Annotated in this window: 54 protein-coding genes, 1 tRNA gene, 1 pseudogene and 2 riboswitches (1 of these 58 cut by a window edge); of the genes and pseudogenes, 42 read left to right on the plus strand and 14 right to left on the minus strand. The window is 64.8% G+C overall.

All coding sequences use genetic code 11. The features are described 5' to 3' along the window. Positions 1-827: hypothetical protein (locus tag HZR81_RS08065; protein WP_500127778.1), on the plus strand; the 827-nt coding region annotated here is incomplete at its 5' end. A 486-nt stretch (positions 828-1313) separates the two neighbouring features. On the opposite strand, the gene HZR81_RS08070 is transcribed toward HZR81_RS08065, so the two are convergent. Then, positions 1314-1919 (minus strand): arylesterase, encoded by a 606-nt coding sequence (locus tag HZR81_RS08070; protein ID WP_500127779.1) that lies wholly within the window; start codon positions 1917-1919, stop codon positions 1314-1316. Between the two features lie 11 nt (positions 1920-1930). On the opposite strand from HZR81_RS08070, the gene HZR81_RS08075 reads away from it, so the two are divergent. From HZR81_RS08075 to HZR81_RS08095, 5 genes are all read left to right on the plus strand, one after another. Further along, positions 1931-2617, plus strand: coding sequence for an ABC transporter ATP-binding protein (locus tag HZR81_RS08075; protein WP_500127780.1), 687 nt, complete (start codon positions 1931-1933; stop codon positions 2615-2617). Next, the gene (locus HZR81_RS08080; protein WP_500127846.1) at positions 2617-5118 is read left to right on the plus strand and encodes an ABC transporter permease; all 2502 of its coding nucleotides are present in this window, start codon (positions 2617-2619) and stop codon (positions 5116-5118) included. The genes HZR81_RS08075 and HZR81_RS08080 overlap by 1 nt, the downstream gene beginning before the upstream one ends. Positions 5119-5158: 40 nt before the next feature. Continuing rightward, on the plus strand, positions 5159-5656 hold the full coding sequence (gene greB / locus HZR81_RS08085) for a transcription elongation factor GreB (protein ID WP_013982722.1): 498 nt from the start codon (positions 5159-5161) through the stop codon (positions 5654-5656). A gap of 312 nt (positions 5657-5968) precedes the next feature. Then, complete coding sequence (locus tag HZR81_RS08090; protein WP_011913157.1) at positions 5969-6904, plus strand: triacylglycerol lipase; 936 nt, start codon at positions 5969-5971, stop codon at positions 6902-6904. Between the two features lie 58 nt (positions 6905-6962). Then, positions 6963-7970: a lipase secretion chaperone gene (locus HZR81_RS08095; RefSeq protein ID WP_500127781.1), complete on the plus strand. Its 1008-nt coding sequence runs from the start codon at positions 6963-6965 to the stop codon at positions 7968-7970. A 6-nt stretch (positions 7971-7976) separates the two neighbouring features. Here HZR81_RS08095 and HZR81_RS08100 read toward each other — a convergent pair whose 3' ends face one another. Beyond that, on the minus strand, positions 7977-9392 hold the full coding sequence (locus HZR81_RS08100; RefSeq protein WP_500127782.1) for an MltF family protein: 1416 nt from the start codon (positions 9390-9392) through the stop codon (positions 7977-7979). 173 nt (positions 9393-9565) lie between these two features. Between HZR81_RS08100 and HZR81_RS08105 the strand changes: the two genes are divergently transcribed. The 8 genes from HZR81_RS08105 (at position 9566) to atzF (ending at position 21266) form a co-directional block, all read left to right on the plus strand. Further along, positions 9566-10372: a TatD family hydrolase gene (locus HZR81_RS08105; RefSeq protein WP_500127783.1), complete on the plus strand. Its 807-nt coding sequence runs from the start codon at positions 9566-9568 to the stop codon at positions 10370-10372. 106 nt (positions 10373-10478) lie between these two features. Then, a complete protein-coding gene (locus HZR81_RS08110) occupies positions 10479-11948 on the plus strand; it encodes a methyl-accepting chemotaxis protein (RefSeq protein WP_156245902.1) in 1470 nt (489 codons plus the stop codon). Between the two features lie 193 nt (positions 11949-12141). Beyond that, positions 12142-12239: riboswitch (guanidine-I (ykkC/yxkD leader) on the plus strand. A 131-nt stretch (positions 12240-12370) separates the two neighbouring features. Continuing rightward, positions 12371-13186, plus strand: a complete 816-nt coding sequence (locus tag HZR81_RS08115; RefSeq protein WP_031693785.1) for an ABC transporter permease — start codon at positions 12371-12373, stop codon at positions 13184-13186. Beyond that, positions 13183-14070 (plus strand): ABC transporter ATP-binding protein, encoded by an 888-nt coding sequence (locus HZR81_RS08120; protein ID WP_078451645.1) that lies wholly within the window; start codon positions 13183-13185, stop codon positions 14068-14070. The genes HZR81_RS08115 and HZR81_RS08120 overlap by 4 nt, the downstream gene beginning before the upstream one ends. A 1-nt stretch (position 14071) precedes the next feature. Then, a complete protein-coding gene (locus tag HZR81_RS08125; RefSeq protein WP_270053753.1) occupies positions 14072-14800 on the plus strand; it encodes an urea amidolyase associated protein UAAP1 in 729 nt (242 codons plus the stop codon). A 13-nt stretch (positions 14801-14813) separates the two neighbouring features. Further along, positions 14814-15449, plus strand: coding sequence for an urea amidolyase associated protein UAAP2 (locus HZR81_RS08130; RefSeq protein WP_500127784.1), 636 nt, complete (start codon positions 14814-14816; stop codon positions 15447-15449). Between the two features lie 158 nt (positions 15450-15607). Further along, positions 15608-19345, plus strand: coding sequence for a 5-oxoprolinase/urea amidolyase family protein (locus HZR81_RS08135; protein WP_500127785.1), 3738 nt, complete (start codon positions 15608-15610; stop codon positions 19343-19345). 118 nt (positions 19346-19463) lie between these two features. Further along, positions 19464-21266, plus strand: coding sequence for an allophanate hydrolase (gene atzF, locus HZR81_RS08140; protein ID WP_500127786.1), 1803 nt, complete (start codon positions 19464-19466; stop codon positions 21264-21266). Between the two features lie 31 nt (positions 21267-21297). Here atzF and HZR81_RS08145 read toward each other — a convergent pair whose 3' ends face one another. Beyond that, positions 21298-22575: a mechanosensitive ion channel family protein gene (locus tag HZR81_RS08145; RefSeq protein ID WP_500127787.1), complete on the minus strand. Its 1278-nt coding sequence runs from the start codon at positions 22573-22575 to the stop codon at positions 21298-21300. Between the two features lie 85 nt (positions 22576-22660). After that, positions 22661-23062 carry a small membrane protein YohP gene (locus HZR81_RS08150; RefSeq protein WP_500127788.1) on the minus strand — a complete coding sequence of 134 codons (402 nt, stop codon included), beginning with the start codon at positions 23060-23062 and terminating at the stop codon, positions 22661-22663. Beyond that, positions 23058-23160, plus strand: a riboswitch (guanidine-I (ykkC/yxkD leader). Its footprint overlaps the gene before it by 5 nt. Positions 23161-23208: 48 nt before the next feature. Here HZR81_RS08150 and HZR81_RS08155 point away from each other — a divergent pair. The 10 genes from HZR81_RS08155 to HZR81_RS08200 are packed head-to-tail and all read left to right on the plus strand — an operon-like array spanning position 23209 to position 31694. Beyond that, positions 23209-24210 (plus strand): ABC transporter substrate-binding protein, encoded by a 1002-nt coding sequence (locus HZR81_RS08155; protein ID WP_500127789.1) that lies wholly within the window; start codon positions 23209-23211, stop codon positions 24208-24210. A gap of 45 nt (positions 24211-24255) precedes the next feature. After that, positions 24256-25278, plus strand: a complete 1023-nt coding sequence (locus HZR81_RS08160; RefSeq protein WP_500127790.1) for a fatty acid desaturase family protein — start codon at positions 24256-24258, stop codon at positions 25276-25278. Between the two features lies 1 nt (position 25279). After that, complete coding sequence (locus HZR81_RS08165; protein WP_500127791.1) at positions 25280-26068, plus strand: SDR family NAD(P)-dependent oxidoreductase; 789 nt, start codon at positions 25280-25282, stop codon at positions 26066-26068. After that, positions 26068-26823 (plus strand): SDR family NAD(P)-dependent oxidoreductase, encoded by a 756-nt coding sequence (locus HZR81_RS08170; RefSeq protein WP_500127792.1) that lies wholly within the window; start codon positions 26068-26070, stop codon positions 26821-26823. The genes HZR81_RS08165 and HZR81_RS08170 overlap by 1 nt, the downstream gene beginning before the upstream one ends. Beyond that, on the plus strand, positions 26820-27704 hold the full coding sequence (locus tag HZR81_RS08175; RefSeq protein ID WP_278378757.1) for a DMT family transporter: 885 nt from the start codon (positions 26820-26822) through the stop codon (positions 27702-27704). The genes HZR81_RS08170 and HZR81_RS08175 overlap by 4 nt, the downstream gene beginning before the upstream one ends. Continuing rightward, positions 27701-28462 (plus strand): creatininase, encoded by a 762-nt coding sequence (locus HZR81_RS08180; RefSeq protein WP_500127793.1) that lies wholly within the window; start codon positions 27701-27703, stop codon positions 28460-28462. Before HZR81_RS08175 ends, HZR81_RS08180 begins: the two co-directional genes overlap by 4 nt. Continuing rightward, a complete protein-coding gene (locus HZR81_RS08185; RefSeq protein ID WP_500127794.1) occupies positions 28459-29118 on the plus strand; it encodes a cysteine hydrolase family protein in 660 nt (219 codons plus the stop codon). The genes HZR81_RS08180 and HZR81_RS08185 overlap by 4 nt, the downstream gene beginning before the upstream one ends. Positions 29119-29167: 49 nt before the next feature. Beyond that, positions 29168-29977 (plus strand): hypothetical protein, encoded by an 810-nt coding sequence (locus tag HZR81_RS08190; RefSeq protein ID WP_500127795.1) that lies wholly within the window; start codon positions 29168-29170, stop codon positions 29975-29977. Continuing rightward, positions 29974-30852, plus strand: coding sequence for an ABC transporter permease (locus HZR81_RS08195; RefSeq protein WP_084899234.1), 879 nt, complete (start codon positions 29974-29976; stop codon positions 30850-30852). The genes HZR81_RS08190 and HZR81_RS08195 overlap by 4 nt, the downstream gene beginning before the upstream one ends. Positions 30853-30854: 2 nt before the next feature. After that, the gene (locus tag HZR81_RS08200) at positions 30855-31694 is read left to right on the plus strand and encodes an ABC transporter ATP-binding protein (RefSeq protein WP_500127796.1); all 840 of its coding nucleotides are present in this window, start codon (positions 30855-30857) and stop codon (positions 31692-31694) included. A gap of 3 nt (positions 31695-31697) precedes the next feature. Here the strand turns inward: HZR81_RS08200 and HZR81_RS08205 are convergent. Further along, a pseudogene (locus tag HZR81_RS08205) lies at positions 31698-32719 on the minus strand (alpha/beta fold hydrolase). A gap of 142 nt (positions 32720-32861) precedes the next feature. Here HZR81_RS08205 and glnT point away from each other — a divergent pair. The 3 genes from glnT (at position 32862) to HZR81_RS08220 (ending at position 36055) form a co-directional block, all read left to right on the plus strand. Then, positions 32862-34226 (plus strand): type III glutamate--ammonia ligase, encoded by a 1365-nt coding sequence (gene glnT / locus HZR81_RS08210; RefSeq protein ID WP_500127797.1) that lies wholly within the window; start codon positions 32862-32864, stop codon positions 34224-34226. A gap of 22 nt (positions 34227-34248) precedes the next feature. After that, positions 34249-35322: a putative urea ABC transporter substrate-binding protein gene (locus HZR81_RS08215; RefSeq protein ID WP_500127798.1), complete on the plus strand. Its 1074-nt coding sequence runs from the start codon at positions 34249-34251 to the stop codon at positions 35320-35322. A 103-nt stretch (positions 35323-35425) separates the two neighbouring features. Beyond that, on the plus strand, positions 35426-36055 hold the full coding sequence (locus tag HZR81_RS08220; RefSeq protein WP_500127799.1) for a TetR family transcriptional regulator: 630 nt from the start codon (positions 35426-35428) through the stop codon (positions 36053-36055). Here HZR81_RS08220 and HZR81_RS08225 read toward each other — a convergent pair whose 3' ends face one another. Together HZR81_RS08225 and HZR81_RS08230 are read right to left on the minus strand one after the other, a co-directional pair. Continuing rightward, positions 36056-36328, minus strand: coding sequence for a DUF1652 domain-containing protein (locus HZR81_RS08225; RefSeq protein WP_063543164.1), 273 nt, complete (start codon positions 36326-36328; stop codon positions 36056-36058). 262 nt (positions 36329-36590) lie between these two features. Beyond that, positions 36591-36680 (minus strand) — tRNA-Ser (locus HZR81_RS08230). 128 nt (positions 36681-36808) lie between these two features. On the opposite strand from HZR81_RS08230, the gene HZR81_RS08235 reads away from it, so the two are divergent. Further along, a complete protein-coding gene (locus tag HZR81_RS08235) occupies positions 36809-37477 on the plus strand; it encodes a Bax inhibitor-1/YccA family protein (RefSeq protein WP_003284506.1) in 669 nt (222 codons plus the stop codon). A gap of 100 nt (positions 37478-37577) precedes the next feature. Here the strand turns inward: HZR81_RS08235 and HZR81_RS08240 are convergent, their stop codons facing one another. Beyond that, a complete protein-coding gene (locus tag HZR81_RS08240) occupies positions 37578-38846 on the minus strand; it encodes an MFS transporter (protein WP_500127800.1) in 1269 nt (422 codons plus the stop codon). 222 nt (positions 38847-39068) lie between these two features. On the opposite strand from HZR81_RS08240, the gene tusD reads away from it, so the two are divergent. From tusD to HZR81_RS08270, 6 genes are all read left to right on the plus strand, one after another. Beyond that, positions 39069-39461: a sulfurtransferase complex subunit TusD gene (tusD, locus tag HZR81_RS08245; RefSeq protein WP_110778992.1), complete on the plus strand. Its 393-nt coding sequence runs from the start codon at positions 39069-39071 to the stop codon at positions 39459-39461. Beyond that, on the plus strand, positions 39461-39820 hold the full coding sequence (tusC, locus tag HZR81_RS08250; protein ID WP_152481242.1) for a sulfurtransferase complex subunit TusC: 360 nt from the start codon (positions 39461-39463) through the stop codon (positions 39818-39820). Before tusD ends, tusC begins: the two co-directional genes overlap by 1 nt. Next, entirely contained in the window at positions 39820-40122 is a 303-nt protein-coding gene (gene tusB, locus HZR81_RS08255; RefSeq protein WP_500127801.1) for a sulfurtransferase complex subunit TusB, read from the plus strand. Before tusC ends, tusB begins: the two co-directional genes overlap by 1 nt. After that, complete coding sequence (locus HZR81_RS08260) at positions 40119-40451, plus strand: TusE/DsrC/DsvC family sulfur relay protein (RefSeq protein WP_053527036.1); 333 nt, start codon at positions 40119-40121, stop codon at positions 40449-40451. The genes tusB and HZR81_RS08260 overlap by 4 nt, the downstream gene beginning before the upstream one ends. After that, complete coding sequence (locus HZR81_RS08265) at positions 40448-41431, plus strand: glycosyl transferase family protein (RefSeq protein WP_500127802.1); 984 nt, start codon at positions 40448-40450, stop codon at positions 41429-41431. The genes HZR81_RS08260 and HZR81_RS08265 overlap by 4 nt, the downstream gene beginning before the upstream one ends. Positions 41432-41515: 84 nt before the next feature. Next, positions 41516-42511, plus strand: coding sequence for a glutathione S-transferase family protein (locus HZR81_RS08270; protein WP_500127803.1), 996 nt, complete (start codon positions 41516-41518; stop codon positions 42509-42511). Between the two features lie 56 nt (positions 42512-42567). Here HZR81_RS08270 and nahK read toward each other — a convergent pair whose 3' ends face one another. The 5 genes from nahK to HZR81_RS08295 form a co-directional block, all read right to left on the minus strand. Then, on the minus strand, positions 42568-45207 hold the full coding sequence (gene nahK, locus HZR81_RS08275; RefSeq protein WP_102841198.1) for a hybrid sensor histidine kinase/response regulator NahK/ErcS': 2640 nt from the start codon (positions 45205-45207) through the stop codon (positions 42568-42570). Continuing rightward, entirely contained in the window at positions 45137-46300 is a 1164-nt protein-coding gene (gene nosP, locus HZR81_RS08280) for a nitric oxide-sensing protein NosP (protein WP_110777174.1), read from the minus strand. Before nosP ends, nahK begins: the two co-directional genes overlap by 71 nt. Before the next feature lie 325 nt (positions 46301-46625). Further along, positions 46626-47813 carry a porin gene (locus tag HZR81_RS08285; RefSeq protein ID WP_500127804.1) on the minus strand — a complete coding sequence of 396 codons (1188 nt, stop codon included), beginning with the start codon at positions 47811-47813 and terminating at the stop codon, positions 46626-46628. 250 nt (positions 47814-48063) lie between these two features. Next, positions 48064-50598, minus strand: a complete 2535-nt coding sequence (gene pqqF, locus HZR81_RS08290) for a pyrroloquinoline quinone biosynthesis protein PqqF (protein WP_500127805.1) — start codon at positions 50596-50598, stop codon at positions 48064-48066. A 34-nt stretch (positions 50599-50632) separates the two neighbouring features. Beyond that, a complete protein-coding gene (locus HZR81_RS08295) occupies positions 50633-51580 on the minus strand; it encodes a MerR family transcriptional regulator (RefSeq protein ID WP_110777177.1) in 948 nt (315 codons plus the stop codon). 94 nt (positions 51581-51674) lie between these two features. On the opposite strand from HZR81_RS08295, the gene HZR81_RS08300 reads away from it, so the two are divergent. After that, a complete protein-coding gene (locus HZR81_RS08300) occupies positions 51675-52121 on the plus strand; it encodes a thiol-disulfide oxidoreductase DCC family protein (protein ID WP_152481235.1) in 447 nt (148 codons plus the stop codon). Here the strand turns inward: HZR81_RS08300 and HZR81_RS08305 are convergent. Then, complete coding sequence (locus HZR81_RS08305; RefSeq protein WP_500127806.1) at positions 52118-52429, minus strand: DUF6482 family protein; 312 nt, start codon at positions 52427-52429, stop codon at positions 52118-52120. The genes HZR81_RS08300 and HZR81_RS08305 overlap by 4 nt on opposite strands. 213 nt (positions 52430-52642) lie before the next feature. Between HZR81_RS08305 and folE the strand changes: the two genes are divergently transcribed. The 7 genes from folE to HZR81_RS08340 all read left to right on the plus strand — a co-directional run. Then, a complete protein-coding gene (gene folE / locus HZR81_RS08310) occupies positions 52643-53200 on the plus strand; it encodes a GTP cyclohydrolase I FolE (protein WP_063543190.1) in 558 nt (185 codons plus the stop codon). Next, positions 53200-53571: a dihydroneopterin triphosphate 2'-epimerase gene (folX, locus tag HZR81_RS08315; RefSeq protein WP_500127807.1), complete on the plus strand. Its 372-nt coding sequence runs from the start codon at positions 53200-53202 to the stop codon at positions 53569-53571. Before folE ends, folX begins: the two co-directional genes overlap by 1 nt. A gap of 9 nt (positions 53572-53580) precedes the next feature. Then, complete coding sequence (locus HZR81_RS08320; protein ID WP_063543194.1) at positions 53581-54102, plus strand: chalcone isomerase family protein; 522 nt, start codon at positions 53581-53583, stop codon at positions 54100-54102. Next, positions 54099-55337, plus strand: a complete 1239-nt coding sequence (locus tag HZR81_RS08325) for an MFS transporter (protein WP_200599677.1) — start codon at positions 54099-54101, stop codon at positions 55335-55337. The genes HZR81_RS08320 and HZR81_RS08325 overlap by 4 nt, the downstream gene beginning before the upstream one ends. Beyond that, positions 55334-55861: a DUF3833 domain-containing protein gene (locus tag HZR81_RS08330; RefSeq protein ID WP_500127808.1), complete on the plus strand. Its 528-nt coding sequence runs from the start codon at positions 55334-55336 to the stop codon at positions 55859-55861. Before HZR81_RS08325 ends, HZR81_RS08330 begins: the two co-directional genes overlap by 4 nt. A 76-nt stretch (positions 55862-55937) precedes the next feature. Continuing rightward, a complete protein-coding gene (locus tag HZR81_RS08335) occupies positions 55938-56378 on the plus strand; it encodes a PAS domain-containing protein (RefSeq protein WP_500127809.1) in 441 nt (146 codons plus the stop codon). Positions 56379-56529: 151 nt separating this feature from the next. Further along, positions 56530-56668: the beginning of an EAL domain-containing protein gene (locus tag HZR81_RS08340; protein WP_500127810.1), read on the plus strand. 2501 nt of this gene lie beyond the right edge of the window; only the first 139 of its 2640 coding nucleotides appear in the window; it begins with the start codon at positions 56530-56532; its stop codon lies off the right edge, out of view.

Here is a 56668-nt window from a genome sequence, read left to right on the forward strand (position 1 = left end):
GGCGCGACAACATGAACACGGCGTTTCCTTCTGAGGTTCGCCCCTACGGCTCCCAGCCGACCGCCCCCCAGGTCGCCCTAATGGCTGACCGCTCCGTTACCTTCGATCCCCGCCAGACCTATGATGGGCAAACGATGACCCACGGCGATGCCAAAGCAGGCTCCCTGGTCTCGATGGAGGCCCCTGAGGTCGGCATTCTGGTATCGGGTCGTGTGTCGATCTTCGACCACACCGTCCAGTTCGGCTTCACTGAGCGCAGCATGGCGCAGACCGGGGAGAAACTGCTGGATGACCTTGAGCTGACCCTGGCCGGTAAGATTGCCCAGAGCCTTGAGGGTCAACCTTCGGTCACCAAGGCATATGTGGGAGCCCTCAGCGGTAGCCCTGCTGCCCAGGCTGAGGACCTGCTGGACATCCTGGCGGTCAACCTCGACACCTTCTGGGGCCGTGATGTCTCCGAGTTCGGCGTTCTGATCCCCGTTGCCCTCCGTCCGACCCTCAACCGTGCCGCTCAACGGGCTGGCCTTGAGGACATAGACGAGCTGGTGGGGACCCGTGTTCAGGTCTACAGCGGTCCAGACCGAGGCATCTTTCTGGTGCCCAAGGCGTTCGCCCTGTTGTCGTTCCGTGAAGACCAGAACGGCGATGTCTGGCGGGTGGAACTGAGCCGTAATGCTTCGACCCAGAGCTGGGACCTTGAGGTCTCCGCTGTGGTGGACGTGATGGCAACCGCTATGGTCGAAGTGAAGCTGGGTGGTTCCGAGTGGGAAACCACGCCGGTAGCCCTGCCGATCATCAAGCAATTGGTCCTCTCAGCGCAGCCGTAAGGCCCTGGGAGATGCACCTGAGGACGGGAGGTGGTTGTGATAACCATCCCCCTTCCAATCCAAAGGAATGAGCCCTGGGTAAACCTGGGGCCATCCTCTGCCGACAACTGGCTGTCACTGGGTCTCCTTGAGATTCGGTTTAAAGCTCCTCGACCTGAATGGGTCTTGGGGCTTCTTTTTGCAATACCTGACTAAATCAGTAGGAGACTCGCATGGGCAAGCTACAGGCTGCTTATTGGCTGCTGGTGGTTGCGCCTTGGGTCGTCTCGCTGGTCGCTCGGTCTGCCTTGAGAATCTGGGAGAAAAATCTGAGACCTCATCTCAATAAAGAAGACCAGCCACATTCCCCCGTGCCGCCCTCGGTCCCCTTGGATCGCTGAGGCACGTGAAGGTCCTTCGGTGTTAGAAGTTTGTTAGAACACTGTTAGACATTCGGGGCGTAAAGCCGCTACGCTTGGCGTCTCTCGCTCAATCCTTACGGTTGAATCAGAGCAGCGGTTCGAGAGCAGGCCAGACGTTATCCAGCAGTTTCGATTGGGCTTCAGCAGTCGGATGGATTTGGTCACCCTGCATCATGGAAGGCACGCCAGCCACGCCCTCCAGCAGAAACGGGACCAGTGGGACATCGTACTCAGAGGCCACTTCAGGGAACACTTTGGCGAACGCCTCGGTGTATCTCTTGCCCAAATTAGGGGGCATAAGCATCCCTAAAATGAGCACCTTGGCTCCCGCTTCCTGCGACATCTCAACCATCGCCGCAAGATTCTGTTTCAATTGCACAGGCGACTGCCCACGCAATCCGTCATTGCCGCCCAGCTCCAGAATGACCACCGCAGGGGTGTGCGCCTCGAGCAGCGGATCGAGCCTGGCAAGCCCGCCAGCCGTGGTATCGCCACTGATAGAGGCGTTCACCACACGCCAGGAATCATCGCCCTCGACGAGGCGTTCCTGCAGCAGATGCACCCAGCCCTGGCTGGTTTCCAGCCCGAAAGCGGCGCTGATACTATCGCCGACCACCAGTACGGTTCCGGCCAGGGCTCCCTGAGCCCAGCACAGCAGCGCCAGGGCCCCGCATTTCAGCCACCTTCGCATCGGATTCCCTCATGAGCGGCAATATTCTCGACGCCCGGAACCTTAACAAAGTGGTACCCAGCGCGGAAGGCGAGCTGAGCATCCTGGCCGACCTCTCTTTGCAGCTGGCCAAGGGCGACAGCCTGGCCATCGTCGGCACCTCAGGGTCGGGCAAGTCGACACTGCTCGGCCTGCTGGCCGGGCTCGATCTACCGAGTTCGGGCGAAGTTCATCTGGCCGGCCATGCGCTGGCAGCGCTCGACGAAGACCAGCGGGCGCGGGTGCGTGCCGAACACGTCGGTTTCGTCTTTCAATCGTTCCAGCTGCTCGACAGCCTCAACGCACTGGAGAACGTGATGCTGCCGCTGGAACTGGACGGGCGCCGCGATGCTCGCGAACGCGCCACCGAGCTGCTCTCTCGCGTTGGCCTGGGCGAGCGCCTGCAGCATTATCCCCGCCAGCTTTCCGGTGGCGAGCAGCAACGCGTCGCCCTGGCCCGTGCGTTCGCTGCCGAGCCCGAGGTACTGTTTGCCGACGAACCCACCGGCAACCTCGACACCCATACTGGCGCGCATATCACCGAGCTGATGTTCGAGCTTAACCGCGAGCGCGGCACGACCCTGGTGCTGGTCACCCACGACGAGCGCCTGGCCAGGCGCTGCCATCGCGTGCTTCGCCTCGAGGGTGGGCGCCAGATCGCCAGCGAGACGAGCGAATGATGGGCCTACCCAAGACGCGCCTGTTCGCTCTGGCTTACCGGCAGTTGCTGCGCGATGCTCGCGCCGGCGAGTTGCGCGTGCTGTTTTTCGCTCTGTTGATCGCCGTCGCTGCCAGTACCGCCATCGGCTATTTCGGTGCACGCCTGAACGACGCCATGCTGCTGCGGGCCAGCGAGTTTCTTGGCGCCGACCTGGTGCTGGGCGGCAGCGCACCCGCCTCGGCGCAACAGATCGAAGCCGGCAAGGCACAGGGGCTGGAACATGCCCAGGTGGTCGAATTCTCGAGTGTCATCGCCACCGACCAGGACTTGCAGCTCGCCAGTGTCAAAGCGACCAGCAGCAGCTATCCCCTGCGCGGCGCCTTGCGCAGTGCGGCGCAGCCCTACGGCGCCGAAGAAGCCGGCGGCGGTCCGGCCCCGGGTGAAGCCTGGGCCGAGGCCAGACTGTTCGCCGCCCTGGATCTGGCAATCGGTGACGACATCGAAGTCGGCAACAAGCTGCTGCGCCTGACCCGCGTGTTGACCTACGAGCCCGATCGGGTCGGTGATTTCTACAGCCTGACGCCACGCGTGCTGATGCACCTGGACGACCTTGCCGCGACCGGTGTCGTCCAGCCTGGCAGCCGAGTGCGCTACCGGGAGCTCTGGCGCGGCGAAAGCGCCGCACTGGCGGCTTACCAGCAGGCACTGCAGCCCGGTCTGCAAGCCCATCAACGCATCGAAACCGCCGGCGACAGCAACCGGCAGATAGGGGGCGCACTGGGCCGTGCGGAACGCTATCTGAACCTTGCGAGCCTGGCTGCGATCCTGTTGGCGGGCGTTGCCGTCGCGCTGTCGGCTGCCCGCTTCGCCACACGCCGCTTCGATGCCAGTGCGCTGCTCCGCTGTCTGGGCCTTTCCCGCCATGACGCGCTGCTGCTCTATACCTTGCAACTGGGCATGCTTGGCCTGCTGGCCAGCCTTGTCGGCGCCCTGCTCGGCTGGGCCGCACAGCACGGGCTGTTCTACCTCCTGCGCGATCTGCTGGCGCAGGAGATTCCCCCCGGCGGCATCTGGCCCGCCGCAGCCGGTGTGGCCACGGGTCTGGTGGCGCTGGCGGGCTTTGCCCTTCCGCCATTGGCAGGACTGGGTCGCGTACCGCCATTGCGGGTACTGCGCCGCGACCTGCTGCCGGTGCCACCCAGCGCCTGGCTGGTGTACGGCACGGCGATCCTGGCCCTCGGCCTGATCATGTGGCGGCTGAGCCTGGACCTGAAGATCACCCTGGCTCTGCTGGGCGGCGGCCTGCTTGCCACGCTGGTGCTGGGAGGCCTGTTGCTGCTCGGCCTGAAGGGTATGCGTCGCCTGCTTGCCGGCGCTTCGCTGAGCTGGCGGCTGGGTCTGGGTCAGCTGCTGCGGCATCCGCTTGCAGCGGCGGGACAGGCGCTTGCCTTCGGCCTGATCCTGTTGGCCATGGCACTGATCGCCCTGTTGCGCGGCGAGCTGCTCGACACCTGGCAGGACCAGTTGCCGGACGACGCACCCAACCATTTCGTACTCAACGTCTTGCCTGCAGAAAAGGATGCCTTCGCCGAGCGAATCGACGCACTCTCCAGCCATGCCGCGCCACTGTATCCGGTGGTGCCGGGCCGACTCGTGGCGATCAATGGCGAGCCGGTCCGCCAGCTGGTCAGCAAGGAGTCCCAGGGCGAACGCGCGATTCGTCGCGATCTCAGCCTGACCTGGTCGGCCGACCTGCCCAAGGACAATCATCTGGTGGCTGGCCAGTGGTGGCATGAGCGGGCCGAGGCGGAGCTGCCAGGCGTGTCCGTCGAGGCCGAACTGGCCGAAAGCCTGCAGCTGAAGCTGGGCGACCAGCTGAGCTTCACCATAGGCGGGCTGACGCGTGACGCTCGCGTCACCAGCCTGCGCGAGGTCAACTGGGACAGCTTCCAGCCCAACTTCTACATGATCTTCGAGCCCGACACCCTGCAAGGCATGCCGGCCACCTACATGACCAGCTTTCACCTGCCACCAGGCAACGAGCGCGAACTGGTGGAGCTGGCGCGGGCGTTCCCGTCGGTGACCCTGCTCCAAGTGGAGGCGCTGCTGGCCCAGCTGCGCAGCATCCTCGCGCAGGTCTCGCTGGCGGTGGAGTACGTACTGCTGTTCGTGCTGGCGGCGGGGCTGGCCGTGCTCTTCGCCGGTCTGCAAGCGACACTGGACGAACGCATCCGCCAGGGTGCGCTACTGCGCGCGCTAGGGGCCGAACGGCGTCTGCTGCTGAGGGCGCGCCGGGCCGAGTTCGGATTGCTCGGCGCTGCCAGCGGCCTGCTCGCCGCGCTTGGCTGCGAACTGGTGAGCGCCCTACTCTATCACTATGCGTTCGACCTGCGCTGGCAGCCGCATCCCTGGCTGTTGTTGTTGCCGCTGATCGGCGCGCTGCTGGTCGGCAGCGCCGGGCTGATCGGCACGCGTCGCGCCCTCAACGCGAGCCCGTTGAGCGTACTGCGCGAGAACTGAAGCGCTACAATCGGCGCTTTTGCAGCGAGGTCGGAATTCAATGAGCCGTTATCGCCCACCCCGCCCGGCCGGCACGCCGCTGATCACACCAGAAGGCGAGGCCCGGCTGCGCGCCGAATTGCACGAGCTGTGGCATGTCAGGCGACCACAGGTTACCCAGTCGGTCAGCGAAGCCGCCGCCCAGGGCGACCGTTCGGAAAACGCCGAGTACACCTACGGCAAGAAGATGCTGCGCGAGATCGACAGCCGTGTCCGCTTTCTGACTAAGCGTCTGGAAAAGCTGAAAGTCGTCAGCGAACGACCCAGCGACCCCAACAAGGTGTACTTCGGTGCCTGGGTGACGCTCGAGGATGAAGACGGTGAGCAGGCGCGCTACCGCATCGTCGGTCCCGATGAGCTGGACCTGCGCCAGGGCATGATCAGCATCGATTCACCCCTCGCCCGCGCACTGGTCGGCAAGGCGCTGGACGCCGAGGTGCAGGTGCAGACGCCGACCGGAACAAAGCTCTGGTACGTCGTCGCCATCGATTACCCATGACCAGACAGTCAGATACAGAATATTTAGTCACGATAATCGTCAATCATGCAGGCTTTAAACGCTCATGTTCTGCGAAAAAGCCAGATCATCACCTAATTACCCACTTCGGCGTTTCGCTTCGTAACAGGCACGCCCAACCCGCCTGATAGCGCAACGCTAGCCGCATCGCTGCGATCCGCCAGTTAGAGCGGACGCTGCCGAGTGGGCCGGCTCTGGCACGAATGCTGCGCTGGCAAGGGCGCAGTACGCGCCATGCGCGGTGAACGGCAAGGGACTGCCCCATAGCCCGATTCACATTCGAAGAGTGCGTCCATGAACAAGAACAAAACCTTGCTCGCCCTCTGTCTCGGAAGCGCCCTGGCGCTTTCCGGTCAGGCATTCGCTGCCACCGGCAGCGGCTACACCGCCACGAAGTACCCGATCGTGCTCGCCCACGGCATGCTGGGTTTCGACAGTCTGCTGGGCATCGACTATTGGTATGGCATCCCCAGTGCGCTGCGCCGAGACGGCGCGCAGGTCTACGTCACCGAAGTCAGCCAGCTCAACACATCGGAACTGCGTGGCGAGGAACTGCTGGCCCAGGTCGAGGAAATCGTTGCTATCAGCGGCAAGCCGAAGGTCAACCTGATCGGCCACAGCCACGGCGGACCGACCATCCGGTACGTGGCAGGCGTACGGCCGGACCTGATCGCCTCGGTCACCAGTGTCGGCGCACCCCACAAGGGCTCCGACGTGGCGGATCTGATCCGCAAGGTTCCAGAGGGTTCATCCGGTGAGGCTATAATCGCCGGCTTGGTGAACGCCATGGGCGCGTTCATCAACTTCGTCTCCGGCAGTTCCAGCACCGCTCCGCAGAACTCCCTGGGTTCGCTGGAATCGCTCAACAGCGAGGGCGCGGCCCGCTTCAATGCCAAGTTCCCCCAGGGCATACCCACCACCGCATGCGGCGAAGGTGCTTACAAGGTCAATGGCGTGCACTACTACTCCTGGAGCGGCACCAGTCCGCTGACCAATCCGCTGGACGTGAGCGACGCCATGATGGGCGCCGGCTCGCTGGCCTTCAGCGGACCCAATGACGGGCTGGTCGGACGCTGCAGCTCGCACCTGGGGATGGTGATCCGCGACAACTACCGCATGAACCATCTGGACGAGGTTAACCAGTTCATGGGGCTGACCAGCCTGTTCGAGACGGACCCGGTCAGCGTCTACCGCCAGCACGCCAACCGATTGAAGAACGCGGGTCTTTGAACCGTCTCATGAACCAGGCCGGGATCGTCGATCCCGGCCGCCACTGCAAGGCAACTCCATGAGCAGAACCATCCTTCTGTTGCCGCTGGCCGTCGCGCTGGGTCTGGGCATCTTCCTCACCCGGCCCGCATCCACAGAGGCGCCGATGGCCGGAGCGCCCGCCTCGTCCCCTGCAGCCAACCAGGCTCCCACACGCGCTGCCCAGCGCGCAGCGACCGGCACGGCGCCACAGGTCATGGCGAAGCTGCCCGACTCCTTCAAGGGCACCCAGGTCGACGGCCAGTTCCAACTGGACACTGCCGGCAACCTGATCATCGACCGCGAGCTTCGCCAGCTGTTCGACTACTTTCTCAGCGCCATCGGCGAGGAGCCGCTGAAGCAGAGCATTGAGCGCCTGCGTCGCCAAATCACCACGCAACTGTCGGAGCCCGCGAAGGCGCAAGCGCTCTCCGCCCTCAACCAGTATCTCAACTACAAGCGCCAACTCCTTGATTTTGAAGCCGCTCATCCCCGAGCAGCGGATCTCGCTGCGATGCGGGAGCGATTGAGCGCGGTACGGGCACTACGCGCGCGCGTGCTTGATCCGACGGTTCACCAGGCGTTCTTCGGCCTGGAGGAAGCCTATGACCAGTTCAGTCTGGAGCGGCTGGCCATCCGCTTCGATCCAGCGCTGGACAGCGATGCCAAGGGCCGTGCCATCGATCAGCTGCGTGCTGGGCTGCCCATCGAAATGCAGGATCTGCTGATCCCCCAGTTACAGACCGAGCTGCGTGATCAGACCAAAGCTCTGCTGGCGAGCGGAGCGGGCCCGCAGCAGCTGCATCAGCTGCGCCAGCAACTGGTAGGCAGCGCCGCGGCGGATCGGCTGGAAGCGTTGGACCGGCAACGACAGCAATGGCAGCAACGCGTCGCCAGCTATCAGCAGGAACTCGCCCGTATCGAAGCCGTCCGCGGGCTAGATGAGGTCGAACGCCGTGCCGCCGTCGAGCGACTGGAAGCACAGCACTTCAGTGACAGCGAGCGTCTGCGGCTGCTCGCTGCTCTGCAGCAGAATCAGACTCGCTGAGGGAGATCAGTTGGCGGCGGTCTTGCGGTCCGCCTCGAGCAGATAGCGTTCGCGCTGGTAGGCCAGGTAGTACTTGTTGACGCTGTTGACGTAGGCCACCACACCCATGCCGACCGTTTCCATGGCGATGCGCTCGACCTGGAAGAACCACTGGTCCGGATTCAGACCGCGCCGCCTGGCTTCGGCGCGCATGCTCTGCACCCGCTGCGGCCCGAGGTTGTAGGCCGCAAGGATGAACGCCATGCGCTCGCGCTCGTTCAACCGGGGGCTGGCGAAGTAGTTGCGGCGGATATTGGCCAGGTACCTGGCGCTGGCCTGCACGTTGTTATCCAGCTGCTGGATGTTGCTCACGCCCATCGCTCGGGCGGTCGCCGGCGTGACCTGCATCAGCCCTGTCGCGCCGCCGGCGCCCTTCGCAGCCGGATTTAGCGTGGACTCCTTGAACGCCAGCGCTGCCAGGTTCAGCCAGTCCAGCTCGATCTGCTCGGCGTAGCGCTGCAGCGTCGGACGGACCTTTTCCAGCCGCTGACGGCCGACTCGATCCAGTGGGTACTGCACCTTGTACAGCCGCCGATAGACGCGCTCGAAGGCGGCATCCTGGTTGTCCGGCAGGTCGAAATCCTTGAGAAAGCGATCAGCACTGGCGCGCAGCATGCTGGCGTCCTTGCGCACGAACCAGTGCATGCTGGTCTTCTCACCGAGGCTCAGGTGCTGCTCGATGCGCAGCTTCGGCATCACCTTGGCCCAGCGTTGCGCGATGGTCTGTTCGACGACAGTGGCCGGATAGACCCCGGCATGCACCATCTCCAGCACATCCTCCACCGCCAGGGTCGGGTCGACCCATTCGGCGACGATGGGCGCCAGCTTGCGCTCCATCAGCTGCTTGTTCAGCCGCGCCAACGCCGGCCCGGCCGCACTGCCTGGGGAAAGCGCCAGGCTGCGACCGGAGAGCTGCTCGAGGCGCTGGTAGCGCGGCCCGCCCTGACGTCCGACCACTACCAGCGCCACATCGCGGACCACCGGCCGGCTGCGACTGATGCCTTTCATGCCGGCCAGCGGCAGTAGTTCCCCGGGCGCCACCAAATCCCCTTCGCCGCGCTGCAGCGCGCCGAGCAGCTGGTCCTTGGCCTTGGGAACGATCTTGAGGGTAATGGCCCTCCCGGGCGCGGCGTTGCGGTTCAGATACTGCTCGAAGGCACGCAAGCGGGCATATTCCACGCCGATCGCTTCGCCCTTGACCTCACCGGAGCTGTTGCGGCTCTGGTTCACCAGCACGCGTAACACACCGCTGCGGCGAATTTCGGCCAGATCACGTACCTTGTCGCTCGACTGCCAGGCCTCCGGTCCGGCCACGCGGGCGCTTGCCGTGAGCGGCAGCGAAACCAGCAACAGGCAGAGCAAAAGTGGCAGCAATCGTGACATCGAAGATGCACCGGTTTGGGACACGAAGAACGCTGTTGCGGTGCTCCCTGCCCGCAAAAAGGTGGCAAAGATTCGCACAGCGCGAGCGATTGCGCCAGTTTCGCCTAAAAACTTGGTTTAGATTTATTTTCTATCCTATTGATTTACTTCATTTTTAGTATTTAGAGGTTCTCATGCAGCTTGTCGATATCGGTGTCAATCTGACTCACCGCTCTCTCGCCTCCGCCCCCTCCGCGGTAGTGGAACGCGCCAGAGCGGCAGGCGTGACGCAGATGGTGCTCACCGGAACCAGTCTCGCGGAAAGCGAAGCCGCCCTCGCCCTGTGCCGCCAACTCGACGAATCCCGCCGGCATCTGTTCTGCACCGCCGGCGTTCATCCGCATGACGCCAGCCAGTGGAGCGTCGACAGCGCCAGCCAACTGCGCGCCCTGCTGGCCGAGCCCGAGGTGCGTGCCGTCGGCGAGTGCGGGCTGGACTTCAACCGCGACTTCTCGCCCCGACCACTACAGGAACGCGCACTGGAAGAGCAGCTGCAGCTGGCGGCAGAGAGCGCCATGCCGGTGTTTCTTCACGAACGGGACGCCAGCGAACGCCTGGTGGCGATCCTGAAACCGTTCCGTGATCGGCTCAGCGCGGCGGTCGTGCATTGCTTCACCGGCGAGAAGCGCGCGCTGTACGGATATCTGGACCTCGATCTGCACATCGGTATCACCGGCTGGATCTGCGATGAGCGGCGAGGAACCCATCTGCATCCATTGGTGCGGGACATCCGCGCGGACCGACTGATGCTGGAAAGCGACGCCCCTTACCTGCTGCCTCGCAGCCTGCGGCCGAAGCCGAAAAGCGGGCATAACGAGCCGGCCTACCTGCCAGAAGTGCTGCGTGAGGTGGCCTTGCATCGTGGCGAAAGCGAAGCCCAGTTGGCAGATCAAACCACGCTAACAGCGCGCCGATTCTTCGGCCTGCCTGACCTCGATTGATTCATAAAAATCCACTCAAGCTCTGCGCCGGGCAGCCGTTAATTATTCCGTCGCGCCGAAAGCGCTAACGCGCGCTCCGGCAACCCTCAATAGAAGAAGAGCAGCCATGGCCGTTTGGATTCGCGATCTGTCGCTCAAGTACAAGTTCTGGGCGCTCAACATGGTGACTTTCGTAATCGCCTTGTTGCTGGTGCTTTATGCCGTGCAGCTGGAGCAAAGCGCTCGCAGCGCCGACGCCCGTAGTGCCGCTCAGGCGCGCGCAGCCCTTCTGGCTACCTGGCCCGATGACGCGACCTTGCCGCAGGCGGCGGACCTGACTGTCTATCCCGCCGGGCAACGGGCCATGGTCGATCGCCAGCCGCTGGCCGATTCTGGCTGGACGGCGCTGCCCCATGATCGCCTGTTCGCCTCCAACCCGCTGATCGGTGTGGAAATGCTCACCCGCCCCGATGGCCGGAAGCTCGCGGTAATGGCACGCGCGCCCAGCGTGATCCAGGTGCTGGGGCAACATTTCTTCAGCTATGCCGCCGCTGTCGCCGTGCTGATGCTCGGTCTGCTCGCCGCCTCGCAGCTGCTGATCCGTTTCCTGCTCAGCCACCTCAACACACTGAAGGACGTCATGCTGCACGTCGAGCGCAGCGGCGACCTGCAGGCTCGCGTGCCGCTGGACAGCCGTGACGAGGTCGGCCAGATGGCCGGCGCGTTCAACGCCATGCAGGGCGGCTATCAGCGCGTCGTCAGCACGGTTGCCCAGGCCGCCGCGCGTCTCGACGAGGGCGCCAGCCGCCTTGCACTTAGCATGAATGACGTGCACAACGGCATGCGCGGCCAGCAGGGCGAGACCGACCAGGCCGCCACCGCGATCAACGAAATGAGCGCCACGGTGCATCAGATCGCCGAGCATGCGCGCGAAACCCGTGATCAGTCGCAGAATGCCGACCGTCTCGCCGGCGACGGCCATCGCGTGGTCGGGCGGGTGGAGAAATCCATTTCCAGCCTGTCCCAGGGCGTACAGCAGACCGGGGAGATGATCGAGCAGCTCGCCGCCGATAGCCAGAAGATCAACGGTGTGGTCAGCGTGATTCACAGCATCGCCGAGCAGACCAACCTGCTGGCGCTCAACGCGGCGATCGAAGCCGCCCGCGCCGGGGAGCAGGGTCGCGGTTTCGCGGTGGTGGCCGACGAGGTACGCAACCTGGCCAAACGCGTTCAAGACTCCACCGACGAGATCACTCAGATGATCACCGGACTGCAATCGATGACCCGCGACGCCGTGGAGTTCATGCAGGAGAGCTCGCTCAAGGCCGACGATTGCGTGCGTGAGGCCCACGAGGCCGCCCAAGCCCTGGAAGCCATCGCCGAAGCCGTGGCGCAGATGCGCGAAAGCAACACGCAGATCGCCGTGGCCGCCGAGCAGCAGAGCCAGGTCGCCGAGGAACTCAACCGCTCGGTTACCGGCATTCGCGACGTCACCGAGCGCACCGTGGAGCAGACCGTCAGCTCCGCCAGCACCAGCGCCGAACTCGCCGCCCTCTCCACCGACCTCAGTCGCGCCATCGGCCAGCTCAGACTCTGAGGTACGCCCCGCGCCGCGTGCACCACAACGCGGCGCGGCCTGCCCGATAAACAGGCAGCGCCCCGGCTCATGCCCCATGAAGGGGCGTCTCGCCAGCCTTGGTTCAGCGCAACAAGCCGCTGACGCCTGCCAATCCTGCATTGGCACCGCTCTTGCTTTGTCGATCCTGCAGGCGAAGCTGCTGCGACAATTCGAAATAGCCGACTAGGGTTCCGACTCGCTCGCGAGTGGCTGGTCCGAGAGTTGGCGACCTCCAGTGAGGTTACACGGCGGGATAAAAGCCCGGGAGAACAGCGTGATCCGCACGCAGCTCCTGCGCCATCCCCAAACACTGGAGGGTTTGCCATGTGCCCGCTCGTATCGGCTCTGCCGTTCACCGCCCTGCCCGTTCTAGCAGCTGTCGCAAACCGGGGCACCTGCCCATGCGCCTGATCAATCGAACGCCGAGCCGCAGCGGCTGGCTTGCTCTGGCCATACTGCCCTTCGCCCTGTTGCTGGCGCTGTACCTGACCAGCTCTACCCAGCGCCTGGAAATCAATCCCAACGACAAGCTGCTGCCCAGCTTCGGCCAGATGAGCGCGGCTGTCGAACGCCTCGCCTTCACCCCGGACAAGCGCTCGGGCGACTACCTGTTCTGGCAGGACACCGCCTCGAGTCTCAAGCGCCTCGCTAGCGGGCTGGCCATCGCCGCCGTGGCCGGCCTCTGCCTGGGCGTCGCCGCCGGCACCCTGCCGCTGTTCGGTGCGCCGCTGTCGCCCCTGCTGACCGTGCTGTCGATGGTGCCACCGCTGGCGATCCTGCCGATCCTGTTCATCGTGTTCGGGCTGGGCGAGCTGTCCAAGGTGATGCTGATCGTCATCGGCATCACCCCGATCCTCGCCCGCGACCTCGAGCAGCGTGCTCGCGAGATACCCCGCGAACTGCTGATCAAGGCGCAGACCCTCGGCGCCAACACCTGGACGCTGATCCTGCGACTGGTGTTGCCGCAGCTTCTGCCACGCCTGCTCATCAGCCTGCGCCTGGTGCTCGGCTCGGCCTGGCTGTTCCTCATCGCCGCCGAAGCCATCGCCTCCACGGATGGGCTCGGCTACCGCATCTTCCTCGTACGCCGCTACATGGCCATGGACGTGATCCTGCCCTACGTCGCCTGGATCACCCTGCTGGCGTGGGCCATGGATTTCTCGCTGCGGCGCCTGACCCAGCTGCTGTTCCCCTGGTATGAAGGAGCCAAGGCATGAGCGACAGAAAGAGCGCAGCCGTTGCGGGCGGATCCGTCGCCCACCTGGAGCACGACGCACCTATAAGCCGCAGCGCAGGCGATGCCAGACCGTTCATCCAGGTCAGGAATGTCTGGCAGCAGTATGGCGACCAGGTGGTGCTGGAGCGCCTGAACCTGAAGATTGCCGAAGGTGAGTTCTGCACCCTGGTCGGTGCCTCCGGTTGCGGCAAGTCGACCTTCCTGCGGCTGCTGCTCGGCCAGGAAGCGCCCAGCCGTGGCGAGATCCTGCTGGATGGCCAGCCATTGGCAGACGAACCGGACGCCAGTCGCGGCGTGGTTTTTCAGCGCTACTCGGTATTTCCGCACCTGACGGTGCTGGACAACGTCGCCCTCGGCCTGGAACTGCCGCGCGCCCCACTGCTGGGTCGTCTGCTCGGACGCCGCAAGCGCGATGCCCGTGAGCAGGCCGCGCAGATGCTGCACAAGGTCGGCCTCGGCCATGCGCTGGACAAGTACCCGGCACAGCTCTCCGGCGGCATGCAGCAGCGCCTTGCCATCGCTCAGGCACTGGTGATGAAGCCCCGCGTACTGTTGCTGGACGAGCCCTTCGGCGCCCTCGACCCCGGCATTCGCAAGGACATGCATGAGCTGCTGCTGGAGCTGTGGCGGGAAACCCGGCTGACGGTGTTCATGGTCACCCATGACCTCTCGGAAGGCTTCACCCTCGGCAGCCGCATTCTGGTCTTCGACAAACCGCGCATCGATCCCCACGCCCCGGGTGCCTATGGCGCACGGGTGACCTACGACATTCCGCTGCACGAGGGCCGCCATGCTCCCGGCGCGTCCGCAGGCCTGCCGACCGCCCTCGCCGACTCTTTTCGCACTGCCTATCAAGGAGCCTGACATGAGTGCTTCACTCGCGATCCGCCCCACGCTGTACGAGGAAACCGTTCCCGGCGGCGGCCACACCTCCTTCATCCTCAAGCGCGGTCAACTGCTGCGTCTGACCGATCTCGAAGGCGGCGCCAACGTCAGCCTGATGCTGCTCAACGCCCAGGAGAAGAGCGAGCGGCTGAACCTGCCGGATACCCTCAAGGGCCAGCACACCGCCAAGCTCACCGCGGGGCATTGCCTGTACTCGGACATGGGGCGCGTACTCGCCGCCATCACGGCCGACACCTGCGGCTGGCACGACAGCTTCGGCGGTGTGCTGAACGCCGATGAAGTCGCCGAGAAGTACGGCCAGGGCCGCTATCAGGAACTGCGCAACGGCTTCTTCCGCAATGGCACCGACAACCTGCTGGTGGAAATGGGCAAGTGGAACCTGAACCTGCAGGACCTGCTCATGGTGCTCAATCTGTTCAGTCGCGTGGACGTCACCGCCGACGGTGCCTTCGCCTTCCACCAGGGCCACTCCAAAGCCGGCGATTACATAGAACTGTACGCACCGATGGACACCCTGGTGATCCTCACCGCCCTGCAGCATCCGCTGGACCCCAATCCGCTGTACGCACCCAAACCGGTGCAGCTGAGCTGGCACAAGGTCGAGAGCGATGGCATCAGCGTGCTCTGCCGCACCTCGCGCCTGGAAAACGGCCGTGCCTTTCACAACACCGAACGTCTGTACATCTGAGGAGGTGGCCGCGATGAGCCTTACCGAAAGCAGCCTGCACCCCGAAACCGCCGCGTTCCGCCATGTGATCCCGGCCGGCGAACCGTACCTGTTCGAAGTCAAGGCCGGACAGACCCTGCGCCTGCTCGATCTCGAAGGCAACCAGGCGGTGGACACGCTGTTCTTCAGCGCGAAAAACCCGCGCGAGCGCTACGACCCGCAGCGCACCCTGCGCCGGCAGAACCGCGTCTACCTCACCACCGGCACGGTGCTCTATTCGAACCTCGGCAACCCGCTTCTGACCATCACCGCCGACACCTGCGGCCGCCATGACACTCTCGGCGGGGCCTGCGCCCAGGAGAGCAACGTGGTGCGCTACGCGCTGGACAAGGGCTACATGCACAGCTGCCGTGACAACTTCCTGCGCGCGAGCCTCAACGACGGTCGCCTGACCAAGCGCGACATTGGCGCCAACATCAACTTCTTCATGAACGTGCCGGTGACCCCCGAAGGCGGCCTGACGTTCGCCGACGGCATCTCCGCGCCAGGCAAGTATGTGGAGCTGAAGGCCGAGCAGGACGTGATCGTGCTGATCTCCAACTGCCCGCAGCTGAACAACCCCTGCAACGGCTGGAACCCGACGCCCGCCGAGGTGCTGGTGTGGAACTGATGCCGCTGTTACGTCGCTACCTGCTGCCGCTGCTGCAGGCGCGCGCCGGGCAGCGACCCCAGCGACCGGCAACGAAGAAACCCTCCCCAACCACGGACGGCCGTGGCACTGATGAATAAAGGCGGGACGGCCCGCCAGCCCTTCGAGGGTTACTGACCATGTTCGACAAACTGCTGATCGCCAACCGCGGCGCCATCACCTGCCGCATTCTGCGTACGCTGCGCGCCCTGGATGTGAAAGGCGTGGCCGTCTACTCCGAGGCCGACGCCGCCAGCCTGCATATCCAGCAGGCCGACGAGGCCCACAGCCTGGGCGAAGGCCCGGCCACACAGACCTATCTGGACGCGCAGAAGATTCTCCGCATCGCCCGTGAAACCGGCGCGAAAGCCATCCACCCCGGCTACGGGTTTCTCTCCGAGAACGCGGCGTTTGCCGAAGCCTGCGAGGCCGCCGGGATCGCCTTCGTCGGCCCGACGCCGGAACAGCTGCGGGTGTTTGGCCTCAAGCACACCGCCCGCGCCTTGGCCAAACAACGCGGCGTACCGATGCTGGAGGGCACCGAGCTGCTCGACAGCCTCGCCGATGCCCTCGGCGCAGCCGAGCAGGTCGGCTACCCGGTGATGCTGAAAAGCACCGCCGGCGGTGGCGGTATCGGCATGCGCGTGTGCCGCTCGGCGGCGGAGCTCACTGATGCCTTCGACGCGGTCAAGCGTCTGGGGCAGAACAACTTCAGCGATTCGGGCGTGTTCATCGAGAAGTACATCGAGCGTGCCCGCCATCTGGAAGTGCAGGTGTTCGGCGACGGCGCCGGCGAAGTCATCGCCTTGGGCGTGCGCGACTGCTCGGTGCAGCGGCGCAACCAGAAGGTGCTGGAGGAAACCCCGGCGCCGAACCTGCCGACCGGCATGGCCGAGGCCCTGTGCGAGGCGGCAATCACCCTGGCCAAGGCGGTCAGCTATCGCAGCGCCGGCACCGTGGAGTTCGTCTACGACGCCGAAGCCCAGCGCTTCTACTTCCTCGAGGTGAACACCCGTCTGCAGGTGGAGCATGGCGTTACCGAGCAGGTCTGGGGCGTCGATCTGGTGCGCTGGATGATCGAGCTGGCCGCCGGCGACCTGCCGCCTTTGGCCGAGCTGGTGAAGGGTCTCAAGCCCAGCGGCCATTCGATCCAGGCGCGCGTCTACGCCGAAGATCCGGGCCGGGATTTCCAGCCGAGCCCCGGTCTGCTCACCGCCGTGGCCTTCCCCGAAGCCGACGGCCAGGGCCTGCGCATCGACAGCTGGGTGGAGGCCGGCTGCGAGATCCCGCCCTACTTCGACCCGATGATCGCCAAAGTAATCACCTGGTCCCCGAGCCGCGAAGAGGCCCGCGTCGCGCTGGACGCCGCCCTCGGCGACACCCTGCTCTATGGTGTGGAAACCAACCGCGATTATCTGCGCCAGATCCTTGCCTTCACCCCGTTCGCCAGCGGCAACCCCTGGACCCGCTGTCTGGAGGGCCTCAGCTACAAGGCCGATACCTTCGAGGTCATCAGCGCCGGCACCCAGACCACCGTGCAGGACTTCCCCGGTCGCCTCGGCTACTGGGCAGTGGGCGTGCCGCCGTCCGGGCCGATGGACAGTCGCGCGCTGCGCCTGGGCAATGCCCTGTTGGGCAACCCCGAGGACGCCGCCGGGCTGGAAATCACCATGAGCGGGCCGATCCTGCGCTTCAACACCGATGCGGTGGTGGCGCTGACCGGTGCCGAGATCCCGGTGAAGCTCGACGATGCGCCGCAACCGATGAACACCGCGCTGTTCGTCCCGGCCGGCAGCACCCTGACCATCGGCACGATTGCCGGCGCCGGTGCCCGCTCCTACCTGGCCGTACGCGGCGGCGTGCAGGTGCCGGAGTATCTGGGCAGTAAGAGCACCTTTACCCTCGGCCAGTTCGGCGGTCACGGTGGCCGCGCCCTGCGCGCCGGCGACGTGCTGCACCTGGCACCGCTGAGCGACTCGTCTGCCGGCGCCACGCTCGCCGCCGAGCTGTGCCGCGCCTTGCCGGCGGTGCGCGAGCTGCGGGTGATCTACGGCCCGCACGGCGCGCCGGAATACTTCACCGAGAGCTACATCGCACACTTCTTCGCCACCGACTGGGAAGTGCACTTCAACTCCAGCCGCACCGGGGTGCGCCTGATCGGCCCGAAACCCGAGTGGGTGCGCGAGAGCGGCGGCGAGGCCGGCCTGCATCCATCCAATATCCACGACAACCCCTACGCCATCGGCGCGGTGGACTTCACCGGCGACATGCCGGTGATCCTCGGCCCGGACGGCCCGAGCCTGGGCGGCTTCGTCTGCCCGGTGACCATCATCGAGGCGGATCTGTGGCAGCTCGGCCAGCTCAAGGCCGGCGACAAGCTGCGCTTCGTGCCGGTGGACGTGCTGACCGCACGCCAGCTGGCCAAGGCCGCCGATGCCGAGTGCGCCAGCCTCGCGCCGGCGGCCGTGGTCGCCACGCCGGTGGCGCTGCAGTCGCCCATCGTGCTCGATATCGGTGAAGCGGACAGCCGCCTGGTCGCCCGCCTCTCCGGCGACACCCACCTGTTGCTGGAAATCGGCGCGCCGGAGCTGGACCTGGTGCTGCGCTTCCGCGGCCATGCGCTGATGCAGGCTATGGAAAGAGCGTTCGGACTGGGTCAGGGCGTAGCGAGCGCAGGCGAGGCAAGGAAAGACTCGGCGAGGAAGCGGAGTTTGCATGTGGCAAATGAGCATTCCGAGTCGAGTTTTGACGCAGCATCGGCAAGCGCAGTAGCCATGGCGCCGTTCGAGTCAGGTGTGATCGACCTGACCCCCGGCATCCGCTCCCTGCAGGTGCACTACCAGCCCGAGACCCTGGCGCTGGAGGATCTCTTGGAGATGGTCGCCGGCCTGTGGGATGCCGTGTGCGCCGCGCAGGACCTGAAGGTGCCCTCGCGCATCGTCCACCTGCCGCTGTCCTGGGACGACCCGGCCTGCCAGTTGGCCATCGAGAAGTACATGACCACGGTGCGCAAGGACGCTCCCTGGTGCCCGAGCAACCTGGAGTTCATCCGTCGCATCAACGACCTGCCGAACCTCGACGAGGTGTACCGCACGGTGTTCGAGGCCAGCTATCTGGTGATGGGCCTGGGTGACGTATACCTCGGTGCGCCGGTGGCCACTCCGCTGGACCCACGGCATCGGCTGGTCACCACCAAGTACAACCCGGCGCGCACCTGGACCGCGGAAAACTCGGTGGGCATTGGCGGCGCCTACATGTGCGTCTACGGCATGGAAGGCCCGGGTGGTTACCAGTTCGTGGGTCGCACCCTGCAGATGTGGAACCGCTACCGCGCCGTCGAGGCGTTCGGCGGCCAGCCCTGGCTGCTGCGTTTTTTCGACCAGATCCGTTTCTACCCGGTCAGCGCCGAGGAGCTGCTGAAGATTCGCCGCGATTTTCCGCTGGGCCGCTACCCGCTGAAGATCGAGGAGACCGAGCTGTGCCTGTCGGACTACCAGGACTTTCTCGCCGCCGAGGCCGAAGGCATCGAGGCCTTCCGCAGCCAGCAGCGCGCGGCCTTCGACGCCGAGCGCCAGCGCTGGATCGAATCGGGGCTGGCACATTTCGAGAGCGAGGAAGTAGCGGCCGATCTCGGTGAAGACACCCCGCTTGGCGCCGGTGAGCACGGCATCGAAAGCCATATCGCCGGCAACCTCTGGCAGGTGTCGGTGGCCGAGGGCACGCGGGTCGAGGCCGGCGACGTGCTGGTGATCCTCGAGAGCATGAAGATGGAAATCCCGCTCACCGCGCCGGTCGCCGGCGTGGTCAAGGAAGTCCGCGCCCAGCCCGGCTCGCCGGTGCGCGCCGGCCAGCGGGTGGTGGTGATCGAGGAGGCCTGAGGCCGAGCAACCGTAGGGTGGACAGCGCCTTGCCTGTCCACCCACCGGCCCAGCGGGCCGGCAACGAACATCGCGGTGGAAAAGGCTTCGCCGTTTTCCACCCTACGAGGGACATGAGATGACCACAACATTCGACCTGCGCCTGGCCACCCTGCGCACCGCCTATGCCGAAGGCACCACCACGCCGCGCCAGCTGATCCTCGGCCTGCGTGACAAGGCCGCCGCGCTCAACGGCGAGTTCAACGCCTTCATCCACCTGCTGAGCGCCGCCGAGCTCGAGCCGTACCTGGCCGCGCTCGACGGCAAGACGCCGAAGGACCTGCCGCTCTACGGCGTGCCCTTCGCCATCAAGGACAACATCGATCTCGCCGGCGTGCCCACCACCGCCGCCTGCCCGGCGTTCGCCTACACGCCCGAAACCAGCGCGACGATCGTCGAACAGCTGATCGCCCTCGGCGCGGTGCCGCTGGGCAAGACCAACCTCGACCAGTTCGCCACCGGCCTCAACGGCACCCGTTCGCCCTACGGCGAATGCCGCAACTCGGTGCACCCGGACTACCCCTCCGGCGGCTCCAGCGCCGGCTCGGCGCTGGCCGTGGCCCTGGGGCTCTGTTCCTTCGCGCTGGGCACCGACACCGCCGGCAGTGGCCGGGTGCCGGCGGCACTGAACAACCTGGTGGGCCTGAAGGCCAGCAAAGGGCTGATCTCCACCGCCGGCGTTGTCCCGGCCTGCCGTACGTTGGACTGCGTGACCTTCTTCACCGCGACGGCGGCCGAAGCCAGTCAGCTGCTGGCGCTCACCGCCAGGCTCGATCCGCGCGACGAGTACAGCCGTAGCAACCCGCTGTGGAATGACGGCTCGGCCTTCGGCCAGATCAAGACCTTCCGCTTCGGCATACCCCAGCACCTGGAATTTCTCGGCTGCGCGGAAAGCCCGGCGTTGTTCGCCGCCACAATCGAGCATCTGAAAGCCCTCGGCGGCGAGCCGGTGGAGATTGACTTCGAGCCCTTTCTTGAAGCTGCACGCCTGCTCTACGAAGGTCCTTGGGTGGCCGAGCGCTACAGCGTAGCCGGAGAGCTGATCGAGCAGCAGCCCGACGCCGTGCTGCCGGTAATAAAGGCCGTTCTGGAGAAAGCCCCCGGTACAACCGCCGTGCAGCTGTTCCAGGCGCAATACCGCCTGCAGCAACTCAAGGCCATCTGCGACCGGATCATGGCCGAGGTCGATTGCGTACTGACACCCGCGTACCCGCGTCCGGTCTCCCTGGCGGAGCTGCACGCCGAACCGGTCAAGCGCAACTCGGACCTGGGCTACTACACCAACTTCATGAACATGCTGGACTACGCCGCCGTCGCGGTGCCGGCCGGCGTGATGGGTAACGGCCTGCCCTGGGGCGCGACCCTGTTCGGCCGGGTGTCCACCGACCAGTACCTGCTGAGCCTGGCCGATGCCCTGCAGCGCCAGACCGCCCTGACCCTGGTGGGCGGCAACGCGATCACCGGACCCGTGCCGCGGAATCCGGCACGCAACGACCGAGCGAAGGTGGTGGTCTGCGGTGCGCACCTCGATGGTCTACCGCTGAACTGGCAGCTGCGCCAGCGCGGCGGTCGGCTGCTCGAAGCCACTCAAAGCTCGCCGGATTACAGGCTCTACGCCCTGGCCGGCGGCCCGCTGTTACGCCCGGGGATGGTGCGAGTCGCCGAGGGTGGCGCGGCGATTGCCGTGGAAGTCTGGGACATCCCCAGCAGCGAGCTGGGCTCCTTCCTGACTGGCATTCCCGCTCCGCTGGGCCTGGGCAAGGTGCAGCTGGCGGACGGGCGTTGGGAAACCGGGTTTATCTGCGATGCTTACGGCCTTAACGGCGCCGAGGACATCACCCACTTCGGCGGCTGGAAGGCCTGGCTGGCCAGCCGCGACTGAAGCACTGCCACGCAGCTTTCTCTTCTGGTGATCACGACTGTTCGGGCGGATCGTCCAGAAGCCTAACGGTACTAGTGCCCGGGTCCGGTAATGCCACGGCTGCGTCGCGCAGAGCACGTATGACACGGATACGCACCCGCGAGGCAGTCTGCATGAAGTCGGACCGCCTCGAGTCGCACCAGAAATTGAGCTGGAACGTCAGGCCATCAGCACGCAGTTCCAGCAATACAACGAGGGGTGGCGGCGTATCGATCACCCCTTCGGTTTCCAGGGCCGCTGCGTTCAACAGCGCCATCACCTGCGCAACCTCGACCCCATACCCCAGGTGACACAAAACCTTGGCCCGGCGCACCGGAGCGGCGGTGTTGTTGGTCACCCGCGAGGTGAAGGTCTCGGCATTGGGCACCAGCACACGGCGACCATCGTAGGTGCGTATCTGGGTGGCACGCAGTTCGATACGTTCGACGGTGCCCTCGGTTTCGCCGATGACGATCTGATCGCCGAGTTTGAACGGCCGCAGCGTGAGGATCAGCAGGCCGCTGACGAAGTTGGAGAGAATGTCCTTCAGCGCAAAACCGAGGGCCAGACTGGTCAGGCCGAGGCCAGTTGCCAACGTGCTGGGTTCCAGTCCGAAAGCGGTGGCCGCGACGATCAGGCCCAGCAGCCAGACGGTGTAGTAGCTGACCTGCTTGATCAGGTTCTCGACCGTACGATCGCGCACCAACCGCTCGAAAATGATCCGGGTCAGCCCCCGCACGCCGGCCGCCAGGGCCCAGAATACGCCGATGACCAGCAGCGCAGCGAGTGCCCGAGGCACGATGCTGACGGCCGCCTCCACCAGCCGTGCGAAGGCGGTATCGACGCTGGCGCGCACATCGGTAACGAAGCGCGCGCGCTCCGAGGTGCGACGTGTACTGGCCTGTACCAGTGCGGTCTCCAGCACCGAGGCCCACTCCCGGGCCTGGGCATCCAGCGTCTGACCGTTGGCCTGTGCGTCGTCTTCGAACACCTGCATCAAGGTGCGGCCGGCGACGCTTATCTGCCGCGCCTCACCGTTTTCCCCCACCGGGGCAATCCGCGCCTTGGCAATGCCTTCGGGAACCTCCAGCACGGCCAGCAGCTGCCGCTCGATCAGACGGGCCCGCTGGCGCGCCTCCAGCTCGCCGGTACCGCCGATGCGAAAGAGTGCGCGCCCATCCAGGCGCACCGTAGCCAGACCGTCATCGACCTGAGCGCTGACCGGCGGCGGAGACAGCAGCGCCAACAGTGCAAGCAGCAATGCAAGGGCAGGCGACGAAAAAGCGGTCATGGGTGAAAGCGCGAACGGTGGTCTGGATGGATACGCAACCCCGAGTCGGCCGAAGGACGGCCGCGGCTCAGGGCTCGAGGAGTGGTCAGAAGATCAGCGCGAACAGGCCGAAGACGACGATCAGGCCGATGAGAAAGATGATGCCGACGGTGCTTCCGAGAAATTTCAGCATTGCGGTGCTCCCGTTTTTGCGTGGGTTCACTTGTTCCGACTGAGCCTTATCCCCATCGTTCAGGATTTTCCGTCCGGTACTGCGCGTCGCCACCCGTCTGCGCGGCACCATTGCAGCGCGCGAAGGCTCTGCGCTGACCTGCATTCGCGCACGCGGCTTGCCTCGCTTGGAAGCGCAAAGCTCGGGCAAAGCAGCGCCAGGCGTGGCCTGGCGACCATTTCCCGTTATCTGGCACGCAATCTGCTCTATCCACATTGCACGGGATGAGTCGCCTCCGGCACTCATGACGCTTGGCACAATCAGGAGCAACTTCAAGGAGAACTAGGGTTCCGGCTCACAGGGAGTGGGCGCTGGTCCGAGAGTTCTCCGGTCCCAGGGACGGGACTACACGGAGGGATAAAAGCCCGGGAGACGCGATGTCATCCCGTGCCTGTCATTCCAATGTGTAGGGAAATCACGCCATGTCCACACTGCGCTCGCTGAACAAGACCCTCCTCGCCGCCGGCCTGGCCGTCGCGACGTTGTTTTCACCGCTGGCCAGCCAGGCCGCCGAGAAGCTGAAGATCGGCACCGTGGTCTGGGCCGGCTATGGCCCTTTCTACGTCGCCGACAAGCTTGACCTGTACAAGCCCCATGGTCTGGACGTTGAGCTGCAGTTCTTCAACGACCCGGCACTGATCCCCACCGCCATGCTCAGCCGCGCGCTGGACGGCGGCATGCTCACCTACGATCAGGTGGTGGCCTCGGTCGCCAAGGGCTTGAAGCACCGGGTGGTGATGCCCATCGACTTCTCCAACGGCGGTGACGCCATCGTCGCCGACGCCTCGATCCAGTCGGTCGCTGACTTCAAGGGCAAGAAGGTCGGCTTCAACCCGCTGTCGCCCTCCGACTTCCTCCTGACCTACGCGCTGCAGCAGAACGGCATGAGCGACAAGGACATCGACGCCGTCAACATGACTCCGGAAGGCATCCCCGGCGCCATGGCCTCGGGCAACCTGCCGGTCGGCGTGACCTACGAGCCCAACGTCTCGCAGATCCTCTCCATGGGCGGCGGCGACAAATTCAAGGTGGTCTATTCGTCCAAGGACGCACCGGGACTGATCACCGACGTGCTGGTCTTCGACGAGGCGGTGATCGCCAAGAAGCCTGCCGCCATCAAGGCAATGATCCAGGGCTATCTCGACGGCCTGGCCTACATGCAGGCGCACCCCAAGGAGTCGGCTGAGATCATCGGTGAGGTACTCGGCGTCAGCGCCGAAGAAGCCGTCGAGCAGATGGCCGGCGCCTACAACATCCCCCTTGCGGAGATGGGCAAGAGCTTCACCCCAAGCGACGACACCCATTCCTTCCATGGCAGCGGCGCGATCATCGCCAAGCTGCTCAAGGACAACGGGCAGATCCCGACCATCCCGGATTTCAGCCAGACCTACGACGCCCGATTCACCGAAGCGCTCGCCCAGTAAGCCGACGCCGGGCGGGCCGTCGCCCGCCTGTGCTGGAGAAAAACCATGACTGCCAAACCTCTGTACCGTTACGCCGATGGCCGCCTGCCCAACACGCTGGCGATCCTCTATACCGCGCTCGCCTACGGCGGCGGCCTGGCTCTGCTGTTCGCCGGTAACGGCTGGCTGAACGCGCTGGGCACGCTGCTGCTGGCCCACGGCATGATCATCGCCGCCTACCTGATCCACGAATTCGCCCACGGCGCCATCTTCAGCGTGCCCAAGCACAACGAATGGGCCGGCAATGTCTGCAGCTGGCTGTGCGGCAGCTGCTACGCCGAGTTCCAGGACCTGCGCAAGAAGCACATGCGCCACCACGTCGACCGCGCCGACGTGATCACCTTCGACAGCAAGGCCTTCCTCAAGGCACGCCCGCTGTGGTTCCAGAAGCTGGTGCTGGCGCTGGAATGGGCCTATGTGCCGGCGGTGGAGCTGATCATGCATTTCTATGTGATCGCCCTTCCCTTCATCACCGACAACGACAAGCACCGCGCCCGGCGCGGCAAGGTCGCCGCGGTGCTGGCCATTCGCGCACTGCTCTTTGCCGGGCTCGCGGTGCTATCGCCGAAGGCCGTGCTGCTCTACGCCGTGGCCTGGATGATCATGCTCAGCGTGCTGCGTTTCGCCGATGCCTATCAGCACACCTACGAGGCCTTCGCCGTGCTGGAGGACGGTGGCAAGCTGCCGGAGGACAAGCGCCGCGACCGCAGCTACGAGCAGCAGAACACCTACAGCAACGTGGTTTCCGAGCGCTGGCCGGCGCTGAACCTGCTGCTGCTCAACTTTTCCTTCCACAACGCCCACCACGAGAAGCCGGTGGCGCCCTGGTATCGCCTGCCCAAGCTGCACGCCGAGCTGTACGGCAGCACCTACAACCAGGTCATCCCGATGCGCAAGCTGCTCGGCAGCTTCCACCGCTACCGCGTACGCCGCGTGCTGGACGATGACTACGGGGTGGTCAGCGAAGGGCCGAACAAGGCCGACAACTTCTACGGCGCCGTGGGCGTCTCGTTCCTGACGGCGGTGTGACATGCACAAGGCATTGGATTACCGAGGCCGTTGCGTAATCATCACCGGCGCCGCCGGGGGCATCGGCCAGGGCCTGGCGCAGAGCTTCGCCGCTGCCGGCGCGACCCTGGAGCTGCTGGACCGTGACGCCGACGCCCTCGCCCGGCTCGCCGACGAACTCGCCGGCGAGACGCCGCTGCACTGCACTGCACTGGACCTGAGCGATCGCCAGGCGGTGCAGCAGTACGCCGATGACCTCGCCTGCCGCGGCCTCAACGCCGATGTGCTGATCAACAACGCCGGTGCCGAGTACGCCACGCCGCTGGGCGAGTGCAGCTTCGAGGCCGATCAGCGCTGGTCGGCCCTGCTGGAGAACAACGTCGGTTCCATGCAGCGCCTTACCCGCGCATTGCTGCCACGCCTGCGCGCCGGCGCCAGCGTGATCAACCAGGCCTCCATCTGGGGTCTGAAAGGCGTGCCGGGCTTTTCCGCCTATGTCGCCAGCAAGCACGCGGTGGTCGGCCTGACCCGTTCTCTGGCCTGGGAGCTGGGCCCGCGGCGCATCCGGGTGAACGCGGTGTGCCCCGGCTGGATCGGCACCGATGCGGCCATGCGCTCGCTGCAGGTGATGGCGGACGCCAACGGCCGCAGCGACAGCGCCGAGCTCGCGGCGATACTCGCCAACCAGGCCATTCCGGAGCTGCTGACACCGGCCGATCTGGGCGGCACCTTCCTGTTCCTCGGCTCACCGCTGGCCGCCGCCCTGACCGGTCAGGCGCTGTCGGTCAGCCACGGCGAGGTGATGCACTGATGGCTGCCATCTTTACCGGGCAGACCGCTCTGGTCACCGGCGCAGCGACCGGCATCGGCCGTGCCACCGCACTCGCGCTGGCCGCCGAAGGCGCGCGGGTCTGGATCAACCATCGCGATCAACACGATTTGGCGGAACGAGTGGCCGAGCAGATCATCGCCAGCGGCGGCTGCGCCTGGGCCATCGAGGCCGATGTCAGCGATCCGGCTGCGGTCGCGGCAATGTTCGAGACCATCGAGGCGCAGGGATCGCTGGATCTGCTGGTCAACAACGCCGGGGTGATCCTGGAAAAGCCCTTTTTCGAAACCAGCGAGGCCGACTGGGCAAGGGTGCTGGGCGTCGATCTCGCCGGCGTCTACCGCTGCTGCCGCCATGCACTGGCACAGATGCAGCCGCGACGCAGCGGCGCCATCGTCAATGTCGCCTCGGACCTCGGATTTCTCGGCCGCGAACAGTACGTCGCCTACTGCACGGCCAAGGCCGGGGTGATCGGCCTGACCCGCTCACTGGCCCGCGAGTTCGCTGCAGACGGCATCCGCATCAATGGCGTCGCACCCGGCCCCATCGCCACGGCGATGGTCAGCCCGGAGCACATGAGCGACGAGTGGATGGCCAAGGAGCTGGCGATCCCCATGGCGCGCCTGGGCACGCCGGAGGAAGTCGCGGCGGCCATCGTCTTCCTGCTTTCGCCGCAGGCGAGCTATTTCACCGGACAGCTGCTCGGGCCCAACGGCGGCTCCTGGATGGGCGCATGAACAGCCTGATGCCACAGGGCATGCTGATCGGCGGCGCCATCATGTGGGGGCTGGGCTGGCTGCCGCTGCAGTTCTTCGCGGCCCGCGGCCTGGCCGGCATGCCGCTGGTGCTGCTGACCTATTCGCTGCTCAGCCTACTGGCGCTGCCGGTGCTCTGGCAGCAGCGCCACCAGTGGGCGAGCCAGTATCGCCAGGTGCTCACCATGGGCCTGTGCGGTGGCTGGGCCACCGCCGCCCTGGTTACCGCCCTGGCGGAGGGCAACGTGGTGCGGGTGATGCTGCTGTTCTACCTGGCGCCAGTGTGGGCGATGGTCGGCGGCTGGCTGCTGCTGGGCGAACGCCTCAGCGGCACACGGCTGTTCGCCCTCGGGCTGGCGATGCTCGGCATCGGCCTGACCCTCGGCGTCACGAGCGAAGCGCTGGCCGCGCCCGGCGCGAACGACTGGCTGGCGCTTTCCGCCGGCCTCGCCTTCAGCCTCAACAACCTCGCCACTCGCGCCGCCGACCGGGTGCCGCTGGCGAGCAAGGCGCTGGTCAGTTTCGTCGGCAGCGCGCTGCTCGGTGGGCTGTTCTGCCTGCTGCTGCGCCAGCCACTTCCGCCCCTGGATCTGACCCTGAGCTGGCAGATCGCTCTGCTCGCCCTCGGCTGGCTGGTCAGCATGGCCGCCGTGCAGTACGGCCTGACTCATCTGGAAGCCGGCCGCGCCGCGGTGCTGGTGGTGTTCGAGTTGATCGCCGCGGTGCTGTCGTCCGCCTGGTTCGGCGCCCACGCCATCGGCCCGAACGAATGGCTCGGCGCCGCCCTGATCACCACCGCCGCGCTGATCGCGGGCTGGCCGGAACGTCCCCTTTCAATCGCGACAAGGAGCACCTGCGCATGACCGTGCACATGGATCAACTGAGCTGGGTCGACTACGAACGCCGCGTGCGCGAAGGCGCCGTGGTCTTTCTGCCCTGCGGCGCCACCGAGCAGCATGGCCCGCACCTGCCGCTGGGCACCGACGCGCTGCTGGCCAGTGCCATCAGCGCCGACGTGGCGGCACGAGTCGGCGGGCTGGTGGCACCGGCGCTGTCATACGGCTACAAATCGCAACCGAAATGCGGCGGCGGTCAGCACTTCTGCGGCACCACCAGCCTGGATGGCGCGACCTTGAGCGCCCTGGTGCGCGACGCCGTGCGTGAGTTCCATCGCCACGGTGTGCGCCGCCTGGTGCTGGTGCTCGGCCATTACGAGAACCAGTGGTTCGTCGCCGAGGGCATCCAGCTGGCGCTGCGCGACCTCGGGCCGGACGCCGGGCTGGAGGTGATGCGCCTGGAGCACTGGGATTTCTGCCACGAGCAGACCCTGACCGACATCTTCCCGGAAGGCTTTCCCGGTTTCGCGCTGGAGCATGCCGCGGTGATCGAGACCTCGCTGATGCTGCATTTCAATCCGCAACTGGTCGCGCTGGAGAAGATTCCCGACGACGCCCCGGCCGACTTTCCGCCCTACGACATGTACCCCACCCGTACCGAATGGGTGCCGCCCTCCGGGGTGCTGTCCTCGGCCAGAGGCTCCAGCGCGGCGAAAGGCCAGCGGCTGGCCCACGACATCGTCGAAGGCATCGCCGCCGCGGTGTGCAAGGAGTTTGCGCTGTGAGCCTGACGACGCATCCGCTGCTCCTCGAGCACACGGCGCTGCTGGTGATCGACATGCAGCGCGACTTCTGCGCGCTGGGCGGATACGCCGACCAGGCCGGCATGGACGTCAGCCGCCTGCGCGCGCCGATCCCGGCGATCCAGGCGCTGCTGGATCGCGCGCGCGACGTGGGCATGCTGGTGGTGCACACCCGTGAAGGCCATCGACCGGATCTTTCCGACCTGCCCGAGCCCAAACGCCGCCGCGCCCAGGCCACCGGCGCTCCCATCGGCAGCCCTGGTCCCCTCGGCCGCCTGCTGGTCCGCGGCGAATTCGGCCATGACCTGATCGACGAGCTGCAACCGCGCGCCGGCGAGCCGGTGATCGACAAGCCGGGCTACAGCGCCTTCGCCCATACCGATCTCGAACTGATCCTGCGCCGCCGCGGTATCGAGCGGCTGATCCTGACCGGCGTGACCACCGAGGTCTGCGTGGCCTCGACGCTGCGCCAGGCCATCGACCTTGGCTTCGACTGCCTGACCGTCAGCGATGCCTGCGCCTCGTCCGCCCCGCAACTGCATGCAGCTGCGCTGGCGATGATCGAGGTGGAAGGCGGCCTGTTCGGCAGCGTGATCGACAGCCATCGGCTGCTGAGCCAGCTGGAGGGATCGCCATGACCCTCCAGCCTGATCGCGCCCGAAGCACGCCATTTGCGGAGCATTACCCATGAAAACCGTTCCCGATGCCTATCTCGGTGTCTGGCGCCGCCGCCTGCTGACCACCACGGCCGGCCTGCGCGACGAAACCAGTGAGGTCTACTGGCTGCAGACCGCCAACCTGCACGCCGACCTGCGTCTGCCGGGGGGTCAACCCGTGGCACCGGCAGCTTCGCTTGAAACCTGCAGCCATACCCAGCAGCTGGCGCTGAGCGAACAGGCCGGCTTTGCCGGCATCACCGAGGTCAACGGCGATATCTGCCAGTGGCATCGCCTGATCGACTTCCAGCCGCCGGGCGGGCCTGCGGATATCGGCCTGATGCGCTTCGAGACCCCGGAGCGGCTGCTGGAAGACGGGCTGGACGGCAGCTACCACGAAATCTGGCAGCGCCTGCCGGAATCGCAGGGGCGCAACTGGGGGATCTGGCTGCGCGCGGCGGAGCAGCCAGCCCGCCAGGCCTGCCTGCTGGTAGCGGGCGACTACTTCCTGTTCGCCGCCGAGCGGCCGATTCTGCTGCCGGCCAGCTCGGGGCATCTGCGTGAACAGCTGGCCGCCGTCGGCCCCGCGTTGCGGCCGCAGCTGCTGGCCTGCGAGCTGTCCTTCGGCCGCCACCGCAACGGCGCCACACCCTGGCAGATCACCCATTCGACGCTGCCCGGCCGCGTCGGCGACGCTCTGCTGTCGAGCTACTGGAACTTCGCCGACCCCGCCAGTCTGCCCGCCGCGGACCTCGCCGCGCTGGGCCGTTATCCGGCGGCCGGCGGCTGGCAACGCGTCGAACTGGATGTGCCTACCGCTACAGAGGAGGTCCCCGCATGACCGCACAGATCAGCATTCCCTCCGCTGCCCCCGCCGCTCAACAACGACACACCACAGCACCCGTCGCACGAGCCGAACCGGTGGTGCGCAAAGGCAGTTTCTGGCGCATTCGCGGCGAACTCTCGCGGCGCAGCGCCTGGCTGCTCACCGGCGCCGGGCTGAGCCTGCCCTTCGTCGTCTGGTGGCTGTGGACCGCCCTCGGTCTGGCCGACCCGATGTTCATGCCCAGCCCCGGCGCGGTGCTCGAGCGCATCGGCCGCTGGTGGACCAGCGAGGGGCTGCTGGGAGACATCGGCATCAGCGTCTGGCGGGTCATGGCGGGTTTCGGCGCCTCGGCACTGATCGCCCTGCCGCTGGGGCTGTACATCGGCACGTACCGGCCGGTGCAGGCCTTTCTCGAACCGCTTACCGACTTCATCCGCTATATGCCGGCCGTGGCCTTCATTCCGCTGGTGATGCTCTGGGTCGGCATCGACGAAGGCTCCAAGGTGCTGATCATCTTCATCGGCACCTTTTTCCAGATGGTGCTGATGGTCGCCGAGGATGTGCGCCGCGTACCCATGGCGCAGATCGAGGCGGCGCAGACCATGGGCGCCAACCGCAGCGAGATCGTCAAGCTGGTGATCCTGCCGTCGGCCAAGCCGGCGCTGCTCGACACCCTGCGCATCACCTGTGGCTGGGCCTGGACCTACCTGGTGGTGGCCGAACTGGTCGCGGCCAACTCCGGCCTCGGCTACGCCATCCTCAAGGCGCAGCGCTACATGCACACCGACAAGATCTTCGCCGGCATCCTGCTGATCGGTCTCATCGGCCTGATCACCGATCAGGTCTTCCGCTGGTTGCACCGCCGCGCCTTTCCCTGGATGAGGAAATGACCATGTCCGATGCCAAGATTCGTGTACGCCAGGTCGGCAAGACCTTCGTCAGCGAGCGCCGTGAGGTGCAGGCGCTGCAGTCGATCGACCTCGACATCCAGCCCAACGAGTTCGTCACCTTCGTCGGCGCCTCGGGCTGCGGCAAGTCCACCCTGCTGCGCGTCATCGCCGGCCTGGAGACGCTGAGTCGCGGCGAGATCCTCCTCGACGGCAGGCCCATCGACGGCCCCGGCGTCGACCGCGCCATGGTCTTCCAGCACTACAGCCTCTACCCCTGGCTGACGGTGATGCAGAACATCAAGTTCTGCCGCCAGCTCAAGGTGATCGGCGATACCGTGCGCCACGATGGAGACGTGGAGTCCGCCGCCGGCCGCGCCGATGCCCTGCTCCACCTGATGGGTCTGACGCGCTTCGCCGATGCCTACCCCAGCCAGCTCTCCGGCGGCATGCAGCAACGCGTTGCCATTGCCCGCGCCCTGCTGCCCAAACCCGCGACACTGCTGATGGACGAGCCCTTCGGCGCGCTGGATGCGCAAACCCGCGAAGTCATGCACGACCTGATCCGTCACGTGCACCGGCTGGAGAAGAGCACCATCCTGTTCGTCACCCACGATGTCGAAGAAGCCATCTATCTGGGCAGCCGCATCGTGCTGATGGCGCCCCGCCCCGGGCGCATCGACTCGATCTACGAGGTGCCGCTGCCGGCCCAGCGGCATCAGGATATGAAGCTCGCGCCGGAATTCACCGAGCTCAAGCGCGAGATCCTCGCCCGGATCCGCGAAACCTCCGGCATGCAGACCGACCTCGAGCAACTGGCCAAACTCAGCGCCGTGGCCGGCTGAAGGCTAGCGGCCAAGCAGTTCGGCCATTGCCGCGAACACCTGGCGCATGGCCGCCGCGCTGCGGCCCGGCCCACCGGCACAATGGCCCCAGTCCGATTCGAGCACCCGTAGCTCGGCACCCGGAATCAGCGCGGCCTCGTGGCGGGCATCCTCGACGGTGAAATACAGATCGCTGCTGCCGGGCATCACGATGGACCGCGCACGGATGCGACCCAGCGCTTCGGCCAGCGAGCCCGCAGCGAAACTGCGGGCCGGGTCGGCCGATTGCCAGGTATGCAGCACGCAGAGCAGGTCGTTGGCGTCCTGCTCCAGATGATCCTGTTCCCAGTAGTCGAGCAGCGCCTCAAGGCTCTCGAAACCCAGCTCGCGCCACAGCTCATGACGATAGAACGCCTGCGAATAGGCCCAGCCGGCATAGGCACGGCCGAAAGCCCGCAGACCGCGTTCCGGCGGCACGCTGTAGCGCCCTTCCAGCCAGGCGGCGTCGGCGCACAGCGCCGCCTTCACCCCTTCGAGAAACACCCGATTGTGTGGCCAGCAGCGCGCCGTGCAGCAGAACGGCAGGATGGCGCGCATCCGCTCTGGATAGGCCATTGCCCAGAACAACGTCTGCATGCCGCCCATGGACCAGCCGCTGACCAGGGCGAGCTGCCAGTCATCGCCGAACAGCCGATCGAGCAATGCCTTCTGTGCGTGCACATTGTCCAGCAGGCTCACCTGCGGAAAGCCCGCGCCCTCCTGCCCCGGCGCCGCATTGCTCGGCGACGTCGACCATCCAGCGCCGAACAGGTTGGTCAGCACCACGCAATAATCGCCATCTGCCAGCGGCCCATCTGCACCAAGCAAGGGCAGGCTGCCCCAATGTGTGCCGCCGTAGTAACTCGGAATCAGCACCAGGTTGTCCCGCACGCGGTTCGGCGTGCCGATCACCTGATAGCAGATGCGTGCATTGCGCAATCGCTCACCACTTTCCAGGCGCATTTCGCCCAGCGCGTGAAGCTTTTTTCCCTTTTTATTTCAAGCATTTGCATGACTCCCACATCGGCGAAATGGGCAAGCAGTGGCACCAGCCGTAGCCCGTTTCTATACACGCTGGCATGTATATTGGATGAAGGAATCGTGCCAGCGGCCCCGGCCGCCATTCATGACTCCAAGGAGCGCAAGCCGATGACCAGCTTTCCCCTCTCCTCCGTCGAGGAGTTGAAGCAGCAGTTGCAGGACAAGGGTGTGAAGTACGCGATGGCCAGCTACGTCGACATCCACGGCGTGATCAAGGGCAAGTTCGTCCCCATCGCCCATCTCGGCCAGATGCTCCGCGGCTCCGAGCTCTACACCGGTGCGGCGCTGGACGGCGTCCCGCAGGAGATCAGCGACAACGAGGTGGCCGCGATGCCAGACCCGGCGACCGCCACCCAGTGCAGCTGGAACCGCGATCTCGCCTGGTTCGCCAGCGACCTCTACCTGGACGGCAAGCCCTTCAACGCCTGCTCGCGCGGCATCCTCAAGCGCCAGACCGAAGCCGCTGCAGCGCTGGGCTACACCTTCAACCTGGGCATCGAGACCGAGTTCTTCCTGTTCAAGGACACCCCGGATGGCGGCTTCGCGCCCATTTCCGAGCGCGACGACATGGCCAAGCCCTGCTACGACCCGCGCCTGCTGATGGACAACCTGCCCATCGTCGACGAACTGGTGCAGGCGATGAACGAGATGGGCTGGGGCGTCTACTCCTTCGACCACGAGGACGCCAACGGCCAGTTCGAAACCGATTTCAAGTACACCGACGCCCTCGGCATGGCCGACCGCTTCGTGTTCTTCCGCATGATGGCCAACGAGATCGCCCGCAAGCACGGCGCCTTCGCCACCTTCATGCCCAAGCCCTCGGCCAACCGCACCGGCAGCGGCGCGCACTACAACATGTCGCTCGCCGACATCGAGACCGGCAAGAACCTGTTCGAAGTCGATGGCGAAGACCCTTACGGCTGCGGCGTGACCCCGCTGGCCTATCACTTCATCGCCGGGGTGCTGAAACACGCCAAGGCCATCTGCGCGGTCATCGCGCCTACGGTCAACAGCTACAAGCGGCTGATCCGCAAGGGCGCCATGTCCGGCTCGACCTGGGCGCCGGTGTTCGTCTGCTACGGCAACAACAACCGCACCAACATGCTGCGCATCCCGTCCCAGGGCGCGCGGGTCGAATGCCGCGCCGCGGATATCGGCTGCAACCCTTACCTCGGCGCCGCAATGATCCTCGCCGCCGGCCTGGAAGGCATCCGCGACAAGCTCGAACCGGGCCAGCCGCACCGCGAGAACATGTACGACTACAGCGAAAAGGATGTCGCGGACATGGGCATCGAAACCCTGCCGCGCACGCTGTCCGAAGCCATCGACGCCTTCGAGTCCGACCCGCTGTCGCGCCAGGTCTTCGGCGACGCCATGTACCAGGCCTTCGTCGACTACAAGCGCGACGAATGGAATGCCTACCACACCCATGTTTCCGACTGGGAAATCCAGCGCTACCTGAAATTCTTCTGACTCGATGAAAAGGAGATTCACCATGCAAGCCAATACGTTCAAGCGGGCACTCTGTGCCGGCGCCGTGATCTTTGCAGCCCTTTCGCCTTTTGCCGCGCAGGCCGAGGAAAAGAAAAGCTTCGATATTGCCTGGACCATCTACGCCGGCTGGATGCCATGGAAGTATGCGGATGAGTCGGGAATCATGAAGAAGTGGGCCGACAAGTACGGGATCGAAGTGAACATCACCCAGGTCAACGACTACGTCGAGTCGATCAACCAGTACAGCGCCGGCCAGTTCGACGGGGTGGTCGCCACCAGCATGGATGCGCTGTCGATTCCGGCAGCCGGCGGCATCGATACCACCGCACTGATCGTCGGTGACTATTCCAACGGCAACGACGGGATGGTGATGAAGGACAGCGCCGACCTAAAGAGCCTCAAGGGTCAGCAGATTCATCTGGTCGAGCTGTCTGTTTCGCATTACCTGCTGGCCCAGGCGCTCGATAGCGTCGGCATGAGCGAGCGCGACGTGCAGGTGGTCAACACCTCTGACGCCGACCTGGTCGCGGCATTCAGTACGGACGAGGTGCGCAATGTCGTGACATGGAATCCGCTGCTCGACGAAGTCGCCGCGACGCCCGGTGCGCACCGCACCTTCGACTCCAGCCAGATCCCCGGCCACATCAAGGACCTGACCATCGTCAACAGCGAAACCCTGGCCGACAACCCTGATTTCGGCAAAGCCGTGGTTGGCGCCTGGTATGAGGTGATGGCGATTCTGGAAAGCGACACCGAGGAAGGCGCCAAGGCGCGTGCTTCGCTGGGCCAGGCGTCCGGAACCGATCAGGCCGGTTACGAAAGCCAGCTCAAGGGCATGAAGATGTTCTGGAAGCCGGCCGACTCGCTCGCGTTCATCAACAGCGACGAGGCGTATCAGGCCATGGACAGCGTGCGCAGGTTCTCCTTCGACCACGGTCTGCTGGGCGACGGTGCGGACTCGGTAGACTTCATCGGCATCGCCATGCCTGGCGGCAAGTTGATGGGCTCGGACGCCAACGTCAAACTGCGTTTCGATACCACCTACATGCAAATGGCCGCGGACGGAAAACTCTGAATCCTCAACCCGTGACGGGCGCCAGGCGCCCGTTTCATCAGCCACGGCGCGCTGTCGCACAGTGCGTTCTGGCTGAGCCACCGCGCATCATCTGAGGCCCAACATGCGCCGGACCAAAGAAGACGCCGAACAGACCCGCCTGAAGATCATCGCCGCAGCGCTGGAACTGTTCAGCCGCAACGGTTACTCGAACACCACCCTGGCGATGATCGCCGAGGCCGCCGGCTTCAGCCGTGGCCCGATCTACTGGCACTTTAAGAGCAAGGACGAGCTGTACGAAGCGGTACTGGCCTATTCCCAGGAGCCGCTGGAGCAGCTGATCGAGCAGAGTCGTCAGCTGGCCGGTGACCCGCAGGCTGCACTGGAGCACTTCGTCGGTGAATGGTTTCGCCTGCTGCTGGACGAGCGCTGGTATCGGCAGTCCTTCGAGATCCTGCTGAACAAGACCGAACTCACCGCGCAGATGGCGAGCACCCTGAAACGCGAACGCAAGCTCACCCGTGCCATGGTGCAGCTGCTGGAAGACCTGATTGCCAAGGCGCACGCGGATGAAGGCTCGGCGCGATCACTGGCCTTGCTGCTCTATTCGAGCCTGATGGGCATCACCCATACCTGGCTGCTGTCGCCCAAACTCTTTTCGCTGAGGGAACAGGCACCGTTTCTCACCAGGCGCCTGTTAAACTCGATGGCGCCAGGGTTGGAGACGGCAGAGAGAACAAGCGGAACGCTGTGATCAGCCGAGTCGTTGCGAACGCTTGAGTCTGTTCAGCAACCCGGGGCGGAGCGCGGCAGCATCGGCGTCGATGGCGGCGATCAGACCGGCGATTTCAGCGCGTGACAGCGAGATGCGGCACGGCAGTCCCGTCAGCAACAGGGATTCGCCAGTGGCCTCATCGAGCAGCATCACGCGCACCGTGGTTGGCGAGTCCATCCGTGCGTTGAACACCAGCGGTTCGTAGTGTTGCTGGACCAGAGCAAAGGCCTCCGGCTGTCTGAATCGTTTCATGGCGACAACTCCTTTTGTCGGGGCGCGGATTCTAGCAGCAGCGGCCGCCTCGCAGGCGGCCCGATTGCCAACAGTGCCACAAGCCGGATGGAGATATCACGGGCACGCGGTGGGATAGGCACCAAACGGAACGTCGGGCTCGACTCAGGGGGGTCGGGAAAAGTCAGGTGCTGACGGGACCAAACTGGGACCAAAAACATGCTCTTTTCGGCACCCCAGAAACGCTGAAGGCCCCGGAATACGGGGCCTTCAGGTTTTCAGATGGCGGAAGCGCAGAGATTCGAACTCTGGGAAGGGTCTCCCCTTCGGCGGTTTTCAAGACCGCTGCCTTCAACCACTCGGCCACACTTCCGGATAAAGCGGGCGCAATAGTACCGGATAGAAATACACTGTCAAACACTGATGCTAGGCATCCAACTTGCCTCTGTTATGATCCGGGACAAATCGTCTCAGGCTTGAATTCATCCAAGGAGTGTCGCCATGCACGAACACGAATACGCGCTTAGCCACACGCAGGTCGAACAGCGTGAGGTCAGCAAGGTCCTGCGCAACACCTACGGGCTACTGGCCATGACCCTCGCGTTCAGCGGCCTGGTGGCTTACCTGGCCATGCAGGCCAACGCGGCCTACCCGAACATCTTCGTGGTACTGATCGGCTTTTATGGCCTGTTCTTCCTCACCGCCAAGCTGCGCAACTCGGCATGGGGCCTGGTTTCCACCTTCGCCCTGACCGGTTTCATGGGCTATACGCTCGGCCCGATCCTCAACATGTACCTGGGATTGGCCAACGGTGGCGAGTTGATCAGCTCGGCGCTGTCGATGACCGCACTGGTGTTCTTCGGACTGTCGGCCTACGTGCTGATCACCCGCAAGGACATGAGCTTCCTCAGCGGCTTCATCACCGCCGGTTTCTTCGTGTTGATCGGTGCGATGCTGGCGGGCTTCTTCTTCCAGATCACCGGGCTGCAGCTGGCGATCAGCGCAGGTTTCGTCCTGTTCTCCTCGGCCTGCATCCTGTTCCAGACCAGCGCGATCATCCATGGTGGCGAGCGCAACTACATCATGGCCACCATCGGCCTGTTCGTTTCGCTGTACAACCTGTTCATCAGCCTCCTGCAGCTGCTGGGTATCTTCGGCGGCGACGACTGATTCAGAGCTGAACCTGCCCGCCTCGGCGAGCAATCCGACACCCTGCGAAGGCCCGCGCTTTCGCAGGGTGTTTTCGTTTGGGCGGTCAAGACGTCGCGCCTCAGCCGGCGCGCGAGGTCTGAGCCTCTGGCGCGGCATCCTCGAAGCGGTTCACCTGGCGCAGACTCCTGAAGCCGAGCATCCAGCCGCAGGTCACCGCCAACGTGCAGAAACTGCCCAGCAGCGCCGCCGGTACCGCACCGAACCAGGCGGCACTGGTGCCGGCGCGGAACTCACCGAGCTCGTTGGACGAACCGATGAACAGCATGTTCACGGCATTGACGCGTCCACGCATGGCGTCAGGCGTGGAGAACTGGATCAGCGACGAGCGGATGTACATGCTCACCATGTCCGCACCTCCGGCGACGAACAGCGCGGCGAACGACAGCCAGAACAGGCTGGACAGCGCGAAGACCATGTTGGCGAGACCGAACACCGCCACGGCAATGAACATGGTCATGCCGACATGGCGGTTGAACGGCCGTGTGCTCAGGTAGAAGCCCACCACCACTTCACCCAGCGCCATGGCGCTGCGCAGCGTACCGAGGCCAGTCGGGCCGACTTCCAGTACCTCCTGGGCGTAGATCGGCAAAAGCGCGACCACACCGCCGAGCAGCACGGCGAACAGATCCAGCGAGATGGTGCCGAGGATGATCGGCCGCGAGCGGATGAAGCGAATGCCGGCGGTGAAGCGCTGCCATGCCGTGGTCTCCAGCGCCCGCATGGCCTCGCCGTAGCGCACCGGTACGCGTTGCAACAGCACGATTGCCGCGAGGAAGAACAGGAGGCAGGCCGCATAGGTCAGCCCGCCACCGCCGAGTGCGTAAAGGCCACCGCCGAACACCGGCCCGGCGATGGTCGAGCCGCGCACGATCATGCTGTTGGCCGCGATAGCCGCCGCCAGGCGCTCACGCGGCACGATCTGCGGCAACAGGCTGGACAACGCCGGCGCGGTGAAGGCGCGGGCGCAACCGTAGAACACCAGCACGATATAGAAGCTCGGCACCGCCCCGCCGCTCAGCGAGAGCCACAGCAGAGCCGCCGCGCAGATTGCCTCGAGCGCCCAGCTCAGGGCGAGGATGCGCTTGCGATCGTAGCGGTCGATCAGGTCGCCGGCAGGCATCAGCAGCAGGAACATCGGGACGAACTGCGCCAGGCCGACATAGGCCAGCGACAGCGGATCGCGACTCATGTCGTACACCTGCCAGGCCACCACGACGGCGAGGATCTGCACGGCGAACATGGCCAGCACGCGACTGATCAGAAACGGCAGAAAGCCTGGCTGGCGGTAGACGGAATCAGGCAAAGCGGAAGTGTCGGCTACAGACATGGGATATCCAGACAGCCAGGCCCGGTACGGGCAGAAAGCCGGCCAATCTACCGGAGTAGCGAAGACCCGAGCAATGCTGGCCCGGCCGGCCGCTCTCGGACCAACAACGTTGCTCGGCAATCTGGCGTGCCTTTTCCCCCGACGAGCGCCGGAATGGGCGCCGACGGATTCTTCATCCGCTTGGCTGGCGTATCATGTCGGCTGTTTCGCAATGGTGCCCCGATGAAATTCGTAATCGCCCTGTTCGCCCCGCCCCACTCGCCGGCCGCGCGTCGCGCGCTGCGCTTCGCCGAAGCCGCGCTGTCTGGCGGCCACGAGATCAGCCGCCTGTTCTTCTATCAGGACGGCGTGCACAGCGCCTCGGCGAACATCGTCGCGGCCCAGGATGAGCTGGACGTGGCGGCCGAATGGAGTCGTTTCGTCAGCGCTAACCAGCTGGACGGCGTGGTCTGCATCGCCGCGGGTTTGCGGCGCGGCGTGCTCGATGCCGGCGAAGCGCAGCGTTATCAGCGACCCGCGGCCAACCTTGCAGCCGGCTGGGAGCTGTCCGGCCTGGGCCAACTGCATGAAGCGGCGCAGCAAGCCGATCGACTCGTCTGCTTCGGAGGTCATTGATGGCGCGTTCCCTGCTCATTATCAGCCGCCAGGCGCCCTGGTCCGGCCCATCCGCCCGCGAGGCGCTGGACATCGTGCTGGCGGGCGGCGCCTTCGAGCTGCCGCTGGGAATGCTGTTCCTCGACGACGGCGTATTCCAGCTCGCCGCCGCGCAGCAGGCGGCATCCGTCGAGCAGAAGGATCTGACTGCGAATCTGCAGGCACTGCCACTGTTCGGCATCGATGCCCTGTTCGCCGCACGACGCAGTCTCAGCGAGCGCAACCTCGCCGAATCGGCGCTGGCACTGCCGGTCGAGATCCTCGACGATGCCGGCCTGCGCACCCTGATCAACCGCTACGACCATGTGATCACGATCTGATGGCTACTTTCCACCTGCTTTCTCATTCGCCGTTCAGCGACAGCCGCTTCGCCAGTTGCCTGCCGCTGCTGGGCGACGCCGACGCCCTGCTGTTGACCGGTGACGCCACCTATGCGCTACAGCCTGGCAGCCAACCGTGCCAAGCGCTGGAGCAGCTGCCCGAGCAGGTCGCGCTGTTCGCCCTGGAAGAGGACGTTCAGGCACGCTCTATCGCCGCCCTGCCGCCGCGCGTCCAGCTGCTGGACTATCCCGGCTTCGTCGAACTGACCTGTCGCTATCCGCGGGTCAACAGCTGGTTATGAGCCTGATCGTCGAAGGGCGCGAAATCGCGCTGGACAAGGACGGTTTTCTGGTCGATCTGAGCGACTGGAACGAAGCCGTGGCCGAGGCCCTGGCGGCCCGGGAAGAGCTGGAGCTGGAAGACGAACACCGCGAAGTGCTTCGGCTGCTGCGCGAGTTCTACGCCGAATTCCAGCTGTCGCCGGCTACGCGCCCATTGATCAAGTACACCGCGCTCAAGCTGGGGCCCGAAAAGGGCAACAGCATGCACCTCAACCGCCTGTTCAAGGGCACGCCCGCCAAACTGGCCGCCAAGCTGGCGGGGCTGCCGAAACCGAGCAATTGCCTATGAACCTCGAAACTCCAGCCGAACACCCATTCGCCGTATATGTGCGCATCCTTGGCAAAGGCAAGCGTGGCGCCCGCGACCTGACGCGTGAAGAAGCCCGCGAAGCCATGGGCATGCTGCTCGACGGCAAGGTCGAGGAGGCCCAGCTCGGTGCTTTCCTCATGTTGCTGCGGCACAAGGAGGAAAGCGCCGACGAGCTGGCCGGCTTCACCGAAGCGGTACGCGAACGGGTGCAGGCACCGACGATGGCCGTCGACCTCGACTGGCCAAGCTACGCCGGCAAGAAGCGCCACCTGCCCTGGTATCTCTTGGCAGCCAAGTGCCTGGCAGCCAACGGCGTGCGCATCCTCATGCACGGCGGTGGCGCCCACACCGCCGGGCGCATCTACAGCGAACAGCAGCTTGAGCTGCTGGGCATCCGTGGCTGCGAGAACTGGCATCAGGTCAGCGCTGCACTGGACCAAAGCAATCTCGCGTTCATTCCGCTGGGTGCCTGGATGCCCGTGCTGCAACGCATGATCGACATGCGCAACCTGCTCGGCCTGCGCTCGCCAATCCACTCGCTGGCGCGCCTGCTCAACCCGCTGGGTGCGCGTTGCGGGCTGCAGAGCATCTTCCATCCCGGCTATCAGGATACCCATCGCCAGGCCAGCACATTGCTCGGCGACCACGCCATCGTCATCAAGGGCGAAGGCGGTGAGGTCGAGATGAATCCGGACAATATCTCCCATCTTTACGGCACCACTGGCGGGCTGCCCTGGGACGAAGAATGGCCGGCATTGTCGGAGCGCCGCCATGTGAAACCGGACCAGCTGGACCCTCGGCAGCTACTGGCCGTGTGGGAAGGACGCGAAGAAGATGCCTATGGCGAACTCGCCGTGATCGCCACCATGGCCCTGGCTCTGCGAGGCCTTGGCGCGACACGGGACGCAGCTTTCGAGCAAGCGCGTGATTACTGGCACAGCCGCCATTCATCGATTTAAGCGATAGGATTAACCCGCCATTCGGTCACATCGATCGAACGATGCTTCCTAGACTGGCCTCCTATTCCGTAACAGGAGGGCACCATGGGACTACTGATCGATGGCCAGTGGCACGACCGCTGGTACGCAAGCCGCGACGGCAAATTCGAACGCGAACAGGCCAAGCGCCGGCACTGGGTCACCCCCGACGGCGCGCCCGGGCCCGACGGCCAGGGTGGCTTCAAGGCCGAGGCAGGTCGCTACCATCTCTATGTTTCACTCGCCTGTCCATGGGCGCACCGCACGCTGATCTACCGCAAGCTCAAGGGCCTCGAGCCGCTGATCGATGTCTCGGTGGTCAGCTGGCTGATGGCCGAGCACGGCTGGACCTTCGACAAGTCCACCGGCTCCAGCGGCGACGCATTGGACGACCTCGACTACCTGCATCAGCGCTACAGCCGTGACGATCCGAAGTACTCGGGCCGGGTCACCGTTCCCGTTCTGTGGGATCGCGAGCGCCAGTGCATCGTCAACAACGAGTCGGCCGAGATCATCCGCATCTTCAATGACGCGTTCGACGAGCTGACCGGCTCTACGCTGGATTTCTACCCGGAGGCGCTGCATGGCGAAATCGACGCACTGAATGCGCGGATCTATCCGGCGATCAACAACGGGGTCTACCGCGCAGGTTTCGCCACGACTCAGGACGCCTACGAGGAAGCCTTCGACGACCTGTTCCGCGAGCTCCACTGGCTGGAACGACGCCTGGGCAAGCAGCGCTACCTGACCGGGGAGTACCTGACCGAAGCCGACTGGCGCCTGTTCACCACCATCATCCGCTTCGATGCGGTGTATCACGGCCATTTCAAGTGCAATCTGCGCCGTATCGAGGATTATCCGAACCTGTCGAACTGGCTACGCGAGCTGTACCAGTGGCCGGGGATTGCCGAGACCGTGGATTTCACCCACATCAAGAACCACTACTACGCCAGCCACCGGCAGATCAACGCCAACGGGATCGTCCCGCAAGGGCCACTGCTCGGCCTGGATCGTCCACACGATCGCGAGCGGCTACCGGGACGCGGGATATGGTCGCGCTAAAGCCAAGTCCTTTGCCGCGGATCAGGCGCGCAACACTGCGCTGATCATCCCTGTCCCTAGCTTGCCGTACCGTGCTCGAGCATATGGCACATGGCGGTCTTCAGTTTCATCGGCCGCACCGGCTTGTGCATCAGCATATGGCCGAGCTCGCGGACCTGCTGCTTGAGCTCGTTGCTGTAGTTGGCGGTAATCATCAAGGCCGGGAGCGGGCTGGCGCGCCGCGCATTGACGGTAGCCACCACGTCAATGCCGGTGTGGCCGTTGTCCAGGTGGTAATCGGCGATCATCAGATCGGCCTCGGCGTGGAAGTTGTCAACCTGCCGCGCCAGGTCTTCCTCGGACAGCGCCGTGATCACCTTGCAGCCCCAGCCTTCCAGCAGCGTGCGCATACCCGCACAGATCGCCGTGTCGTTATCCAGCACCCACACCCGGGCGCCCTGCAGCCGCTGCAGCACCAGCTCCGTAGTGCTCGGCTCCGGCCTCGCCTTGGGCGCGCGTTTGGCCAGCGGTACGTCGATGGCGAAGCACGAGCCTCGCCCCGGATGCGAACTGACCCGGATGCGATGGCCGAGCATGCGCGCGATCTTGTCGACGATGGCCAGACCCAGACCGAGGCCGCGATCCTGATTCGGTCGCACGCCCTCCCCGCGCTTGAACTCCTGAAAGATTTCCTCGAGCTTGTCCGAGGCGATGCCGACGCCGGTATCCCAGACCTCGATGGACAGGCTCTGCCGGTGCCGGCGACAGCCCAGTAGCACGCGTCCGTTGGGCGTGTAGCGAATCGCGTTGGTCAGCAGATTGCGCAGGATGCGCGCCAACAACTGGATATCGCTGCGCACCAGCGCCGAACAGGGAATGAAGTCCAGCTGCAGCTGCTCGGCCCCGGCGATCTGGCGAAACTCCATGGCCAGGTTTTCCAGCAGCTCACTGACAGCGAACGGGGCGATATCCGGTTTGATCACGCCGGCATCCAGCTTGGAAATATCCACTAGCGTGCCGAGCAGGTTTTCCACGTCCTCCAGTGAATTGCTGATGTTGCGGATTAGCCCGCCGCTGGACGTGCCCGGCTGTTCCAGCAAGGCGCTGGTGAACAGCCGCGCGGCATTGAGCGGCTGCAGCAGGTCATGACTGACCGCGGCAAGGAACTTGGTCTTGGACAGGTTGGCCACTTCCGCCTCGCGCTTGGCTTCGCGCAGCCGCGCCTCGACATGGCTGCGCTCGTCGATCTCGCGCAGCAGCTGGTCGTTGAGGCTGGTCAGCTCGGCAGTGCGCTCACGCACCCGCTGTTCGAGATTCTGATAGGCCTGGTGCAACGCCTCGGCGGTGCGCCGGCGGTCGGTGATGTCCTGAATCAGCACGAAGATGCCGGCCACCTCGCCATTGGCCTGCCGGTTCGGCACGTAGGAGCGCAGCATGTAGCGCTGCTGGCCGGCATGGTTGCGCTCGGCCATCTCGAAGCTGACGCTTTCGCCCGACAATGCCCGGTCGATGTACGGCTCCAGTTGCCGCCAATGCTCACCGCTGTGCACCTCGCGCAGCGACTGGCCGAGCATGCCGTCGCTGGGCCAGCGATACCATTCCTCATAGACCTTGTTGGTGAATTCATAGGTGAGATCGGCCGACACATAGGCGATCAACGCCGGCACATGGTCGGTGATCAGGCGAATCCAACGCTCGCTCTCGCGCAGCGCCTCGGCATGGCGGTAACGCTCGGTGATGTCGGTGAAGGTATTGACGAAGCCGCCAGTGGGCAGCGCGTGGGTACGAATTTCCAGCACGCGGCCGTCGAACAGGCGCTGTTCCAGCTCGCGAATCGGCCGGCCGCGGGCGTCACGGCTGTTGGGTGTGAGCAGGGTCAGCTCGCTGTCGGCCATGACCTCCTCGAACGGCCGATGTGCCTCGATCGGCGCCAGCCCGCAGAGTTCGAGGAAGCGCCGGTTCCACAGCTCCAGTGCACCCTCGGCGCTGACCATCGCCACGCCCTGGGACAGGTTGTCCACCGCACGCTGCAGCAGCCGCGACTTCTGCGCCAGCGCCTGCTCGCGGCGCATGGTTTCGCTGACCTTCACCTCGGTGATGTCGGTGTAGAGAATCACCAGGCCGCCTTCGCGGGTCGGGCGCTCGCTGACCTGCACCCAGCGCCCGTTGTTCAGGCGGTACACCGTGGGCTCATCGCCCTTGCCGCGATGCTCCTCGACGATCAGCCCGGTGCTTTCCGCCAGCCGCCGCACCTCTGCCAGCCGCGTACCGGCGTTGATGCGCGCGCGCGTGCGCGTCCATAGCGACTTGAAGCGGCGGTTGAACAGGACGATGCGCTGGTCGCGGTCGAACAACACGAACGCATCGGAAATGCTCTCGATGGCATCGACCAGGTGCTGGTGCGCCGTTTCCGCGCGCAACCGTGCATCGCTGAGCAGCTGGTTGCTGCCCTTGAGCTCGGCCATCGCCTGATTCAGCGCATCGGTGCGCTCGCGCACTTGCTCGGCCAGTTCCACGGAGTGTTGGAAGGCGGCGTAGGAGGCATCGCGGCCGGCACCGCTGGATTCGACGCGTTCGATCAGCGCGGCGTTGATGCGCTTGAGCTTGAGGTTTTCGCGCTCGAGTTCGGCCTGGCGCGCCAGCAGCTCAGCGACCTGCCCGGCCTCCCGGTCGGCCAATGGCGACGCCGGTGAAGGTCTGGTTGATATGCATGCCATTGAACTGCTCTCCGTAGGTGTTGAAGCCGATCACCTGCTGGCGTCGGAGAAAAGCCGAGGTCTGTTCGCTGGTATCGTTGGCCTCGATTTCCAGGCGGCGAAGGAAGCAATCACAGCCGATCGTGAGCAGCGGTGGGCCGAGGCGCTGTTCCAGTCGCTCAAATAACGCTTCCAGGTTCGGCATCAGCGGCCCCGGCTCCATGGCGGTCAGCACGATGCCGTTCTCCACGGCGCAATAGAAGGTCAGGCTCATGTCCTCGTTGACCTTCTGAATCGAACGCACGTAGTAGTGCTCATTGATTCGCACCGCCAGCGGATGGGCGGCGAACAGCCGATGATCGAGATCGCTGACCGGCACGCCGATCAGCCGTGCGTATTCCTCGGCGGCCGGCTCGGCGTTCAGCTCGTAGACCCGTCGACTGGTACTGTCGGCGCGGGTCACCACCAGCTTGTCTTCGAGCGGCAGGATGTGGTGAGTGGTGAACACCTCGAAATCCAGCCAGGTGTTGATCAGCACCACGATGGCCGCACCGCTGTAGAAGCGGCCGTCGTAATAGACGTAGGTGTCGCTCAGATGATTGTCGTCGCCGGCCGAACCGCCGAAATGCGGAATGCTGCCGAAGGCCGCGCTGAGCGCGGACAGCACCACCTCCTCGCGGCTTGACAGTCCGTCGAGCAGCGTCAGCGCGAAGCTGTGATCCTTGATCGGCGCCAGCGAGTTGCTGCGACAGTCACTGCCCAGACGCTCCACCAGCTGCTGCGCCTCGATCAGGCTGAAGCGATCCATCTCGTCTATCAGCTCGCAGGCGATGGAAAAGCTCCGATGGTCGAAGCCGACCGCCGTCACGCAGCTGCGGCCGTATCCTTGGGAGGTGATCTCGCCCGCCGAGGTGCAACCGACCAGACGCACACCGCCGAAGTACTGGCGCAGTGCATCGCCCAGCGCCGGAAGATCGTATTCTGCCGAACAGAAGAACAGCACGAAGCCCAGATGCGGATGCATCAGCTGGCGCGCCAGGTCCTGGGCCACCGTCTCGGGCAGCCGAGCCTCGGACATCGCGGTGCGGATAACTTCGCCTTGTTGTTCGGTCACGCACGATACCCCGCACCACCTGAATCGGATGACCCCATTCTTGGCCAGGGCATATGGCCCGAAAATGCTACTTGAGTACCGGTAAAGGCCTGCCTAGGTAGCATCGCGACGAAACAACGCGGGCTAGCAACAGTTCCGCTGTCGACAGTGCTCGTCTCAGCCTGTCAGATAGCGAAAAAAGGCTGACCCCCTCGCGGGGGCCAGCCTTTCAGGATGCAGCGGTTGCTCTGCATCGAGGGCGTGGGGACGATCAACGTACCTACCACTGCATCGCAACGGATGACGCGACCTACGGTTCGGCTGCCATCCGCGCCCTGTACTCAGCTTAGAAGCTCAGCGCGGCACCCACTGCGAAGGTGCGGGTTTCTTCGTCAAACCGGTCGGTGTCCTTGCCTTCAATCTCGAGCTGGTTCAGCTCGGCGACCAGCTTCAGATTGTCGTTGACGTCGTGGAACAGCGCGATACCGCGGGTTTCATAGTCAGCTGCGGTGCCTAGCCCATTGCCGTCATCCTTGGTCTTGCCGTAGGACAGCGCCACGCGGTTCTTGCCGAAACGATAGGAGCCTTGCAGCAGGTAGCCGTCGCTGTCAACTTCGCGCAGCTGCGCCTCGCCAGCGTTGTTGGTGTAGAACGGGTTGATGCCTTCGGCCTGGAAGCCCGAGGCGGTCAGGGAAAGATTGCCCATCTTCGCCTGCACGCCGTAGCCGACGCCCTTGGAGTCGACCTCCTCGACTGTGCTGTCGGTATTGTCCGAGCTCTGCTGCATGCCGTTGACCCAGGTGTAGAACTGGGTGCCGCCAAGGTCGAACTGGTAAGTGATTTCGGTTTCGAAGCGTGGTGCTTCCTGATAGGCCTCATCCAACGCAGTGCTTGCATCGTCGGTAGTATCCACCGGATCCATGATGCCTGCGGCGATACGCAGGCCGTTCATTACCGGCGAGCGGTAGGTGATCTGCGAGGTCGGGAACGGGTACGGGTAGCCGGTGCCAATGTTGCCGAAGGATACGCCCCCAAAATCGACCAGGCCGAGCACGTCGCTGACCTGGCCGTAGCCGGTGAGCATCTCGTCGAGCAGGATGTTGGAGCGGGCGAACAGGCCGAAATCCTTACCGAACAGCACTTCGCCCCACTGCTCGTTCGATGCGGTGCCGTAGAACTGACGAACGTCAATTGCTGTGGCGGTGCCATTGGTATCGCTATCGTTGATGGTCACCCAGAAGGACGAGCGACCACCGAGCTTCAAATCGTCGATCTGCTTGCCAAAATTGAAGCCGATGTAATTAGGCAGGAAGCCCATCTTTACCCGCGACTGCTTGCGATCAAACTGATCACCGGTGCGGTCCACATCACTGTTGACGTAGAAGGTGTTGAAGTAGCCGTCGGTCGAAAAGGTCATGTCGTTCTGATCGTACAGCACGATCTCGGCCAGGGCAGTCTGGCTGATCGACATGGCGACGGCACTGGCCAGGGCCAGCGGCAGCAGTGTTCTAGTGGCTTTTTTGTTGTTGTGCATGGCGCTCTCCGCTTATGGACGACGTAGGGGTCGTGTCGGAGGCGATTATCGAAACGGTCTCGGCGTCCCCATACGCTGCGATAGCGGCGAAAGGCTAGTACTTTCGCCGCGGTCCTGGTCTTGCGCGCAAAGCATGCCCTCCCCCACACCCACCGAACGAACCATGGGTCTTACACCCAAAGCAGTGCCGGACACCGACTGCCATGCAGTGGCGATGAACTGAATCGACGGAAAGAGAGACGAGCTGATATCAGCGCTGTAGCCAGCGCGCATCCGGCGCATCGGTGTTGGCAATGACTCGCCAACCGCCTGCGGCACTGCGCAGCGCCTGCAGCTGTGCGGCGATGTCCCGGAGCTCCTGCGTCTTCATCGCGGCGGCGACAGCAGCCGGATGCTCCGGACCCAACCCGGCCAGTTGGGCTTGCCAGTTATCCTCGGCGCGGCGACGCAAATCCTGGGTCGAGCCGCCTGCCGAGTCACCGCCAGACGCGAGCGCGTCTGCCCCGGCAGAGTCCAGGGCGTCGTCGAAGGAGCAGAGAAACTCCTCGATGTGCCGCAGAATTTCCGCAGCCGAAGCCGTCGGCGATTGCACGGCGAAAACGATACCGGCGTGCTCACCGAACTGACGGAAGCCGGAGAACACCGCGTAGCCCAGCTGCAATTCGCTACGCAAGCGGCGAAAGAACGCCCCTTCCATCAGCAGGGCCAGCTGCCGCCAGCCGGCCTCGATGGCGATTGAGCGTGTCGGCAACGGACAGAACAGCACCAGCGCGGTTTCCTCGCCAGGGTCGCCGAAGCGAGACCAGAGGTAGCGCGCGGAAGTGTCTCCTAGCGCACCTACGACAGCGACCTCGGGCACGCCTGGCAGCGCTTGCAGAACATCCTGCAGCGGCCCACTCAGCGCTGCGGGCAGCCCCATGACCAAAGCATCCCAGTGCGCATGCCGCCAGGCGCCGGCGAGATCGGCCTCGCCTTCGGCTACCCCACTTTCGTTTGCAGTCCGCTCCAGCAGTAGTGGCAGACGCCGCATCAGTTGGCGAATCAGGAGCTCGTCGGCGGAAGGCGACCGGGCCTCATCGAACAGGCGTAGGCCTTCGCGCACGGCATCCGGCGAAGGCGCCCGCAGTACCGGAAGCAGGTCTTGCAGCACGAGTGGCAGCGCTTCGGCATAGCCGAACAGCGCCAGACACCAGCTGCGGCCAAAGTCTTCGAAGCGCACCTCCACCCCTGCCTGCACCGCAGCCGCAAGGTAGGGCCGCAACGCCGACCGCACTATGTGCCAAAGACACTCGCCAGGAGCGTGCGGGGCAAAGCGCCAGCGAAGGTAAAGCGCAGCCTGCCCCCCTGAATCAGCGGCAGGTTCCAGCCAGCACAAGCTCGGCGGCAATACCGATGCCACGCGTGGCGTCGGTCGCTCCGTCAGCCAGCGATTGGCCGCGGGGAGGCGCCAGGGCCAGGTGCGCGGCTCCATCTCCGGCAGCGGCTCGTGCCCCAGCGCCAGGGTGAAGCCGCCATGCGCAGCGGAACAGTCAATTTGTTGCCCATCGGCCCCGTCGGTAACTGTCAGCACGATTGGCGGCTGGCTCTGCAACCGTGAGCCCAGGGCCACGAACGCGCGCTGCACGCCAGCGCTCTCGATGGTTGGTCGCCAGGCAGCGGGATCGATCCAGTAGCGCAGGCGCGCCAAGGGCTCCTTGACCAGCAGGCCTCGTTCGCGGATACGCACGAAGTCATCCCAGAGCCTGCCCCAGTCAGCCTGCTCGGTCATGAAGCACAGCCATTCGCGGACCGCCGCGACGATCTGCGCACGGGCGGCCATGCCTTGGCCGGTCAGCTGCAACTCCAGGCTGATCACGCCCTGATTTTCATGCCAGTAAGGCACGCGCAACGTCGCCGTTTCGCACCAGCCTGTCTCGCGCAGCGTGGCCAGCAGGCTATCGGGCGCCTGTGATGTCAGCCAGGTGCCAAGGAGATCCAGCGCCACGCAGGTTGCATCCGGCATCTGGTCCAGCGAGAACGCCAGAATCAGGCAAGGACGAGCGTTGGTGACCATCAGCCTCAGCGAGGCACCGCAACCGGCGGGCAGTGGAGGGACCGTTCGCCGGACCGGCGGCGCAGCGGGCAGCCGGCATTCGCTGCAGTCGAGATAGGCCTGCAAGACCTCGATGCTGCACGGCGCCGCGACCAGCAGCTCCATCTGCCCCGCATGATAGAAGCGTCGATGGTAGTCGCGCAGTGCCTGCTGGAAAGCCGGCTCTTCCACGGGCAGGGTTTCGCGATTGCCGGCGTGAAAAGCGCTGAACGGGTGCGATTCCAGCGCGGTACCGATTGCGGCATCGCTGAGGGTTTCCCGGTCGCGGCCGCGCGCGAGGAACTCCGCTTGCAGGACTTCCCGCTCACGTAATTGCGCCGCCGGGTCGAGCAGCGGACGGGCCAGCATTTCGAGCAATCGCTTGAGCGCCTCGCCAAACGCATCGGCGGGGACCTGGAAGAAATAATCGGTGTGCCGCTCGCGCGTCGACGCATTCAGCTGGCCGCCACAGCCCTGCACGAAAGGCATCAGGCTCCGATCCTGCGGGTAGGCTTCACTGCCGAGAAATAGCAGGTGCTCGAGAAAGTGCGCCAATCCCGGGTACTGTTCGGGCGCGTCATGCGAGCCGGCGTGCACACGCACCAGCGCGGCGGCCTGGCTGCCGGTTGGTAGCGCGATGAATCCCAGCTGCAACTCGCCGGGCAGCGTCACTCGCTCGGGAGGTAAGGAGGTCGGCAGGCCGCTCGCAGTCATGGTTCACCCTGGGCGCGGAACGCGCTCGTAGCGATCAGGTATCCAGCTGGCCGGCAAGGAACTGCCGTAGCCGCCGTTGCATCAGCTTGCCGGAGTTGCCCAGGCAGGCTATCGGTGATCCGGTCAGGGCTTCACGGGCCAGCTCAGCCGCCTCGCCAGCCAGCGCCAGCGGGCAATCGATACCGAGCGACAGCTTGTTGAGCTGACGCAACTGCGCTTCGCGATGGGGAACGTTGGAAAACAGCACCAATGCCTGCGGTTTCATCTTGTCGCAGACCAGCGCCAGTTCCTCAAGGGGCTGGCCAATGGGCAACACGCTGACAGCCAGGCTGTCGCCACTCAGCATCAACCCGGTGACCAGCAGTTCCAACTCGCGGCCCTGCCCCGGCATGGCTGCGAGCAGGACGCGCTCGGCAGAGTGAATACGTGAGAGTTGCAAGCGTTGCAGTACGCGGGCCCGCAGGAACGCATCGAGAAACAGCCACTCGCTGGTGCGGCCGAACTCGTCCTGTCGCAAAAGCAGCTCCTGCCAGATAGGCAGCAGCACATCCTGAAACACCACCGTCGGCGGATAGGTGGAGAAAATCTGACCGTAGAGCTGCTCCAGACGAGTCTCATCGAAGCTGCTTACCGCCTCGCGCAGCTGCTCCTGCCACTCGCCCCACTCGTTGTTCGCCGCGACGACCGGCTCGTCGGCATCACGCCCAGCCGCACTGCGGGCGAGGATGCTACCGACCTTGCTGACCGCCACGCCTCGCTCGGTCCAGGCGAGGATGCTGCGCACCGCCTCCACGTCGGCCATCGAGTAGAGACGATGGCCACTATCGGTGCGGGTAGGCCGGATCAGGCCATAGCGACGTTCCCATGCCCGCAACGTGACCGGATTGACACCGGTCAGTCGCGAAACCTCGCGTATGGGGAACAGGTCCTGCTGATTGAAGGCATTGGCAGCGAGGGTCGAAGCGCCGGAAGAATCGGTCATGAGGGCGGCTCGTTCGAAAAGAGTGCAGCGATTGTAACTCAGCGTTTCCCGACATACCCTCTACAAACATTGTACAAACGTGAGATGCGATGAAATGTCGCCCGATTTGCCGCTGACGCTCTTCGTTGATCGCAGCTGCCCGCTCTGCGCGCGCGAGGTGCGCTGGCTGGAGCGCCAGGCAGACCCCGCGAAGCTCCTGCTGGTGGATATCAGTGCACCGGACTTCAACCCGGACGGCCTCGGGTGCGAGCTGAACCAGCTACAGCGGCGCCTGCATGCACGCAGCGCCAGCGGCCAGTGGCTGACCGGCGTCGACGCGACCTACTGGAGCTGGCGGCTGGCCGGGCATGGCGTCTGGGCCGCCCCGCTCGGTTGGCGGCCACTGCGCCCATTGCTACTGCTGGCCTACTGGCTGTTCAGCCTGGCGAGACCGCACCTGGACTGGCTGCCGCATCCCGACGGTGCCAGCCGCTGCGGCACGCAATGCAATCTTGCCGGCAAACCGCATGAGATGTCGGGGAGAGCCGACAAGCTGGACTAACCTTCTGCACGCAACGGCACCGGCAGACCTGCCTCGGGCTCACTGCAACCGGGGCGACCGATCATCTCGTCATGGCTGACCACCTGACGCCAATAGACTTCACGCACACCCACGCCGCGCAAAACCCGCTTCAGGCTGCCCTGATCAGGCCAGACGCTACGCTCACCTTCGGCAAACTGCCGTCGCTGGCCCTGTCGGTCGATCACCCAGACGCTGTATCCGCAGCAACGCAAGCCATGCAGCTCGACCCGTGCGACTTTTCCCCTGAGCAGCGCTAAACACAACCCGAACCTGGATAGCTTCTTCACCGCCGATTCCTTTACAGATCTCCCGATTTGCACAACGCAGGCCGGTGCAGGCAGCGCTGGGATGCCCGCCCCTAGGCTTATGCTCGTTGAAGCGCAGCGTATTCCTATACATTTAGTTGTACAAGATTATATCTTCGTATAGCTTTATCGGCACCAGCGCTTCGCTTCCAAGCGCGCCCACCAACGCAAGCGCGTTTCACAAAGGAATTCGTCATGAACGATCTATCTGGTCACTACCGCGAAATACTGTCCGGCCTCGGCGAGAACCCGGAGCGTGAAGGCCTGCGCGACACCCCGCTGCGCGCGGCCAAGGCCATGCAATACCTGTGTGGTGGTTACCAGCGCAGCCTTGAGGAAATCGTCAACGGCGCGCTGTTCGCTTCGGACAATGACGAGATGGTGATCGTCAAGGACATCGAGCTCTACTCGCTGTGTGAACACCACATCCTGCCTTTCATCGGTAAGGCACACGTGGCCTACATCCCTACCGGCCGCGTGCTCGGGTTGTCGAAGGTCGCGCGGATCGTCGACATGTTCGCCCGCCGCCTGCAGATCCAGGAAAACCTGACCCGCCAGATCGCCGAGGCCATCCAGGAAGTCACCGGCGCGGCTGGCGTCGCGGTGGTCATCGAGGCCAAGCACATGTGCATGATGATGCGCGGCGTCGAGAAGCAGAACTCGGTGATGAACACCTCGGTGATGCTCGGCGCCTTCCGCAGCTCCTGCAACACACGCATGGAATTCCTCCAGCTGATCGGGCGGGGCCAGTGATGCCGCGCCTGGAACCCGGTATGGCGCGCATTCGCGTAAAGGACCTGCGCCTGCGTACATACATCGGCATCAACGAGGACGAGATCCTCAACCGACAGGATGTGCTGATCAATCTGACGATTCTCTACGGCGCCGTAGAGGCGGTGCGTGAAAACGACATCGAGCAGGCGCTCAACTACCGCACCATCACCAAATCGATCATTCGTCATGTCGAGCAGAACCGTTTCGCGCTGCTCGAGCGCATGACCCAGGAAATCCTCGACCTGGTGATGGTGCACCCAGCGGTGTGCTGTGCCGAGGTGGAAGTCGACAAGCCCCATGCGCTGCGCTTCGCCGACTCGGTATCGATAACCCTGGCGGGAAGCCGCTGAGTCCGTGCCATGAGCCGCCGCCCGCTGATCGCCCTGCTCTGCACGCTGTGGCTGCTGCCCGCCGTCGCGTCAGCCAGCTGGCGCGAGGTGCTGCCCGACGCCCGGCTGGTGGGCGAAGGCCAGCTGCGCTTCTTCGGTTTTCGCATCTACGATGCACGACTGTGGAGCCCCACGAGCCCGCTGCGACCGCAGACGCCCTTCGCCCTGGAACTGACCTACCACCGCGCCATCAGCCGTGACGACTTCGTTCGTACCAGTCTGGAAGAAATCCAGAGGCTGGCCGGCGCAACGCTCGACTCCACGCAGCTTCGCCAGTGGCGTGTCGAGATGCAGCAGGCCTTCGTCGACGTCACGCCGGGCGAACGCATCACCGGGGTCTACCTGCCCGGCCAGGGCTGTCGGTTCTACGTCAACGACCGCCTACATCACGAGGTGGCGGATCCGCTGTTCGCCGATGCCTTCTTCGCCATCTGGCTCGATCCACGCAGCCGCGACCAGAAACTGCGGCGCAACCTGCTGGGTGAGCCGTGAAGAACAGGGCGCTGGCAGCGTACGGCGTACTCGGCCTGCCGTTGGCAATGGCCATGCTGCCGATCTACGTACTGGTGCCGAATTTCTATGCAGCGGACCTCGGGCTTGGGCTCACGTTGACCGGTGCCGTGTTGTTCCTAGCGCGGCTGCTGGACACCGTGCAGGACCCCTGGCTCGGTCGCCTGATCGATCGCCGCTCGCCGCGCGGCTGGACCGCCCTGCTCGCTGCTGCCGCCGCGCTGCTGAGCCTGGCTATGGCGGCCCTGCTGATTCCACCGGGCGGCCTTGGCACCTTCGCGCTCGCCGCATGGCTGGGTGGTTTGCTGGCACTCACCTACACCTTGCACAGCTTGGTCAACATCACCTATCTGGCCTGGGGCGCCCGGCTATCCGATCACCCCAACACCCGGACCCGGGTCGCCGCCTGGCGCGAAGGCGCCGGGCTTTTCGGCGTGGTGCTGGCCAGCGTGCTGCCGAGCGCGATAGCGAATCGATACGGCATGGCGACCGGGCTCGCTGCGTTCGCGGTGACCTTCGCCGTACTGCTTTACATCGGCACCGGAGCGCTGCTGTTCGCCGCGCCTCGACCGCAGCGAGCCGTACGCGCCGATACTGGCAACTGGCGACAGCCATTGCGCAACCCGGCCTTTCGACGGTTGGCGGGCGTGTATTTCATCAATGCGGTCGCCGTGGCAATTCCCGCCACGCTGGCGCTTTTCTTCATTGCTGATCGCCTGCAACTGGCTCGCTTGACCGGACTCTTCCTGGCGCTCTACTTCGTCAGTGGCGCCCTTGGCCTTCCACTCTGGACCCGCCTGGCCGATCGCATCGGCAAACGACGCAGCTGGCGGATCGGCATGCTCACCGCCTGCGCCGCGTTTATCTGGGCGGTGCTGCTGGAACCCGGTTCCGCGTGGGCCTACGGGGCGGTATGCATCCTTTCCGGCCTCGCCCTCGGGGCGGACCTGGCGCTGCCACCGGCACTGCTGGCCGACATCATCCCGGTCGATGAGCGCGACTCGACCGCTGCCTACTTCGGCCTGTGGAGCTTTCTCGCCAAGCTGGCGCTGGCACTCGCCGGTCTCGCTCTGCCATTGCTGGCGCTAAGCGACTACCAACCGGGCATTGCGGCCGGCTGGAACCTTGCGCTGGTCTACGCCGGCCTGCCCTGCCTGCTGAAGCTGCTGGCGGCGCGGCTGCTCACATCCCTGCCCTGCGGAGAAACGCAACCATGAAAAAGCTATTGATCCTGGCTTGCTGCCTGATGTTGCTCAGCTGCACCGCCGTCGACGTCGAACACTACCGCAACGAGGAACCGCAGCTGGATCTGCGCCGGTACTTCGTCGGCACGGTGGATGCCTGGGGCATGTTCCAGAAGCGCTCCGGCGAGGTGGTCAAGCGCTTCCATGTCGAGATCGAAGGCAGCCTTGATGGCGACAAGCTGATCCTCGACGAACAGTTCCGCTACAGCGACGGCACCACCCAGCAACGCGTCTGGACCCTGACCGAGGAACGCCCCGGACACTGGCGCGGCACGGCCGCAGACGTCGTCGGCGAAGCCGTTGGTGAAGTGGCCGGCAATACCCTGCGCTGGCGCTACATACTCAGCCTGCCGGTGGATGGCAAGGTTTACGACGTACACCTGAACGACTGGATGTACCTGATCGACGAAAACACGCTGGCCAACCGTTCGTTCATGAGCAAGTTCGGCGTTGAGGTGGGCCAGGTCACGCTGTTTTTCCGCAAGCGCGGTGATTGAACGAGCCGCATGGCAGGGCACTGATTGGGTCAAGTTGTTCTAGAATGCGCCGCATGACCCTTCAGGATGTCGCCACATGATCAACGCCAAGCTGCTGCAACTGGTTATCGAAGCCTCCAACGATGGAATCGTGGTCGCCGAGCAGGAGGGCGACGACAACATCCTGATCTACGCCAACCCGGCGTTCGAGCGGCTGACCGGCTACGCGGTGGACGATATCCTCTACCGCGACTGCCGCTTCCTGCAGGGCGACGACCGCGACCAGCCGGGCCTGCAGGCCATCCGCGAGGCGGTGAAGAACAACCAGCCGTGCCGTCAGATCATCCGCAACTACCGCAAGGACGGCACACCATTCTGGAATGAGCTTTCCATCACGCCGGTGTTCAACGAGGCCGATCAGCTGACCTACTTTATCGGCATCCAGAAGGACGTCACCGCCGAGGTGGACGCACTACAGCGGGTCGAAGCGCTCGAGGCAGAGATCCGCGAACTCAAGGCCCAACTCGGTCAGGCCTGAACCACCCACACACGCCCCTCCCGGCGCGCCGCGCCCGCAGCGCGCCCCGCGCCCTTTCTCCCAGTTACCGTCCGGTCGCTTGACTGTGGAATAATGGCAGATAGCCATTTCACCAATCCTGATGTGGGTATGCATACCCTAGGATGATGTCTTGACCCTAAATTCCGTTGTACAAAACGCGGTCATGCTGCTCGCTCTCTGCTGGCTGCTCGCGTTCACCACCCGCAGCTGGAACCGGAGCGGTCAGCTCTCTGCACAATTGCTTGCCGGGCTCTGGTTCGGCAGTGCCT

The sequence above is a fragment of the Pseudomonas sp. LM13 genome, assembly GCF_041381355.1.
Classification (GTDB): Bacteria; Pseudomonadota; Gammaproteobacteria; order Pseudomonadales; family Pseudomonadaceae; genus Stutzerimonas; species Stutzerimonas frequens.

Excerpts from the sequence above, each read along its gene's own strand:
- HZR81_RS08070 (WP_500127779.1), bottom strand. The coding sequence starts at position 1,919 with ATGCGAAGGTGGCTGAAATGCGGGGCCCTGGCGCTGCTGTGCTGGGCT.
- HZR81_RS08075 (WP_500127780.1), top strand. The coding sequence starts at position 1,931 with ATGAGCGGCAATATTCTCGACGCCCGGAACCTTAACAAAGTGGTACCC.
- HZR81_RS08080 (WP_500127846.1), top strand. The coding sequence starts at position 2,617 with ATGGGCCTACCCAAGACGCGCCTGTTCGCTCTGGCTTACCGGCAGTTG.
- greB (WP_013982722.1), top strand. The coding sequence starts at position 5,159 with ATGAGCCGTTATCGCCCACCCCGCCCGGCCGGCACGCCGCTGATCACA.
- HZR81_RS08090 (WP_011913157.1), top strand. The coding sequence starts at position 5,969 with ATGAACAAGAACAAAACCTTGCTCGCCCTCTGTCTCGGAAGCGCCCTG.
- HZR81_RS08095 (WP_500127781.1), top strand. The coding sequence starts at position 6,963 with ATGAGCAGAACCATCCTTCTGTTGCCGCTGGCCGTCGCGCTGGGTCTG.
- HZR81_RS08100 (WP_500127782.1), bottom strand. The coding sequence starts at position 9,392 with ATGTCACGATTGCTGCCACTTTTGCTCTGCCTGTTGCTGGTTTCGCTG.
- HZR81_RS08105 (WP_500127783.1), top strand. The coding sequence starts at position 9,566 with ATGCAGCTTGTCGATATCGGTGTCAATCTGACTCACCGCTCTCTCGCC.
- HZR81_RS08110 (WP_156245902.1), top strand. The coding sequence starts at position 10,479 with ATGGCCGTTTGGATTCGCGATCTGTCGCTCAAGTACAAGTTCTGGGCG.
- HZR81_RS08115 (WP_031693785.1), top strand. The coding sequence starts at position 12,371 with ATGCGCCTGATCAATCGAACGCCGAGCCGCAGCGGCTGGCTTGCTCTG.
- HZR81_RS08120 (WP_078451645.1), top strand. The coding sequence starts at position 13,183 with ATGAGCGACAGAAAGAGCGCAGCCGTTGCGGGCGGATCCGTCGCCCAC.
- HZR81_RS08125 (WP_270053753.1), top strand. The coding sequence starts at position 14,072 with ATGAGTGCTTCACTCGCGATCCGCCCCACGCTGTACGAGGAAACCGTT.
- HZR81_RS08130 (WP_500127784.1), top strand. The coding sequence starts at position 14,814 with ATGAGCCTTACCGAAAGCAGCCTGCACCCCGAAACCGCCGCGTTCCGC.
- HZR81_RS08135 (WP_500127785.1), top strand. The coding sequence starts at position 15,608 with ATGTTCGACAAACTGCTGATCGCCAACCGCGGCGCCATCACCTGCCGC.
- atzF (WP_500127786.1), top strand. The coding sequence starts at position 19,464 with ATGACCACAACATTCGACCTGCGCCTGGCCACCCTGCGCACCGCCTAT.
- HZR81_RS08145 (WP_500127787.1), bottom strand. The coding sequence starts at position 22,575 with ATGACCGCTTTTTCGTCGCCTGCCCTTGCATTGCTGCTTGCACTGTTG.
- HZR81_RS08155 (WP_500127789.1), top strand. The coding sequence starts at position 23,209 with ATGTCCACACTGCGCTCGCTGAACAAGACCCTCCTCGCCGCCGGCCTG.
- HZR81_RS08160 (WP_500127790.1), top strand. The coding sequence starts at position 24,256 with ATGACTGCCAAACCTCTGTACCGTTACGCCGATGGCCGCCTGCCCAAC.
- HZR81_RS08165 (WP_500127791.1), top strand. The coding sequence starts at position 25,280 with ATGCACAAGGCATTGGATTACCGAGGCCGTTGCGTAATCATCACCGGC.
- HZR81_RS08170 (WP_500127792.1), top strand. The coding sequence starts at position 26,068 with ATGGCTGCCATCTTTACCGGGCAGACCGCTCTGGTCACCGGCGCAGCG.
- HZR81_RS08175 (WP_278378757.1), top strand. The coding sequence starts at position 26,820 with ATGAACAGCCTGATGCCACAGGGCATGCTGATCGGCGGCGCCATCATG.
- HZR81_RS08180 (WP_500127793.1), top strand. The coding sequence starts at position 27,701 with ATGACCGTGCACATGGATCAACTGAGCTGGGTCGACTACGAACGCCGC.
- HZR81_RS08190 (WP_500127795.1), top strand. The coding sequence starts at position 29,168 with ATGAAAACCGTTCCCGATGCCTATCTCGGTGTCTGGCGCCGCCGCCTG.
- HZR81_RS08195 (WP_084899234.1), top strand. The coding sequence starts at position 29,974 with ATGACCGCACAGATCAGCATTCCCTCCGCTGCCCCCGCCGCTCAACAA.
- HZR81_RS08200 (WP_500127796.1), top strand. The coding sequence starts at position 30,855 with ATGTCCGATGCCAAGATTCGTGTACGCCAGGTCGGCAAGACCTTCGTC.
- glnT (WP_500127797.1), top strand. The coding sequence starts at position 32,862 with ATGACCAGCTTTCCCCTCTCCTCCGTCGAGGAGTTGAAGCAGCAGTTG.
- HZR81_RS08215 (WP_500127798.1), top strand. The coding sequence starts at position 34,249 with ATGCAAGCCAATACGTTCAAGCGGGCACTCTGTGCCGGCGCCGTGATC.
- HZR81_RS08220 (WP_500127799.1), top strand. The coding sequence starts at position 35,426 with ATGCGCCGGACCAAAGAAGACGCCGAACAGACCCGCCTGAAGATCATC.
- HZR81_RS08225 (WP_063543164.1), bottom strand. The coding sequence starts at position 36,328 with ATGAAACGATTCAGACAGCCGGAGGCCTTTGCTCTGGTCCAGCAACAC.
- HZR81_RS08235 (WP_003284506.1), top strand. The coding sequence starts at position 36,809 with ATGCACGAACACGAATACGCGCTTAGCCACACGCAGGTCGAACAGCGT.
- HZR81_RS08240 (WP_500127800.1), bottom strand. The coding sequence starts at position 38,846 with ATGTCTGTAGCCGACACTTCCGCTTTGCCTGATTCCGTCTACCGCCAG.
- tusD (WP_110778992.1), top strand. The coding sequence starts at position 39,069 with ATGAAATTCGTAATCGCCCTGTTCGCCCCGCCCCACTCGCCGGCCGCG.
- tusC (WP_152481242.1), top strand. The coding sequence starts at position 39,461 with ATGGCGCGTTCCCTGCTCATTATCAGCCGCCAGGCGCCCTGGTCCGGC.
- tusB (WP_500127801.1), top strand. The coding sequence starts at position 39,820 with ATGGCTACTTTCCACCTGCTTTCTCATTCGCCGTTCAGCGACAGCCGC.
- HZR81_RS08260 (WP_053527036.1), top strand. The coding sequence starts at position 40,119 with ATGAGCCTGATCGTCGAAGGGCGCGAAATCGCGCTGGACAAGGACGGT.
- HZR81_RS08265 (WP_500127802.1), top strand. The coding sequence starts at position 40,448 with ATGAACCTCGAAACTCCAGCCGAACACCCATTCGCCGTATATGTGCGC.
- HZR81_RS08270 (WP_500127803.1), top strand. The coding sequence starts at position 41,516 with ATGGGACTACTGATCGATGGCCAGTGGCACGACCGCTGGTACGCAAGC.
- nahK (WP_102841198.1), bottom strand. The coding sequence starts at position 45,207 with ATGGCATGCATATCAACCAGACCTTCACCGGCGTCGCCATTGGCCGAC.
- HZR81_RS08285 (WP_500127804.1), bottom strand. The coding sequence starts at position 47,813 with ATGCACAACAACAAAAAAGCCACTAGAACACTGCTGCCGCTGGCCCTG.
- pqqF (WP_500127805.1), bottom strand. The coding sequence starts at position 50,598 with ATGACTGCGAGCGGCCTGCCGACCTCCTTACCTCCCGAGCGAGTGACG.
- HZR81_RS08295 (WP_110777177.1), bottom strand. The coding sequence starts at position 51,580 with ATGACCGATTCTTCCGGCGCTTCGACCCTCGCTGCCAATGCCTTCAAT.
- HZR81_RS08300 (WP_152481235.1), top strand. The coding sequence starts at position 51,675 with ATGTCGCCCGATTTGCCGCTGACGCTCTTCGTTGATCGCAGCTGCCCG.
- folE (WP_063543190.1), top strand. The coding sequence starts at position 52,643 with ATGAACGATCTATCTGGTCACTACCGCGAAATACTGTCCGGCCTCGGC.
- folX (WP_500127807.1), top strand. The coding sequence starts at position 53,200 with ATGCCGCGCCTGGAACCCGGTATGGCGCGCATTCGCGTAAAGGACCTG.
- HZR81_RS08320 (WP_063543194.1), top strand. The coding sequence starts at position 53,581 with ATGAGCCGCCGCCCGCTGATCGCCCTGCTCTGCACGCTGTGGCTGCTG.
- HZR81_RS08330 (WP_500127808.1), top strand. The coding sequence starts at position 55,334 with ATGAAAAAGCTATTGATCCTGGCTTGCTGCCTGATGTTGCTCAGCTGC.
- HZR81_RS08335 (WP_500127809.1), top strand. The coding sequence starts at position 55,938 with ATGATCAACGCCAAGCTGCTGCAACTGGTTATCGAAGCCTCCAACGAT.